This window comes from Lentzea sp. (assembly GCF_035525475.1).
Taxonomy (GTDB): Bacteria; Actinomycetota; Actinomycetes; order Mycobacteriales; family Pseudonocardiaceae; genus Lentzea.
Window position 1 is genome coordinate 57,672 of record NZ_DATLEC010000194.1, and the last position, 48,531, is coordinate 106,202.

Annotated in this window: 47 protein-coding genes (1 of these 47 cut by a window edge); 26 read left to right on the top strand and 21 right to left on the bottom strand. The window is 70.3% G+C overall.

Annotated features, from left to right (window positions below; translation table 11 throughout):
* Positions 1 to 16 carry the final stretch of a neutral/alkaline ceramidase gene (locus tag VM306_RS30465; RefSeq protein WP_325521199.1) on the top strand. Its footprint begins 1,985 nt before the window's first position, so only the last 16 of its 2,001 coding nucleotides appear in the window; the start codon falls outside the window, past its left edge; its stop codon occupies positions 14 to 16.
* Here VM306_RS30465 and VM306_RS30470 read toward each other — a convergent pair.
* A complete protein-coding gene (locus tag VM306_RS30470; RefSeq protein WP_325521200.1) occupies positions 9 to 1,058 on the bottom strand; it encodes a saccharopine dehydrogenase NADP-binding domain-containing protein in 1,050 nt (349 codons plus the stop codon). The two genes, VM306_RS30465 and VM306_RS30470, sit on opposite strands and share 8 nt — an antisense overlap.
* Before the next feature lie 87 nt (positions 1,059 to 1,145).
* On the opposite strand from VM306_RS30470, the gene VM306_RS30475 reads away from it, so the two are divergent.
* Both VM306_RS30475 and VM306_RS30480 read left to right on the top strand, forming a co-directional pair.
* Positions 1,146 to 1,721 (top strand): helix-turn-helix domain-containing protein, encoded by a 576-nt coding sequence (locus tag VM306_RS30475; protein ID WP_325521201.1) that lies wholly within the window; start codon positions 1,146 to 1,148, stop codon positions 1,719 to 1,721.
* A gap of 63 nt (positions 1,722 to 1,784) precedes the next feature.
* Positions 1,785 to 2,720, top strand: coding sequence for an alpha/beta hydrolase (locus tag VM306_RS30480; RefSeq protein ID WP_325521202.1), 936 nt, complete (start codon positions 1,785 to 1,787; stop codon positions 2,718 to 2,720).
* On the opposite strand, the gene VM306_RS30485 is transcribed toward VM306_RS30480, so the two are convergent.
* The 6 genes from VM306_RS30485 to VM306_RS30510 all read right to left on the bottom strand — a co-directional run bounded on the left by VM306_RS30485 (position 2,717) and on the right by VM306_RS30510 (position 16,124).
* Positions 2,717 to 3,127: a hypothetical protein gene (locus VM306_RS30485; RefSeq protein WP_325521203.1), complete on the bottom strand. Its 411-nt coding sequence runs from the start codon at positions 3,125 to 3,127 to the stop codon at positions 2,717 to 2,719. The two genes, VM306_RS30480 and VM306_RS30485, sit on opposite strands and share 4 nt — an antisense overlap.
* A 6-nt stretch (positions 3,128 to 3,133) precedes the next feature.
* Positions 3,134 to 3,985: a universal stress protein gene (locus VM306_RS30490; protein WP_325521204.1), complete on the bottom strand. Its 852-nt coding sequence runs from the start codon at positions 3,983 to 3,985 to the stop codon at positions 3,134 to 3,136.
* A 67-nt stretch (positions 3,986 to 4,052) separates the two neighbouring features.
* A complete protein-coding gene (locus VM306_RS30495) occupies positions 4,053 to 7,379 on the bottom strand; it encodes a CARDB domain-containing protein (protein ID WP_325521205.1) in 3,327 nt (1,108 codons plus the stop codon).
* A gap of 25 nt (positions 7,380 to 7,404) precedes the next feature.
* A complete protein-coding gene (locus tag VM306_RS30500) occupies positions 7,405 to 11,172 on the bottom strand; it encodes a discoidin domain-containing protein (RefSeq protein WP_325521206.1) in 3,768 nt (1,255 codons plus the stop codon).
* Positions 11,173 to 11,529: 357 nt separating this feature from the next.
* Positions 11,530 to 12,798: an alpha/beta hydrolase family protein gene (locus VM306_RS30505; protein WP_325521207.1), complete on the bottom strand. Its 1,269-nt coding sequence runs from the start codon at positions 12,796 to 12,798 to the stop codon at positions 11,530 to 11,532.
* A gap of 191 nt (positions 12,799 to 12,989) precedes the next feature.
* On the bottom strand, positions 12,990 to 16,124 hold the full coding sequence (locus tag VM306_RS30510; protein ID WP_325521208.1) for a S8 family peptidase: 3,135 nt from the start codon (positions 16,122 to 16,124) through the stop codon (positions 12,990 to 12,992).
* Positions 16,125 to 16,229: 105 nt separating this feature from the next.
* On the opposite strand from VM306_RS30510, the gene VM306_RS30515 reads away from it, so the two are divergent.
* On the top strand, positions 16,230 to 16,820 hold the full coding sequence (locus VM306_RS30515) for a TetR family transcriptional regulator (protein ID WP_325521209.1): 591 nt from the start codon (positions 16,230 to 16,232) through the stop codon (positions 16,818 to 16,820).
* Between the two features lie 23 nt (positions 16,821 to 16,843).
* On the opposite strand, the gene VM306_RS30520 is transcribed toward VM306_RS30515, so the two are convergent.
* Complete coding sequence (locus VM306_RS30520) at positions 16,844 to 18,088, bottom strand: cytochrome P450 (protein WP_325521210.1); 1,245 nt, start codon at positions 18,086 to 18,088, stop codon at positions 16,844 to 16,846.
* Between the two features lie 127 nt (positions 18,089 to 18,215).
* On the bottom strand, positions 18,216 to 18,632 hold the full coding sequence (locus VM306_RS30525) for a VOC family protein (RefSeq protein WP_325521211.1): 417 nt from the start codon (positions 18,630 to 18,632) through the stop codon (positions 18,216 to 18,218).
* A gap of 57 nt (positions 18,633 to 18,689) precedes the next feature.
* Here VM306_RS30525 and VM306_RS30530 point away from each other — a divergent pair, with 57 nt between their 5' ends.
* Positions 18,690 to 19,358 (top strand): GntR family transcriptional regulator, encoded by a 669-nt coding sequence (locus tag VM306_RS30530; RefSeq protein ID WP_325521212.1) that lies wholly within the window; start codon positions 18,690 to 18,692, stop codon positions 19,356 to 19,358.
* 36 nt (positions 19,359 to 19,394) lie between these two features.
* Here the strand turns inward: VM306_RS30530 and VM306_RS30535 are convergent, their stop codons facing one another.
* The 4 genes from VM306_RS30535 to VM306_RS30550 all read right to left on the bottom strand — a co-directional run bounded on the left by VM306_RS30535 (position 19,395) and on the right by VM306_RS30550 (position 22,284).
* Positions 19,395 to 20,000, bottom strand: coding sequence for a response regulator transcription factor (locus VM306_RS30535; protein ID WP_325521213.1), 606 nt, complete (start codon positions 19,998 to 20,000; stop codon positions 19,395 to 19,397).
* The gene (locus VM306_RS30540) at positions 19,997 to 21,058 is read right to left on the bottom strand and encodes a sensor histidine kinase (protein ID WP_325521214.1); all 1,062 of its coding nucleotides are present in this window, start codon (positions 21,056 to 21,058) and stop codon (positions 19,997 to 19,999) included. The genes VM306_RS30535 and VM306_RS30540 overlap by 4 nt, the downstream gene beginning before the upstream one ends.
* A 10-nt stretch (positions 21,059 to 21,068) precedes the next feature.
* The gene (locus tag VM306_RS30545; RefSeq protein ID WP_325521215.1) at positions 21,069 to 21,809 is read right to left on the bottom strand and encodes a hypothetical protein; all 741 of its coding nucleotides are present in this window, start codon (positions 21,807 to 21,809) and stop codon (positions 21,069 to 21,071) included.
* 79 nt (positions 21,810 to 21,888) lie between these two features.
* A complete protein-coding gene (locus tag VM306_RS30550) occupies positions 21,889 to 22,284 on the bottom strand; it encodes an ATP-binding protein (protein ID WP_325521216.1) in 396 nt (131 codons plus the stop codon).
* 92 nt (positions 22,285 to 22,376) lie between these two features.
* Between VM306_RS30550 and VM306_RS30555 the strand changes: the two genes are divergently transcribed.
* The 4 genes from VM306_RS30555 (at position 22,377) to VM306_RS30570 (ending at position 28,460) form a co-directional block, all read left to right on the top strand.
* On the top strand, positions 22,377 to 23,687 hold the full coding sequence (locus tag VM306_RS30555; RefSeq protein ID WP_325521217.1) for a hemolysin family protein: 1,311 nt from the start codon (positions 22,377 to 22,379) through the stop codon (positions 23,685 to 23,687).
* 206 nt (positions 23,688 to 23,893) lie between these two features.
* The gene (locus VM306_RS30560) at positions 23,894 to 24,832 is read left to right on the top strand and encodes a sigma-70 family RNA polymerase sigma factor (protein WP_325521218.1); all 939 of its coding nucleotides are present in this window, start codon (positions 23,894 to 23,896) and stop codon (positions 24,830 to 24,832) included.
* Between the two features lie 304 nt (positions 24,833 to 25,136).
* Complete coding sequence (locus tag VM306_RS30565) at positions 25,137 to 25,625, top strand: DUF1062 domain-containing protein (protein WP_325521219.1); 489 nt, start codon at positions 25,137 to 25,139, stop codon at positions 25,623 to 25,625.
* 60 nt (positions 25,626 to 25,685) lie between these two features.
* Positions 25,686 to 28,460: an AAA domain-containing protein gene (locus tag VM306_RS30570; RefSeq protein ID WP_325521220.1), complete on the top strand. Its 2,775-nt coding sequence runs from the start codon at positions 25,686 to 25,688 to the stop codon at positions 28,458 to 28,460.
* Positions 28,461 to 28,561: 101 nt separating this feature from the next.
* Here the strand turns inward: VM306_RS30570 and VM306_RS30575 are convergent, their stop codons facing one another.
* On the bottom strand, positions 28,562 to 30,049 hold the full coding sequence (locus tag VM306_RS30575) for an alpha/beta hydrolase (protein WP_325521221.1): 1,488 nt from the start codon (positions 30,047 to 30,049) through the stop codon (positions 28,562 to 28,564).
* A gap of 100 nt (positions 30,050 to 30,149) precedes the next feature.
* Positions 30,150 to 30,287, bottom strand: coding sequence for a hypothetical protein (locus VM306_RS30580; protein ID WP_325521222.1), 138 nt, complete (start codon positions 30,285 to 30,287; stop codon positions 30,150 to 30,152).
* Positions 30,288 to 30,555: 268 nt separating this feature from the next.
* Here VM306_RS30580 and VM306_RS30585 point away from each other — a divergent pair, with 268 nt between their 5' ends.
* The 7 genes from VM306_RS30585 to VM306_RS30615 all read left to right on the top strand — a co-directional run bounded on the left by VM306_RS30585 (position 30,556) and on the right by VM306_RS30615 (position 37,354).
* The gene (locus VM306_RS30585) at positions 30,556 to 31,539 is read left to right on the top strand and encodes a ribose-phosphate diphosphokinase (RefSeq protein ID WP_325521245.1); all 984 of its coding nucleotides are present in this window, start codon (positions 30,556 to 30,558) and stop codon (positions 31,537 to 31,539) included.
* Positions 31,540 to 31,577: 38 nt separating this feature from the next.
* A complete protein-coding gene (locus tag VM306_RS30590; protein ID WP_325521223.1) occupies positions 31,578 to 32,330 on the top strand; it encodes a DUF427 domain-containing protein in 753 nt (250 codons plus the stop codon).
* Between the two features lie 61 nt (positions 32,331 to 32,391).
* On the top strand, positions 32,392 to 33,018 hold the full coding sequence (locus VM306_RS30595) for a TetR/AcrR family transcriptional regulator (RefSeq protein ID WP_325521224.1): 627 nt from the start codon (positions 32,392 to 32,394) through the stop codon (positions 33,016 to 33,018).
* Positions 33,015 to 34,565, top strand: a complete 1,551-nt coding sequence (locus VM306_RS30600) for an MDR family MFS transporter (protein WP_325521225.1) — start codon at positions 33,015 to 33,017, stop codon at positions 34,563 to 34,565. Before VM306_RS30595 ends, VM306_RS30600 begins: the two co-directional genes overlap by 4 nt.
* A gap of 97 nt (positions 34,566 to 34,662) precedes the next feature.
* Positions 34,663 to 35,871 carry a serine hydrolase domain-containing protein gene (locus VM306_RS30605; protein ID WP_325521226.1) on the top strand — a complete coding sequence of 403 codons (1,209 nt, stop codon included), beginning with the start codon at positions 34,663 to 34,665 and terminating at the stop codon, positions 35,869 to 35,871.
* On the top strand, positions 35,859 to 36,722 hold the full coding sequence (locus VM306_RS30610; RefSeq protein WP_325521227.1) for a sensor histidine kinase: 864 nt from the start codon (positions 35,859 to 35,861) through the stop codon (positions 36,720 to 36,722). The genes VM306_RS30605 and VM306_RS30610 overlap by 13 nt, the downstream gene beginning before the upstream one ends.
* Positions 36,719 to 37,354: a response regulator transcription factor gene (locus tag VM306_RS30615; RefSeq protein WP_325521228.1), complete on the top strand. Its 636-nt coding sequence runs from the start codon at positions 36,719 to 36,721 to the stop codon at positions 37,352 to 37,354. The genes VM306_RS30610 and VM306_RS30615 overlap by 4 nt, the downstream gene beginning before the upstream one ends.
* Here the strand turns inward: VM306_RS30615 and VM306_RS30620 are convergent.
* Both VM306_RS30620 and VM306_RS30625 read right to left on the bottom strand, forming a co-directional pair.
* On the bottom strand, positions 37,351 to 38,796 hold the full coding sequence (locus VM306_RS30620; RefSeq protein WP_325521229.1) for an aldehyde dehydrogenase family protein: 1,446 nt from the start codon (positions 38,794 to 38,796) through the stop codon (positions 37,351 to 37,353). The genes VM306_RS30615 and VM306_RS30620 overlap by 4 nt on opposite strands.
* 30 nt (positions 38,797 to 38,826) lie before the next feature.
* Positions 38,827 to 39,588, bottom strand: a complete 762-nt coding sequence (locus VM306_RS30625) for an IclR family transcriptional regulator (protein ID WP_325521230.1) — start codon at positions 39,586 to 39,588, stop codon at positions 38,827 to 38,829.
* Between the two features lie 33 nt (positions 39,589 to 39,621).
* Here VM306_RS30625 and VM306_RS30630 point away from each other — a divergent pair, with 33 nt between their 5' ends.
* Genes VM306_RS30630 through VM306_RS30645 form a run of 4 tightly spaced genes read left to right on the top strand, consistent with a single transcriptional unit; the run spans position 39,622 to position 41,740 of the window.
* On the top strand, positions 39,622 to 40,356 hold the full coding sequence (locus VM306_RS30630; RefSeq protein ID WP_325521231.1) for a phosphotransferase: 735 nt from the start codon (positions 39,622 to 39,624) through the stop codon (positions 40,354 to 40,356).
* Between the two features lie 26 nt (positions 40,357 to 40,382).
* The gene (locus VM306_RS30635) at positions 40,383 to 40,535 is read left to right on the top strand and encodes a hypothetical protein (RefSeq protein WP_325521232.1); all 153 of its coding nucleotides are present in this window, start codon (positions 40,383 to 40,385) and stop codon (positions 40,533 to 40,535) included.
* Positions 40,536 to 40,551: 16 nt separating this feature from the next.
* On the top strand, positions 40,552 to 40,722 hold the full coding sequence (locus tag VM306_RS30640; RefSeq protein ID WP_325521233.1) for a hypothetical protein: 171 nt from the start codon (positions 40,552 to 40,554) through the stop codon (positions 40,720 to 40,722).
* Positions 40,723 to 40,744: 22 nt separating this feature from the next.
* The gene (locus tag VM306_RS30645) at positions 40,745 to 41,740 is read left to right on the top strand and encodes a YdcF family protein (protein WP_325521234.1); all 996 of its coding nucleotides are present in this window, start codon (positions 40,745 to 40,747) and stop codon (positions 41,738 to 41,740) included.
* Here the strand turns inward: VM306_RS30645 and VM306_RS30650 are convergent.
* Positions 41,733 to 42,419, bottom strand: a complete 687-nt coding sequence (locus VM306_RS30650) for a glycosyltransferase family 2 protein (protein ID WP_325521235.1) — start codon at positions 42,417 to 42,419, stop codon at positions 41,733 to 41,735. The genes VM306_RS30645 and VM306_RS30650 overlap by 8 nt on opposite strands.
* Positions 42,420 to 42,495: 76 nt before the next feature.
* Here VM306_RS30650 and VM306_RS30655 point away from each other — a divergent pair, with 76 nt between their 5' ends.
* Entirely contained in the window at positions 42,496 to 42,948 is a 453-nt protein-coding gene (locus VM306_RS30655; protein ID WP_325521236.1) for a DUF4396 domain-containing protein, read from the top strand.
* 73 nt (positions 42,949 to 43,021) lie between these two features.
* Here VM306_RS30655 and VM306_RS30660 read toward each other — a convergent pair whose 3' ends face one another.
* Positions 43,022 to 43,843: a hypothetical protein gene (locus tag VM306_RS30660; RefSeq protein ID WP_325521237.1), complete on the bottom strand. Its 822-nt coding sequence runs from the start codon at positions 43,841 to 43,843 to the stop codon at positions 43,022 to 43,024.
* 42 nt (positions 43,844 to 43,885) lie between these two features.
* Complete coding sequence (locus tag VM306_RS30665; protein ID WP_325521238.1) at positions 43,886 to 44,365, bottom strand: hypothetical protein; 480 nt, start codon at positions 44,363 to 44,365, stop codon at positions 43,886 to 43,888.
* 127 nt (positions 44,366 to 44,492) lie between these two features.
* On the opposite strand from VM306_RS30665, the gene VM306_RS30670 reads away from it, so the two are divergent.
* The 5 genes from VM306_RS30670 (at position 44,493) to VM306_RS30690 (ending at position 47,995) form a co-directional block, all read left to right on the top strand.
* Complete coding sequence (locus VM306_RS30670) at positions 44,493 to 44,927, top strand: helix-turn-helix transcriptional regulator (RefSeq protein WP_414672470.1); 435 nt, start codon at positions 44,493 to 44,495, stop codon at positions 44,925 to 44,927.
* A gap of 10 nt (positions 44,928 to 44,937) precedes the next feature.
* Positions 44,938 to 45,360 (top strand): VOC family protein, encoded by a 423-nt coding sequence (locus VM306_RS30675; protein WP_325521239.1) that lies wholly within the window; start codon positions 44,938 to 44,940, stop codon positions 45,358 to 45,360.
* A gap of 73 nt (positions 45,361 to 45,433) precedes the next feature.
* Entirely contained in the window at positions 45,434 to 46,690 is a 1,257-nt protein-coding gene (locus tag VM306_RS30680) for a sensor histidine kinase (protein ID WP_325521240.1), read from the top strand.
* Positions 46,687 to 47,331: a response regulator transcription factor gene (locus tag VM306_RS30685; RefSeq protein WP_325521241.1), complete on the top strand. Its 645-nt coding sequence runs from the start codon at positions 46,687 to 46,689 to the stop codon at positions 47,329 to 47,331. Before VM306_RS30680 ends, VM306_RS30685 begins: the two co-directional genes overlap by 4 nt.
* Positions 47,332 to 47,449: 118 nt before the next feature.
* On the top strand, positions 47,450 to 47,995 hold the full coding sequence (locus tag VM306_RS30690) for a hypothetical protein (RefSeq protein WP_325521242.1): 546 nt from the start codon (positions 47,450 to 47,452) through the stop codon (positions 47,993 to 47,995).
* Here VM306_RS30690 and VM306_RS30695 read toward each other — a convergent pair.
* Positions 47,945 to 48,531 (bottom strand): alpha/beta hydrolase (locus VM306_RS30695; protein WP_325521243.1); only part of this gene is annotated, 587 nt, incomplete at its 5' end. The genes VM306_RS30690 and VM306_RS30695 overlap by 51 nt on opposite strands.

Below are 48,531 nucleotides of genomic sequence, written 5' to 3' on the forward strand. Positions count from 1 at the left end.
CTTCGCCGTCAGCTGATCTCACCTCCCGCCGCGATGGCGAGATCGGGGCCGAAGGCGGCCGCGGGCGTGTACGCGCCGGGCTTGCCTTCGCCCCGGGCGAGCCGTACCGCGACCTCCGCGGACACGCCGGCGGTGAAGTCCATGGCATCGCCCGTCTTCAGCCACCCCTCGCGCGTCGTGCCGTCCGGCCAGGTGACGACCGCGTGGCCCCAGGAGTGCGTCCGCGGCCCCGGCGCGGCCTTCGTCGTGACGGCGGCCATCCGGCGGATTGCGAAGCGGCGCACCGGTTCCAGCGCCAGCAGCCGTCCCGCGAACGGGAGGACGGCGCGGAGCACGGGCGACGCCGGCATCAGCGCGGTGGTGGAGGTGACGGCCGGTGCGCCGCCGGAGCGGTGGGCGGCCAGCAGTTCGGCGGAGGGCGCCTCGGAGGTCGTGGCCTGCTCGCCGTCGGGCAGCAGCAGACGCCGAGCACCCGCGCCGATGCGTGAGCTGGTCAGCCTGCCGTCGCGGTAACGGCGGCCGCCGGTGACCAGGACGTCGATGATCGAGGCCGCCAGGGCGGTGCCCAGCGCGCCTTCCTCGATGGCCACCGAGGCGACCGCGTCGACCCGCACGTCCGCAGGTGCCGGCCGACCCTCGCACAGCGTCGCCACGACGGCTTCCGTTGCCATGACACCGAAACCGGCGCCGGTGACGAGCGTGCTGCCTGCCGCCGCGGCCTCGTCGTGCAGCCCGAGGAGCCGAGGCACGGCGGTCAGGTCGGCCGCCTGGTCGAGGTAGTGCCCGCCTCCCCGCACGCAGGCGCGGGCGATGGTGGCCGCGGTCTCGGCGTAGCTGCCGATGGTGTTGATGACGACGGCCGGCCGTTCCTCCTCGATCGCCGCCGCGATGCGATCCGCCGTGTCCGCGACGACGACCCGCAGGCCGGTGTTCGCCGCCCTCTCCCGCAGGCGGGCGCTCTCCCTGCCCACCAGGACCACGGTCTCGCCCCTGTCGAGCAGGCGGGTGGTGACGGCACGGCCGACACGTCCCGTGGCGCCCAGAACCCAGATGCTCATGCGTCTCCCCGAAGTGATGTCTCAGTGTGTCATCACCACCGTAGCACGCGTGACAGCACACTGAGACATCACTTGCTAGGGTGTGCTGTGGCCAGGTGGGATCCCGGAACCGGAGACCGGCTCAGGCGAGCGGCGCTCGACCTGTTCGCCGAGCACGGGTACGACAACGTGACCGTCACCCAGATCGCCGAGCGCGCGGGCATCACGCGCCGCTCGTACTTCCGCTACTTCCCGGACAAGCGCGAGGTGCTGTTCGGCGGTTCGGAGCAGTTGCCTCCCGCTCTGGCCGAGGCGGTGCGCGCCTCGGCCGAGGGCTCCTTGCCGGCCATCGCCCTGGATGCCGTCCGCCAGGTCGGCGCGCTGCTCGTGGACCGCGTCGACCGCACCACCGAACGTCGCGCGGTGATCGCGTCGAGTCCCGAACTGCAGGAACGCGAACGCACCAAGGCTGCCGCGATCATGACCGCCCTCGGCGAGGCGCTGGAGGAACGCGGCGCGTCGGCGGACGAGGCCCGGCTGGTGTCGCGGCTGGTCGCGGTCTGCTTCCAGGAGGCGCTCGAACGCTGGATGGGCACGGGGGAGGACTTCGGTGCCTGTCTCGACGCCGTCGTCGCCTCGGTTCGGTCCACGACGTCCCTATTCCCGGCTCCGATGAGGCCGTGATTACGTTGTGCACGATTTAATCGCACGCTAGCTTTATGGCATCCGACCTCAGAAGGAGCAGCCATGAAGCGCCCAGTCCTCGAGCCCGCCGCCGCCGAGTTCGCTGCCGCCACCGCCACGCCGCCGTTCCTGTTCGACCTCGGCCCCGAAGAGGGCCGCAAGACCGTCGACGAGGTGCAGTCGGGTGACGTCGACAAGCCCGGCATCGACGAGCAGTGGGTCGAGCTCGACGGCTTCAAGGTCCGCATCGTCAAGCCGGCCGGCTCCTCCGGCGACCTCCCGGTCGTCCTCTACATCCACGGCGCGGGCTGGGTGTTCGGCAACGCCCACACCCACGACCGCCTGGTCCGCGAGCTCGCCGTCGGCGCGGGCGCCGCGGTCGTCTTCCCCGAGTACTCGCTCTCACCCGAGGCCCGCTATCCGGTGGCGATCAACCAGAACTACGCCACCGCGCGGTGGATCCTCAGCAACGGCACCGAATACGGCCTCGACGCGTCGCGCCTCGCGGTCGCCGGTGACTCGGTCGGCGGCAACATGGCGGCCGCACTGACCTTGCAGGCCAAGGAACGCGGCGACGTCCCGCTGAAGGCCCAGGTCCTGTTCTACCCGGTGACCGACGCGTCCTTCGACACCGACTCGTACCTGCAGTTCGCCGAGGGCTACTTCCTGCGCCGCGACGGCATGCAGTGGTTCTGGGACCAGTACACGACGAACCCGGTCGAGCGCGCCGAGATCACCGCCTCGCCGCTGCGCGCCACCACCGAGCAGCTCTCGGGCCTGCCGCAGGCGCTCGTGATCACCGCCGAGGCCGACGTGCTGCGCGACGAGGGCGAGGCCTACGCCGACAAGCTGCGCGAGGCCGGCGTGCCCGTCACCGCCGTCCGGTACGCGGGAGCGATCCACGACTTCGTGATGCTGAACGCGTTGCGCGGCACGCACGCCGCCGAGGCCGCGATCAACCAGGCGACCGCGTTCCTGCGCAAGGCTCTCGCGAACTAGCCGCGCTGGGTCCTGGTGACGTGGAACGGCGTGCCCTGCTGGCAGGTCGTCATCGCACCGGGATCAGCCCGCCCGCTCACCTCCACCACGGCGCCGGCCACCGCGATCGCGGGGTCGGCGCCGAGCAGCAGGTACTGCTCACCATCAGTCGTCAGGATCAGGCACCCGGACTCGACACCCGCCGACACCGTGCCCCGCACCGTCGTCACGCCCGGCTCCCCGGCGCGCGACGGCGTCGTGAGCAGCGGAGCGGACGAGGGCGGCACGGGCGCCGGAACGCTGGGCGCGGACGTGTCAGAAGAGGCGGGACCGGCGGTCTGGGTGCGCGTCACCGAGTCCTCGGGTGGTGCCTGACCCGCGCAGGAGGCCAAGGCCAGGCAGAGCAACAACGCCGTCAACCCGCGCATCTCGCGTCACCTCCGATGGACCACCGCGACCGGGCACGGCGCGTGGTGCAGCACAGCGTGGCTCACCGAGCCCAGGATCGCACGTGTCACGGCGCCGCGGCCGTGACTTCCGACCGCGATCAGCGCCGCGCCTTCGCCCGCCCGGAGCAACGCGCGGGCGGGCGCGTCGAAAGCGACCTCCTGCGCCACGTGCACCTCGGGGTGGCGGGCGGCGTGCGGCGCCAGCTGTTCCTCGAGCAGCTTGGCGAGGTCCGCGCGGACGTGGTCGACGTCGGTCTCGGGCAGCTCGGCCCAGCCCGCGTCGTTGAACGCGTGGATCGCCAGCAGCTCCCGGCCGTGGCGGGCGGCGAACTCGAAGGCGAACGCGATGGCGTCGGTAGACGTGTCGGAACCGTCGACGCCGACGACGACCCGGCCTTCCAGCGGACCGGACCGGGTCACGACGACCGGGCGTCCGGCGGTCGACACCAGTTCGACGGACGTGGAGCCGAGGAACATCTCCGCGATGCCGGTGCGGCCGGACGAGCCGAGCACCAGCAGGTCGCCGGGTTCCTCGGCGAGGACGTCGGCCGGGCGGCCCAGCCGGACGTGCGTGGTGACGGTCAGCCCGGGGAAGCTCTGCCGCAGTTCGGCGGCCAGCTCGGCGAGGTGGTCCTGCGCCGCGCGGGACATCGTCTCCTCGGTGACGAACTCCGGCACCGGCGAGGACATCGGGGTGAACACGGGCTCGGGCATCGGCCGGCGCACGGCCTCCACGACCACCAGCTCCGCGCCGCAGCGCGTGGCCTCCTCGGCACCCCACAGGACGGCTCGCCTGGCGAGATCGGACCCGTCGAACCCGACAACGACCGCAGACATGAAAACCACCTCCGGCCGGGGCATACCCGATCGGAGGTGGTCTCAAATGTGATCTACGGCCGTGCCGCTAGTTGATGACGAACTGCGAACCCGGCTCGATGGTGATGTTGCCGTCCCGCGAGTTGGTGATCGTCACGTTCGTCAGCCGCGCCGAACCCCGCGCCTGGGCCATCGCGAGGATGCCGGAGCCGTTGTTCGACCTGTCGATGCGGACGTTGGTGATCTGCACGTCCGGCATGCCGCTGCCGCCGCCCTTGAACTGGATTCCGTCGAACGTGGAGTCCAGGATCTCGGTGTCGCGGATGACCACACCGGGGATCGGCAGGTTCTGCGAGAACAGCGTGATGGCGCCGAACTCCTGCGCCTCACCCCAGAACGCGCCACCCGTGCGGTACAGGGCGTTGTTGGCGAGCAACGTCGTGCCGCCGAACGGCAGCGGGTCGTGGTCGGTCGCCAGCATGATGCCGGGGTAGTTGGCCGTGTCGGAGATGATGTTGTTCTCCGCGCGGTTGTTCGCACCTCCGTAGATGGCGATCCCGTTGGCACGCCACGGCAACGAGATCGTGTTGTTGAGGAACGCGTTGCCGCTGCCCAGGTCGGCGATCGGGTCCTTCACGTACTTCGACGCCCACACCGCCAGCGCGTCGTCGCCCGTGGTGCGGAACGACGAGTTGTAGACGGTGGAGTTGCGCGTGCCGTTGGTGAAGTTGATGCCGTCGGCGTACGTGTCGCGGATGCGCATGCCGCTGAACTGCAGGCCGTCACCGGGGTTCCAGCGGTCGGGCAGGTTCGCGTAGTCGCGGCCGACCCAGACACCGACGTTGGCGTGCTCGATCCACACGTTGGTGATCTTCGTGTTCTTGCCGAACCGGCCGTTGAGGCCGACACCGCCCTCGGCGTTGCCGTCACCGCCGCGGATCCGGCCGGACCCGAAGATCGCGATGTCCGAGATCTGCGTGTTGTCGTCGATGTCGAACCCGAAGTTGCCCTCGTGCGGGTGGTTGATCGTGCCCGCGTCCTGCGGCTGGGTCAGCGAGAACAGCTGCGAGCGCCACATTCCGGCGCCGCGGATGGTGACGTTGCGGATGCCGACCTGGTTGTAGCCGCCGCTGCCGAACTGGGTCAGGATCTTCTTCTCCTGGCGGAAACGGCCCTCCGGGATCCAGACGCACGGGATCTCGCCGTTCTGGTCGGCCGTCACGGCCCGCTGGATCGCGTCCGCGTCGTCCGTCTGGTCGTTCGCCGTGGCGCCGTACTGCGTGATGGAGACGCAGTCCGCGGGCTTCTGCGCGGCCGGGGCGACCTGCTCCAGGTCGATCAGGTCGATGACGTAGAACTGGGCGTTGTCCCCCGCGTCGCGCTGCAGCTTGAACTTCGTGCCCGCCGGGTAGCTGCTCGCCAGCAGCTGGGAGGTCTCGTCGAACAGCCTGCGGGCGTCGCCACCCGGCCGGTTCGTGAGGCACTCCGGGTCGTCGCACGTGCCGTAGAGCCAGCTGTGCCGCGACGACAGGGTCAGCTTCTGCACGAACTGGTCGTTCGCGTACAGGCTGATCGTCGCCTCCTGGCCGCCGCCACCGGCCGCGTCCGGGATCGAGTTGCGCACGACGATCGAGTTCGTGCTGACCGTCGAGGTGACCTCCACGAACTGGCCCTGCGAGTCGAGCCGCACCGACTTGCGTCCCGAGGACTCGGAACCGAAGCTGGTGTGCCCGAACGTGCGCTTCGCGTCGGCCTCCAGCAGCTGGCCCTGGTAACGGCCGGACTCCGCCTCGTAGGTCGTGAACGGAACCGCCGCGCCGCGTCCGACCACAATGGACTGGGTAGCGGTGTTGTTGTTCTCGTTGGTCTCCGCGACCTGACCGGTCGCGTCCGCGGTCGCGGTGGCCGTGGCGCCGCCGTTGGTCGCGGTCCACGTGCCGACGTTGACCGTCACGGTCTGACCGGCGTTGATCGCGCCGGTGTTCGCGTTGAGCGTGGTGCCGCCGACGACCACGCGGGTCACCGAAGCGCCCGCCGCCGACGTGCCGCGGTTGGTGACCGACACCGCGAACGTCACCTGCTGGCCCGCCGCCGGAGATGACGGGTTCGGCGCGACACCGGTGATCTGCAGGTCCGGTCCCGGTGCCTGGCCGACGACCAGGGGAGAGCCGGAGGTGAAGGTGTTGTTGCCCTCGTTGGTCTCCGCGACCTGGTTGGCCGGGTCGACGGTGGCCGCGGCCGCGTAGGACCCGGCACCCCGCCGTCCCGCGTCCACGGTGACGCCGGCGGTGGCACCGGCGGCGAGCGCGCCGACCTGGGCGGTCCCCGCGGCGGTGCCGCCGAGGGTGACGTTCAGCGTCGTCGCGCCGGACGCGACCGTGCCGCCGTTGCGCACGGTCGCGGTGAACCTGATCGCGTCGGCCTCACTCGGGCTGGACGGCGTCCACGTCAGGTTCGTGACGGTCAGGTCGGGAGCCGGTGCGGAGGAGCCGAACACCTGGAACTCGGCGACCTGGCCACCGGGCGCGCCGGTGTTCGAGTAGAAGTGCAGCCGCACGTCCGACGCCCGGCCGGACACCGGGATGGTGACCGTGTTGCCGGTCGCCGGGTCGAACCGGTAGTCCGCCCGCGCCTTCAGGGTCGCGAACGCGGTCGCGCTCGCCTCACGGCCCAGCACCTCGAAGTTCTGCGTGCGCGCGCCCCAGGCGGAGTCCGGGTTGAGCTTCACGACGACCGAGGTGACGTCCGCGTTCGAGCCCAGCTTCGCCGTCAGGTGACCGGGGAGGCCGTTGGACTCCCAGTACGTGGCGGTGTTGCCGTCGACGGCGTTGCCCGGCGCGTAGTCGTGCACGTGCCCGGACTCCTCGACCGGCTTGCCCGCCGCGAGGTTGTCGCCGGGCGGCGGGTCGACGGAACCGGACTCGCCGTGCACCTCGAACTCGCTGAGCTGCGCGGCCTGCCAGCCCGAGTTCGCGGTGACCGTGACCCGCACGTACCGGGCGCTGGTCGCCGCGAAGTCGAGCGTCACCGTGTTGTTCGAGCCGGGGGAGAAGACCCTGCCGCTCGAACCGACGATGTCGCTGAACTGCGAACCGTTGGAACTCCCTTGTACGGCAAGCGTTTGCGTGCGCTGCTCCCAGTTCGAGGGCAGGCGCAGCACGACCTTGCTGACGCTCTTCGCGGCACCCAGGTCGGCCTGGATCCACTGGGGGAACGCGTTGTTCGAGCTCTCCCAATAGCTGGCCTGGTTGCCGTCACTGGCGTTTCCGGCCCCGTACGGGCCGTTGGTGCTCGACGCGGTCATGCTGGCAGAGAGCCTGACGACCGCCGCTCCCGCCGTGGGTGTCAATCCGAACAGTGCGAGAGCGCTGACCACGGCAGCACTCACCGCACGCTTCACGAGCGTGGTTTTCATGGATTCGTCCTTCGCGGCAGGGATATCAGTTGATATTGATCTTGAAGGTGGACGTCGTGTTCCTGATGTCCTGGAAGTTGTTGCTGAACCTCAGGCCGGTGAAGGTGACCTCGCCGACCGCGGGGCCCTGGCCCTGCTCCGGCATCTCGTTGGCCCACAGCCCGAAGCCGGACTTGGCGTCGAACTGGTCACCGCTCTTGCGCGCACCCGAGATGCTCACGTTGGACAGCACCGTGTCCTGGAAGATGTTCTCGGGGCCGCCGTTGTACTTGGTCTGGAACATGATCCCGCTGTACGTCGGGTCGATGATCTCGACGTCGCTCACCCGGATCCCGGTGAACTTCTTGGAAGCCGAGAACATCCAGATCGCGCCGAACGTCTGCGCGCCCCAGAAGTGGCCCCCGGAGCGCACCAGGGTGAGGCCGCTGAACGTCGTCGGCTCCGGCCCGAAGTCCTCCATCGGGTAGCCGAAGTCGAGCGAGCTGATCGTCACGGCGGAGTAGGTGAGCGTGTCCGCGACGTAGATGTTGCGGAACGTGTTGAGCTTGCCGCCGTAGACCGCGAGACCCGCCGCACGCCAGGGTGTCAGCACCGAAAGGTTCTCGAAGACGTTGTTCTGCTGGCCGCTGCCGCCGCTGTCGGTGGCGGCGAACAACGCGAACGCGTCGTCACCGGTGGACCGGGCCTCGATGTTCGCGATCCGGTTGCCCGCCGACCCGTTGGTCAGGTTGATGCCGTCCGCGTACATGTCGCGGATGCGGCTGTCCCTGATCACGTTGTTGTCGACGTTGTTGCCCCAGAACAGGCACACCATGTGCTCGACCCAGATGTTCTCGATGGTCATGTTCTGCACGCCGGCGAAGTCGAACACCTTGCCCGGCCCGTTGATGCGCGCGGTGTAGTTGCCGAACACGGCGAACCCGCTGAACGTCGACCCGCTCGCGGACGACTGCGCGCTGAAGCCGATGTCGGTGTTCTCCTGCGTGAGCGGGGCCTGGAACCGGGTGAACCAGGGACCGGCGCCGACCACCCGGACCGCCTTGCCGTACACGTTGAACTTCTGCTGCGTCTGGTAGGTGCCCGCGGGCAGGTACACGCCGATGAGGGTGCCGGTCGTGTCCATCCGGACGCGGTCGAGCGCGTTCTGCACGTCCTGGTGGGTGAACCCGGCGGGCACGGCATAGCGTGCCGCATCGGGGTTTCCGGCGACCGTCACCTGTTCGAAGTTCACGAAGTCGATCGCGTAGTTCGTGGTGTTGGCCGCGTCCTTCTGCAGCTTGATCCTCGTGCCCGCCGGGAACGTCTGGTTGAGCACGACGTTCGCCTCGTCGTAGATGTGGCGCGGCCCGCCCGCTCCCGGCGAGTTGCCGGGCTCGGCCTCGTTGCCGTACTGCCACATGTACTTCGACGTCAGGTCGATGGCCTTGTGGAACTGGCCGTTGACGTAGACGTTGAGGTTCGAGGTGATGCCGCCGCCACCGGAGCTGTCCGGGATGGAGAACCGGGTGACGAGGGTGTTGGTGGGACCGGACGTCGTGAACTCGACCGACTGGCCGGTGCCGTTCAGCGTGACGGCACGACGGCCGGACGCCTCACCGGCGAGGTCGCCGATCGTCCTGTTCGGACTCAGGACCTGCGCGCCGCCGCCGGCGGTGGCGTCCTCGGCCTCGACGTGCTGCCACGGAACGCTGGCACCGCGGCCGATGAACAGCGACTGCTCGCTGGTGTTGTTGCCCTGCTTGGCAGGGATCTCGTTGCCGTCGTTCGCGATGGTCGTGCGGACGGTGTAGCGGCCGTCGGCTGCCGGCCACGTGCCGAGGTTGACCGCGGCGGTGGTGGCACCGGCGTTGATCGTGCCGGTGTGACTGCCGGTGAGCGTGCGGACGGTCTGGCCGCTGCTGTTCAGGATCGTGACCGTGATGCCGTGGGCGCCGGCCGCGCTCGCCACGGTGCCCTGGTTCCTGATCGCGACGCTGAACGTGGTGCTCTGGCCACCGGCCGGGTTGCTCGGCGACCACGACGGCACGGCCACGAGGTCGGAGCTCGGCACCGGCGTCACGACGAGCCGGTCCGGGTGCACGCGGGCGTTGTTGGTCTCGTTCTGCTCCGCCACCTTCTTGGTCTCGTCGACCTTCGCCGTGTACTCGTACGACCCTTCCGGACGAGCGGTGATCGTCGTGCCGACGTTCGCCTGGGCACCGGCCGCGAGCGCGCCGACCTGGGCGGTGCCGACGGCGGTGGTGCCGAGGAAGAACGTCACGTCGGTCGCCGTGCTGGCCGCGGAACCCGCGTTGCGGACCGTGGCGTTCAACGTGATCTGGTCGGTCTCGACCGGGCTCGCGGGCGAGAACGACGTGCCGGTGACGGTGAGGTCGGGGTTCGGGGCAGGGGTGCCGAACACCTGGATCTCCGCCACCTGCGCGCCGGGCGCACCGGTGTTGGACGTGAACCGCAGCTGGACGTCGGCGACGCGACCGCCCGCGTTGATCGTGACGCTGTTGCCGCTCGCCGGGTCGAAGCGGTAGTCGCGGCCCGCGACGAGGCTCGTGAAGCCGGTGGCGTTCTGCTCACGGCCGAGGACCTCGACGTTCTGCGTGCGGGCACCCCACGCCGAGTCGGGGTTGAGCTTGACCGCGACGGAGCTGACGTCGGCGTTCGATCCCAGCTGGACGGTCAGCGTGCCGGGCAGCCCGTTGGACTCCCAGTAGGTCGTCAGGTTGCCGTCGTTGGCGTTCGCGGCGACGAAGTCGTGCACGTTGTGGTTCGCCGTGACGGGCTTGCCCTGCGCGAGATTCGTGCCGGTGGCGCCCTCCCGGGTCACGGAGTTGCTGGCGGGGGACTGGTTGCCCGCCGCGTCCTTCGCGATCACGTGGTAGGTCACCCGCAGGCCGTCGGGCTGGCTGTCGGTGTAGGTGGTGCCGGTGACGGTCGTGCGGAGGCTGCCGTTGGCGTAGACGTCGTAGGCGGTGACACCGACGTTGTCGTTGCTGGAGCTCCAGGTCAGCCGGATCTGCCCGGACTGGGGCTGCGTGAACGCGAGGTTCGCCGGCGCGGACGGGGCCTGCGTGTCACCGCCCGTCGGGCCCTGGACCTCGAACTCGCTGATCTGACCGGCGGGCCAGCCGGTGTTCCCGGTGATCCGCAGCCGGACGTACCGCGTGGTGGCCGCGGTGAAGTCGATGGTGACGGTGTTGTTCGCGGTCGGGGTGAACTCGTATCCCTTGCTTGCCACCAGATCCGTGAAGTTGCTGCCGTCCGTGCTGCCCTGGACGGCGAGCGTCTGGGTGCGCGCGCCCCAGCCACCGGTCGGGATCTTCAGCACCACCCGGTCGGCCTTCAGCGCGGCGCCGAGGTCGGCCTGGATCCACTGCGGGAACGCGTTGTTCGCGCTCTCCCAGTACGTGGCCTGGTTGCCGTCACCGGCGTTGCCCGGCCCGTAGTTCTGGTTGGTGCTGCTGGCGCTGTAGGTGGCTTGGAGCTGAGCGCTGACCGCGGCCTCGTGGACCTCCAGCTTGGCCGTGGTCCTGGTGGCGCGGACGTGCTTGGCCAGCGTCGGGTCGACCCGGAACGTCACCTTGCCGTCCGTGAAGGTGTGCGGCCGTTCCGCGATGAGCGTCGACCAGCCTCTGCCGTCGAGGCTGGTCTGCACGGCGAAGGTCTCCGTGCTGTTCCGGGGAGCGGACAACGTGACCTGGTCGATGCGGGTCTGCCTCTGCAGGTCGAGGCTGACGGGAGCGGCCTGGGCGGCGGGGGAGATCGTCAGGGTCGCCGCGGCCGTGATCAAAGCTGTCACAGGGGCTAGCAGGGAGCGAGCGCGTGTCGTCGGTGACATGGCGTGCTTGGCCCTTCTCGGTGGGGACGCGAGGGGGTGTGGCGCGCCTCACCGTAGAAGTGACCAGCAGATTACCGCAATATCTCGACGTGATTGCGCAAATTTGCGACATCCACCTTTGACCAGGAAAGACGTGCGCCCGTTCCCGTGTCCGACCGGCTCCGCTGCGTGCACAAGGCCGACCACCAGCGGCTGCTCGCTGGCCACCCCGTCCGGTTCGAGCCCGAACGTCCGGCGGAAATTGATGTGATCTCCCCACAGCCGCTTGCGGCGGCTTGCGGAGCCGTTGCGGCAGCTTCCGCAAGGGTTGCGCAAGTCTCACAGCGTCGCGAACAACGTTCTGGCTCGGTTCAGCAGATCCAGCCTGTGCTCACGCTTCCGGAACGAGTGCCCCTCGCCCGGATAGACGACCAACTCGGAGTGCCCCACCGCCCGGTGCAGGAGTTCGGCTTGCTCCACCGGCACGTTGGTGTCGTCGGCCCCGTGCACGATCAGCATCGGCGTGCGGATCCGCCCGGCGTAGGTGACCGGGCTGTGCGCGGGACTGTTACCGAGGGCCGCCTCGAACGCGCCCCACTCGCCGTGCGCGACCTGCCTCGGCCAGTCGGAGATGCCGGCCCCCACGAACGCGGCCTTGAACCTGTCCGTCCGCGTCGTCGCCCAGGCGGCCATGAACCCGCCGTGGCTCCACCCGGAGATGCCGAGCCTGTTCGCGTCGGCCACGCCCTGCCCGACCAGCAGGTCGATGCCGGTCTCGATGTCGTGCCACTCCTCCTGCCCGACCTTCCCGGCCACCGCGGCGGCGAACTCGTGGCCCCTGCCCAGACCTCCGCGCGGGTTGGGCAGGAAGGTCGCGATGCCCTGATGCGCCAGCCACTGCGCCGACGGCACCCAGTGCAGCTGCAGGTCGTCGGCCCAGCGGTCGTAGGGGCCGCCGTGCACCAGCGTGACGAGCGGGAACGGCCCGTCCTGCCTACTTCTGCCCAGCGGCAACACCAGGAGGCCGTCGAGCTCGAGCCCGTCCCGCGCCCGGTAGCGGAGGCGTTCCTGCGTACCCCAGCCGACGTCCGGCGGTGTGTTCTGGCGTCGGTGCGAGCCCCTGACGCGCCCGAGCAGACCTCCGCCGAGCCGGTGGAACTCGGTGTCCAGACCGGTGGCGACGACCATGACCGGTGCGTCGCCGTCGTCCTGGACGAGGCTGATCGGGCACGCGGGCATGCCCTCGGTGAGGTTGCGGTGGCGCTGGTCGAAGACGGCGTTGCCGCCCTGCAGGTGCGGCGGTGTCAGGGCGAGGTAGACGATCTCGTCGCCCCACCACACCGGGTTGCCGGCGTCGGCCGGTGCCGGGCCGAGGTCGGTGACCGCGCCGTCGGGGTGGACGACGTGCAGGGCCGGGTGGAGCAGGCCCGGGTCGATCTTCTCGTCGGACCAGGTGATCACCGCGAGCCGGCCGTCGGGGTGTCTTGCCGTCTCGGCCACGTGGCGGCCTGGGATGTGCGCGTCGGGCGTTGGAGTCTTGGTGGGTGGCGTCTTGGTGGGTGGTGGTGGGCAGTGGTCGACGGCCATCTCGTCTGTCAGTTCTCGCACCGGCGCCCTCCTCGTCGCTTCCGTGTGCCACCCGTGTCGCCGCCGCCCCCTTCCGCTTGCGGGAAGGCGATCATGTTTTCCGGACGTCCAACAGACGCGGCCAGGCGCGGATCAGGACAGTATTCACCTGTCCGGGTGACGGAAGGGTGGCCCGCGCGCCCCCTGGGGAGTGCGCGGGCCACCCCGCCGAGCTAGTGGAGCAGGTACGCGTCGATGATCGTCTGCTCCACCGTCTGGCCGCTGCCGGAGGCCCTGGCGCGCAGGGAGACGGACTTGGCGTCCCTCGGGTGGGCGAGCAGCACGCGGTTGCTCGTGATGGGCATGGGGCGCCACGTCGTGCCGCCGTCGTAGGAGACCTCGACGGACGTGACCTTCACCGAGCCCCAGCCGGAGCCGAGGCCCGAGCCCGCGCCGGTCTGCGACTGGGTCGAGATCGGCACGCCGAGCATCTGGCCGGCGCGGGCGAAGCCGTCGTCGTCCAGCTGCGGGGTGAAGCGGATGACCGACAGCGGCAGCGCGGTCTGCTCGGCCGTGGTGTCGCCGCGGAACGTCCAGACGCCGGACACCTTGCGGCTCAACGGGTTGTCCCGCGTCGCCGTCGCCTCCAGGCGGTAGTTCGCTGCGCCCGGTTCGACGTCGGCCAGCGCCCAGCCCGGCTCGGGTGACTCGACGACCTTCTTGCCGTCGCGGTACAGCGTGGTCCTCGCCTCGGTCACCGGGCCGTAGCCCGCGTTGCCCGCGTTGTCGCCGTACAGGGGCACGGTGACGCGGACGAAGTCACCCGTGCGGAACGAGTGCGGGATGTCGCGCGACTCGGGCAGTGCCGGGCCGAACACCGCGCGGTGGAACGGTTCCACGTAGGAGCAGCCCGGCTTGTAGTGCTTCAGCGGGCCTTCGAGGGCGCCGATGTTGCCCGTCGAGTCGAAGACGTTGAACCGGCGCGACCAGTCGCCGCCCTCGCCGCCGTAGTACTCGGTGCGCGGGCCCGGCTGGAGGTTGTCCAGCGAGCCCCAGCCCCAGGCCGCCCTGCCCTGCGGGGAGGAGGTGTGGCCGATGGAGGCGGTCTGGCCCTCCTCGAGTGCCGGCATGTCGACCTTGACGGAGGCGAGGTCCTTCTTCGCGATCGTCTTCGTCAGGCCGCTCGGTGCGGAACCCCTGCGGTACCAGGCGAGGCCGTAGAAGTCGGGGCCCGCGTTCCAGAACGTCGCCGTCTTGCCGGTGACCTCGTCCGAGTCCGGGCCGATGCTCGCGACGCCGAGGTGGTCGACCACGCCGCCGACGGAGAAGTTGCTGATCGTGTAGCTGGTGCCGTCGACGGTTCGTTCGAAACCGGTCTGCAGCAACGAGAGCTGCGCGGTGACCGGGAGCGTCACCTTGATCGGCTTGGCCTGCCGGGCGTCCAGGTCGATCGTCGTGGCGCCGGTGACGGTGAGGTTCGGGTAGTTGATGACGTCGTGGGTGTACGCGCTCCCGGACGACAGCACGCTGCCGGACAGGATGTAGCGGCCCTTCGCGAGACGCGCCACGCCCGTCGCGCTGTCGGGCCAGACGCGGGCGCCGGTGTCGACGTTCACGAGGAACGCGAACGTCGAGCTCGCCTTCGCGCCGGACCTGTCGATCCCGGCGATCGTCACGTCGTAGCTCTCCGGCTCCAGATCGACGACCACCGCGGTGCGCAGGCCGTTCGCGACGATCGCGCCGCCCACGACACCGCCGCCGGGCTGCTTGGCCACGTCCGCGGTGACCGTGGCGGTCGCCGAGCCGTGCGCGGGCACGGTGAGCCTCGTGGGCGAGACGCTGAAGACGCTGCCGTTCGTCTCGGCCGCGAGGTCGAGCGTGACCGGTTCGGAGCCCGCGTTGGAGTAGGTGATCTCCTTCGACAGCACGGGTTCGCCGGTGTGCGGCCACCGGTGGGCGCCGAAGCTGAGGTTCGTCGGGTCCGAGGTGATGTTCTGCTTGATCACCTTGGCGACGTCCACGCGCCCCGAGCCCTGCTCGAACGGCGTCAGCTCCGCGTTGGGCGTGGTGCTGCCGGCGAGACGTGCCTTGAGCTGCGCGCCGGTGAGCCCGGGGTGCTGCTGGCGCAGGAGCGCCGCCGCGCCCGCGACGTGCGGGGTGGCCATCGAGGTGCCGTCGAGCGAGGTGTAGCCGTCGACGACCGGCGGCCCGATCCTGCCGTCGGAGTGCAGGGCGGCGACGATGCCGACGCCCGGGGCGGTGAGGTCCGGCTTGAGCGTGCCCGCCTGGGTCGGGCCGCGGCTCGAGAACTCGGCGATCCGCTCCTCGTGGTCGACGGCGCCGACGGTCAGGGCGGCGTCGGCGGTGCCGGGGGAGCCGATGGTCCTGCTACCGGGACCGGAGTTGCCGGCCGCGACCACGAACAACGTGCCCTTCTCGGCACTGATGCGGTTGACGGCCTCCTCGAGCGGCTCGATCTCGGGCGTGTCGTAGCCGCCGAGGCTCATGTTGATGATCTGGGCACCCTGCTCGGCAGCCCACTCCATGCCGGCGATGATGCCGCTGTCCTGGCCGGAACCGTTGTCGCCCAGCACCTTCACGTCGAGGATGTTCGCGTCCGGCGCCACCCCGCGGTACTTGCCACCGCTCTTGGCGCCGGTGCCCGCGATGGTCGACGCGACGTGCGTGCCGTGGCCGTAGTGGTCGGCCGTGTCCGGTGACGTCGTGAAGTTGCGCTCGCCGATCTCGCGGTCGGCGAGGTCCGGGTGGGTGTTGTCGACACCGGTGTCGAGGACGGCGACCGTGGTGCCCTTGCCCGTGAAGCCCGCGGCGTGGGCGGCGGGGGCGTTGATCTGCGGGACGCTGCGGTCGAGGCTCGCCCGGCGCCGGGCGTCGAGCCAGATCTTCCTGATGCCGGACTCGACTTGTAGGAATGTTGACATGCTGCTTGTTGACATTCCGACAATCGGCGACTTGACCGCGTCGAACGCCACGCCGTTGATGCTCGGCAGCTGGAGGCCGGTGTTCAGGGCGCGGGCGGTGCCCTCGGGGTAGGTGACGATCACCGGCAGGGCGCCGTCGTACGTGGCGAGCTCGGTGACGTCGAAGAGTCGTTCGTCGAGGCGGCCCGCCGCGATCAGCGGAAGCGCGTCGTTCGGCACCACGTACTCGTGGCCCCGTGCGGTGTAGGTCGTGAACAGCACGTGCTCGCGGCCGGGCGCCGGTCTGACCGACCGTTGCCCGATGAGCACCTGGTCCCCCGTGACCAGCGTGACCGCGGGGGCCTGCGCCGATCTCGGGGGAGAGGCTTGGGCCTGGCCGGTGGTGAGCAGGGCACCGGCCAGCACAACGACTCCGAGTAGGCGCACCCGGTCCTCCGTAGGTCTGTGAGAGCGTTCTCACGGACCGTAGTGAGGTGCTCACCCGGGTGACAAGGTCTACACCAATTTTCGGTACGTTCTACCCTTTCCGCCATGACGGGCCTGCGTGAACGCAAGAAGGCGGCGACCAGGGAAGCACTGGGTGACGCCGCCTGGAGTCTGTGCGTCGAGCACGGCCTGGACGGAGTGACGGTCGAGCAGATCGCACGGGCGGCCGGGGTGTCGCTGCGGACGTTCTTCAACTACTTCCCGTCCAAAGAGGAAGCAGTCGTCGCCGGCGACACGGTCACGGCGCTGGCGTTCGTGCAGGAGTTCGCCGCACGGCCCCTCGACGAACCGGTGCTGGTCGCGTTGAAGAAGGCCCTGCAGACGATCTACCCGCGGTACGTCGACCTCGACCGGCTCCGGCAGCTCCGCGAACTGCGCGAGCACCCGGCGCTGCTGCCGCACGTCCTCGCCGCCTACTCCGCCCGTGAGCAGGCGCTGACGGCGGCGATCGCGGAACGGTGCGGCGTCGACCCCCTGGAAGACCCCTACCCGGCCGTGGCGGCGTCGACGTTCCTCGCGTCGATGCGCGCCGTCGTGCAGTGGTGGCTGAACACGCCCCAGGCCTCGGACAGGTACACGGCCACCGAGCTGGTCGGTCGCATGATCGACCAGCTCGGCGAGGGCTTCACCAGGTGACGGTGCTCACCACATGACGGTGTTCACCACGTGACGGGCAGCTTGTGCACGCCGTAGATCGACATGTCGGTCCGCAGCGGCACCTCCTCCGCGGGCACGGCGAGCCGCAACGTCGGCAGCCTGCGCAGCAGCTCCGTGAAGCCGACCGTCATCTCCACGCGCGCCAGCTGCTGGCCGAGGCACTGGTGGATGCCGTGCCCGAACGCCACGTGGTGACCGCGCGGCCGGTCGACCAGCAGCTCGTGCGGGTCCTCGTACTGGCCCTGGTCGCGGTTCACGGCCGGAACCGACACCACGACCGTCTCACCGGCGCGGATGGTGGCGCCGCCGATCACGACGTCCTCCTTCGCGTGCCGTGCCACACCCATGCTGATGATCGACAGGTAGCGCAGCAGCTCCTCGACGGCGTTCTCGGTCAGCTCCGGGTCGTCCCGCAGCTTCGCGAGCTGGTCGGGGTGCTCCAGCAACGCGAACGTGCCGAGCGCCAGCATGTTCGCCGTCGTCTCGTGACCCGCGATGAGCAGCAGGTTGGCGATGCCCGCGAGCTCGTTCTCGGTGAGGTCGGTGTCGCGCACGAGCCCGGACAGCAGGTCGTCGCCGGGGTTGCGCTTCTTCTCGCGGACCAGTGACTGCATGAACCGCCGCAGCTCACCGGAGTTCTTGATCTGCTCGTCGACCGTCGTGGTGAGACTGAGCAACGTGGCCGTGCGGCGCTGGAACTCGTCGCGGTCGCCGTAGTCGACACCCAGCAGCTCGCAGATCACGAGCGACGGCACCGGCAGCGCGAAGTCGTGCACGAGGTCGGCCGGTGGCCCCTTCTCGATCATCGCGTCGAGGTGGGTGGTGACGATCTCGTGGATGCGCGGCGTCAGGTCCCGCATGCGCCGCACGGTGAACTGCCCGGTCAGCAGCCGCCGGAAGCGGGTGTGCTCGGGGGCGTCCATGAAGATGAACGACCCGGCCTGCCGCTCCGGCGGGAACATCTCGGCGTGCAGCTCGGGCGAGATCAGCGCCTTGGCCCGCGGGCTGTTGATCCTGTCCGCGCTCATCTTCGGCTCGGCGAGCACCGCGCGGGCCTCGTCGTGCCCGGTGACGAGCCAGACCGTGTCGCCGTTGTGCTCGATCTTGTGGATCCGCCCGCGCCCGCTCAGCTCGGTCAGCGCGGTGGCCGGGTCGAACGGGCACCGCCCCTCGCGCTTGCTGAGTTCGGCGGGCAGCTGCGGGCGGATGAGCTCCTGCGCGTTGCGCTGCCGCTCGGCCGTGGTCATGGCCTCTCCCTGTCTGACCCGGCGTGACCGGGCCATAGCTCGGCGTCACACCCCACGCTACCGAAACTTGCGCATCGTGCAAGATTTTTAGGATGTCTTTAGGTGGCGGACACCCTCCGTGGGCGCGTCAGACCGCGAACACCTGCGCGTCGTCCGCGAACGCCTTGAACTCCAGCGCGTTGCCCGCCGGGTCCAGGAAGAACATCGTCCACTGCTCGCCGGGCTCGCCCTTGAACCGCACGTACGGCTCGATGACGAACTTCGTGCCGGCGTTCGCGAGCTTCTCCGCCAGCACCTGGAACTCGTCGATGGTCAGGATCAGGCCGAAGTGGGGGACCGGTACGTCGTGGCCGTCGACGGGGTTGCTGACGCGCTCGGTCCTCGGCGCGAGGTGGGTGACGAACTGGTGGCCGTGCAGGTTCCAGTCGACCCAGGTGTCGGAGCTGCGGCCCTGCTCGAGGCCGAGGGTCTCGCCGTAGAAGCGGCGCGCGGCGTCCAGGTCGTCGACGGGCATGGCCAGGTGGAAGCGGGGGATCGAAGGCATGTCGGAATGTTAACATTCCGACAAGAGGGCGAGTTGTGCGCTTGTTAACATTGCGACATGAGTCAGAGGGACCGGCCGGTCACGTTGGCGCCCGCACCCCGCCGAGGCCTGGGGGCCGAGGTCGCGACCATGATCCGGGGGTCGATCTTCACCGGTGCCTTCCAGCCGGGTGACGCGCTGCGCGAGGTCGAGCTGTCCACCGCGCTGAAGGTCAGCCGGGGACCGGTCCGCGACGCCCTGCAGATCCTGGAACGGGAGGGCCTCGTCCGCAGCGAGTGGCACCGGGGCGCGACCGTGACCGTGCTGTCGGACGAGGACGTGGCGGAGCTGGACAGCCTGCGCGGTGTGCTGGAGTCCCTGGCGGTGCGGCGGCTGGTCGAGAACGCGAACGACTTCGAGCTGATCCCGATCGCGATGGCCGCGAAGGCGATGGAGCGCGCCGAGGACCCGTACGGGATGGTGCGCTGCGACATCGAGTTCCACGACACGGTGTTCCGGGCCGCGAAGCACTCGCGGTTGCTGGAGGCCTGGGCCGCGATCCGGTCCCAGGTGTTCCTGTTCCTGATCATGCGCGTGAACACGAGCACCGCCGGCTACCTGGAGCACATCCGGCTGGAGCACGACATGCTGGTGGCGGCGCTGAAGTCGCGCAACGCCGAGGCGGCGCTGGAGCTGTTCGCCGTCCACCGCAAGCACGCGTTCGACCTGCTGAGCCCGGGGTCCTGACGCCTCACGCGCGGGTGGACCGTCCACGGGCGACCCTCAGAGCCAGCCGTGCTCCTCTGCGACCTGGAACGCCGCCGACCGGTGCGCCACCCCGAGCTTGGCGACCACCGCCGACAGGTGGTTGCGCACGGTCCCCGCGGACAGCGAGGTGCGCGAGGCGATCTCCGCGACGGACGTGCCGAACTCGCTCAACCGCAACACCTCCAGCTCCCGTCGCGTCAGAGGGCAGGGGGGAGCGGTCAGGGCGTCCGCGGCCAGCGCCGGGTCCACCCAGCGCCCGCCGGAGTGCACGCGGCGGATGACGTCGGCCAGGGTGCCGCCGGGCGAACCCTTGGGCAGGAAGCCCTTCGCGCCCGCGTGCAGGGCCTGTTGCAGGTGCGGCGGACGGCCCCGGCCGGTCAGGATGACCACCGCGCACGACGGCAGCACGCGCGCCATCTCCTCGGTGACCTCCAGGCCGTCCAGCACCGGCATCTGCAGGTCGACCACGGCGACGTCCGGGCGGTGGGCGCGGGCGGCCTCCACGGCGGCCCGGCCGTCACCGGCGCGCGCCACGACCTCCAGGTCCGGTTCCAGCCCGAGCAGCGCCGCGAGGGCGTCGCGGATCAGCTCCTCGTCGTCGGCCAGCAGCACCCGGATCACGCGGGCACCACCACCTGCAGGGTGAACACGTCGTCGGACTGCTCCACCGACACCCTGCCGCCCACCGAAGCCAGCCGTTCGCCCATGCCGCGGATACCGTTGCCTTCCGCGAGGGGTTTCTCGGCGCCGTCGTTCGTCGCGGTCATCCGCACCTCCCCGTCGGCGTCAGCGACGTCGATCATGCACCACGTCGCGTGGCTGTGGCGGAGGACGTTCGTGCACGCCTCCCGCAGCACCAGCGCGAGTTGCGTGGCCGTCGAGCCGTGGACCGGGACGGCGGACACCGTGCAACGGATACCCGCCTCCTGCAGAACGTTGCTCACGGCCTCCAACTGCGAAGGCAGGTCGACGGCGCGATAACCGTGCACGGCGTCGCGCACCTCTTCCAGGGCCGTGGACGCCAGCCGTTGCGCCTCGAAGGCCTCCGCGGCCGACCGCGAGGGGTCGGAGGACGCCAGCCGCCCGGCCAGCTCGGACTTCAGGGCGATGACGGTCAGCCGGTGGCCCAGGAGGTCGTGCACGTCGCGGGCGAACCGCAGGCGCTCCTCGCTCACGGCCAGCTCCGCCTGGGCCTCGCGCCCGGCCCGAGCTCCGGCCAGGAGCCCGGCGAACCACATCGGCAGGCCCGCCATCGCGACGATCGTGGCGCCGACGGCGATCGCGATCATCTGGTACGTCGTCTGGTCGCGCGTCACGAAGAACCCGACCAGGCCCGCGAGCACGACCGCGCAGATGCCCGCCATCCACCGCCAGACGCCGGTGAGCAGCAGCGGGGCGAACCCGGCGGCGCCGCCACCGATCCACGCCCACGTCGCCATCTCGTCGGGACCGACCGGCGCCACGAGGGGGATCGAGACCAGGGTCGCGGCCACCAGCCACCAGAGCTGACCGCCCCGCAACGTCACCGCGTACGCCACGGCCAGCACCAGGAGCCCGAGGACACCGAGCCAGCGCAGCGCGGACGGGTCGCGCAGCACCGAGACCAGCGGCACGACCAGCGAGCTCACCCAGAGCACGTGGAGGGTGCCGCGCAGCGCGGTGTGCGGAAGATCGTTCATCGCCATCAGGCTAGAACCACCGCAGCAGGATCGTGACCGCGATGACCAGGTCGAACACGCCGCAGAACTCCGACCACCACCGCGGCACGACAGCGTCGCGAACGTGGTGCCAGACGTCCCACACGGCGTGCGCGCCCCACCCGAGGGCGATCAGCACCACCCCGGCGGTCGGCGAGACCACGAACACCACGGCCGCCAGCGCCAGGTATCCACCGAACACCGCCAGTTGCATCCCCGGCGCGCGGCGGCCCCAGAACAGGTACGCGGCCTGGCACAGCAGCAGCGTCCACACCGGGGGCACGACCGGCGACTGCCAGAAGCCGAACGACACGGCCAGCGCGACCACCGCCGGCCAGTGGTCGCCCAGCGTCCTGACCACCGGGTTCGCGCTGGGCGTGCCGTGCTCGTGCCGCCGGAGGACCAGCACCGCGGCCATCGCGGGCAGCATCAGCAGATGCCCGCCCATCTCCACGGCCTCGCCGTCGAGCAGACCGGCCCAGTAGGGCACCAGCAGCACGAGGTACGGCACGGCCATCGCCGCGCACATCTCGAGGATCCGGCCGTGACCGCGGTAGCGCATCCACAACGCCATCGGCACGGACATCGACACGGCCATCCACAGGGCGGCGGGCTCGACGCCCTGTGGTGTCCACAGGGGCCCCAGCAGGGCCATCCCCACGAGCATCGCCACGAGCATCTCGGCTCCGTGGCGCACCAGCGGCCTGACCGCCGGTGAAGCAGTTGTCGTCATGCACTGAGCTTCGGAGGAACTCCCCGCAGAACTCACCCGTGCGATGTCACGACTTCCCCGTGCGAAACGCCCAGGAGACCTATGAGTTGATCTCGGCCCAGATGGTCTTGCCACCCGTGAACTCGCGGGTTCCCCAGCACCGGGCGAGCTGGGCGACCAGGATCAGCCCGCGTCCTCTCGAGTCACCGAGACGCGACTCGCCGAGCCGCGGCAGCTCCGCCGGTGTGTGGTCGTCGACCTCTACCCGGATGAAGTCGATGTGCCGCTGCACTCGGAGAGCCCGTGGCCCCTCGGCGTGCTCGTAAGCGTTGCTGGCCAGTTCCGTGCACACAAGGAGGACGTCGAGCTGGACGTCCTCGTGGAGGTCCCTGAGCAGCGCCCCCACCCAGGCGCGCACCGACGCCAGGTCGGGCTCGCCCTCCGGCAAGGTGTGCAGGGTCCTCGCGGAGGGACTGAGCACCTCTGGCGTGTCCATCTCCATCCCCACCTCGTTCGGTTGAGGCCGCCCTGGCTTCTCAAGACGACCGTCAGAGTGCGAATTACCACTGCGCGTGCTAACTGAAACGTGTGGACGGGTACGGCTTCAACCTCGCGCTGGTCGCGGTTCTCGTGTTGCTCAACGCGGCGTTCGCCGGCAGTGAGATGGCCCTGGTGTCACTGCGCGAAGGACAGCTGCGGTCTCTGGAACGGGAAGGAAGGCACACCCTCGTGCGGCTCGCACGAGATCCGAACAGGTATTTCGCGACCATCCAGATCGGCATCACCCTGTCCGGTTTCCTCGCGTCGGCCACCGCGGCCGTGTCGCTCGCGGAGCCGATCGTGCCGCTGCTGGGGTTCCTCGGCAGCGCGGCGGGCGGGGTGGCGATCGCGCTCGTGACGATCGTGCTCACCTTCTTCACCCTGGTCTTCGGGGAGCTGGCGCCCAAGCGCCTGGCGATGCAGTACGCGGTGCGCTGGTCGAAGATCATCGCCGGCCCGCTCGACCTGCTGTCGACCGTGTCGCGCCCGGCGGTGTGGCTGCTCAGCAGGTCCACCGACCTCGTCGTGCGGATCTTCGGGGGCGACCCGGACGCCGAGGAGGAGCAGATGTCGCCGGAGGAGCTGCGCGACCTCGTCGAGGTGCAGCAGCACCTCAACCCGGAACAACGCACGATCATGACCGGCGCCCTGGAGATCCACGAGCGCAAGCTGCGCGAGGTCCTGGTGCCCCGCCGGCTGGTGACGATCCTCGAATCAGGTTTGGACACCGCGACGGCGCGGGAAATCTTGGCGAGGTCAGGACACTCACGAGCACCGGTGACCAAGGACGGTCACCTCGACGACGTGATCGGCGTGGCGACGCTGCGCGATCTGCTCGACGACTCCGTGGCACTGGCGGACGTGGCAAGGCCGCCGATGGTGCTGCCGGACTCGGTGCGCGTGACCGACGCGTTGCGGCGCATGAAGGCCGAACACGAGCAGATGGCCCTCGTCGTGGACGAGCACGGCGCGGTCGACGGCATCGTGACGCTGGAGGACCTGCTCGAGGAGATCGTCGGCGAGATCTACGACGAGACCGACTCGGACGTGGTCGCGGTGCGGGCGGATCCGGACGGCTCGATCGAGCTGCTCGGGACGTTCCCGGTGCACGACCTCGTGGACATCGGCGTGGCGCTGCCGGACGCGCCGCCCGGTCCGTACACGACGATCGCCGGTCTCGTGCTGGTACTCCTCGGCCGCATCCCGGAGGAACCCGGCGACGTGGTGGAGGTCTCCGGCTGGAGGATCGAGGTCGTGACGGTGGAACACCACGCCATCACTCAAGTGAGGTTAAGGCGGAATCAGACGGATGGGAATCAGGCGGATGAGGTTGAGGTCACAGCGAAAACCGCGGAATGAAGTGGACATCTGAACCGTTACACGTGAAGCAGCGCCGAGATGGCCGCTGCTCCGCAGACGGCGGCGAGTTCGCCTGGTAGCCGATCATCCGGCCACCGCTTCACGCCGAATCGCCTGCGGCGGTTGACCCGGAGGGGCAACCGCCTGACCGGCGCGAACTCGCGTCGGCCTGTCACTCCTGCCAAACGGAAACGGGGGGATTTGTCATGTCTGTAGATCTGAAGAACCGCGCATCCGGGCAGCAGGACGCGGACCTGGTCGGCCAGTACCTGCGCGACGTCGGCGGCACGCCGCTGCTGACCGCGTCGGAGGAGGTCGACCTGTCCCGGCGCATCGAGGCCGGGGTCTACGCCGCTCATCTGCTCTCCCAGGGCGACACGACGCGCGACGCGCGCCTGCTGCGACGGGTCGTCGCGGAGGGTGAGCGCGCCAAGGACCACATGATCCGCGCGAACCTGCGCCTGGTCGTATCGGTCGCGAAGAAGCACTCGTTCCGGGGACTGCCCTTCCTGGACGTCGTGCAGGAGGGCAACCTCGGTCTGATCCGCGCGGTCGAGAAGTTCGACTACGCCAAGGGCTACAAGTTCTCCACCTACGCGATGTGGTGGATCCGCCAGGCGATCGAACGGGGTCTCGCCGAGCAGACCCGCACGGTCCGCCTCCCGGTCCACGTCGTGGAGGAGGTCAACAAGCTCAAGAAGATCGGGCAGAAGCTCTCCGCGAAGTTCGGTCGCGAGGCGACGATCGAGGAGATCGCCGCCGAGGCCAAGTGTTCCCCCGCTCGCGTCCAGGACCTCCGCGACGCCGCGCGCTCGTGCGTGTCGCTGGAGTCCCCGGTCGGCGACGAGGGCGACTCGGTGCTGGGCGACCTGATCCAGGACACCGACGGCGTGTCGGCGCCGGACCTCGTGGAACGCCAGGAGTTCGTCGACGGCGTCCGGTCGCTGCTGGACGTCCTCCCCGAACGGCAGGGCCGGATCATGCGGCTGCGGTTCGGCCTCGAGGACGGGCGTGAGCGCACCCTCCAGGAGGTCGCGGAGGAGCTCGGCCTGACCCGCGAGCGGATCCGCCAGCTGGAGAAGCAGTCGCTGGCGGTGCTCAAGCACTCCGGCAAGCAGGAGGAGCTCTTCGCCCTCGCCGGGTGATGCTTCAACTCAGTTAGTCAGTGCGTGGCGGGTGTTCTTCGGAACGCCCGCCACGTCTGCGTCGCGAGGAAAACCACTGGATCGGCACCGCGGTGCACCGCTACCTTCCTGCGGAACCGTGTCGCCGAGGCCAGGACATGCCGTTGTACATCGCGTGAGACCTCCCCAGAGCTGATTTCCAGCGCGTCGCTGTGCGCCGCGCTTCCTCGTGCTGCGGATTTCTCACCAAGATCGGTGTACTCCTGTGCTCCATACCTGGCTTGTCGTACCCACACGACTTCCACTCGTTCGCCGTCGTTGTCACGTGTGCGCCTCGGATCGCTTCCGCGCCAACGGCAAATTCCGCGTCAACGCCAACCACAAGGTCCTCGACGCCTGGCTACTCGTGCTCTGCACGGGCTGCGGGGACACCGTCAAGCTCACGGTCCTGGACCGCGTCACCGTGCGCTCCGTCCGGCCGGAGCTGCTGGATCGCTTGCACCACAACGACATCAGCCTCGCCGCCGAGCTCCTGCAGGACACCGTCCTGCAGAAGCGCAACCACGTCGGCCTCGACTGGGACGGCGCCTGGCACCTCGACACCCAGGGGTCCGGGCACCTGGACCACGAGGTGGTCGACGTCGAGGTGCGGTTCGGCGCCAGGATCCCGGTTCGTCCGGTGCGCCTGATCGCCGAGGGGTTCGGCCTGTCACGGGCTGAGGTCGCGAGGCTGCTCGACGAGGGCAACCTGATCTCGACGGTCCGGCTGGGCGGCAAGCTCTCCGGCGGCTTCACCTTCACGGTCAAGCGCTGACCCCGCTCGGGCCTGTCCGGCGTGACCGCGCCGGACAGGCCCGAATGGCACCATGTCCGCGTGAACGTTCCGGCCGTCCTGCGCACCCTCGCCCGGTTGAGCGCCGCCGAGCAGCCGCAGAAGGTCCAGCTCGACCTCACCAAGGCGGCCGGTCTGCTGTGGCTGGGCGACCACGAGCCGTCGTGGCGGACCATCACCGCGCCACAGGACGCCGAGCCGGTCGCGTGGAGCGCTCCGAAGCGGGTGCGGGACCAGGTGGCGCGGCTCGCCGCGTTCGACGCGCTGCACAGGGAGGACCGGCTGCTGCGGCTGGGCTGGGCGTTCCTCGCGGGACCCGCGCAGGTCGGCGGGCAGCGACGCCGGATGTGCCTGCCGCTGATCTCACGGCCCGTGCGGCTGGTCAAGGGCGCCGGGTCGAGCTGCACCTTCCAGGTGGCCGGTGACGCGGCGTTGTTCCCGCTGGCCGACGACTGGGCGAAGGCCGCGGAACAGGAGGCGTCGCTCGCGCCGGCCGAGGAGTGGATCGCCGGGACGCTGCGGCTGGCCGGGTTCGGGGACGTGCCGGTCGTGCACGACGACCCCGCCGCGTTGATCTCCGGCAGCGAGCTCGTCGTGGCGATGGGCGCCGGGGTGCACGCGGGGGAGCCCGTGGTGACGACCGAGCACGGAGCGGCGCTGTACGAGTGGGCCGCGATGGCCGGCATCGAGGACACCGCGTTCGCCGCGCTCTACGGCGCCGAAGTGGCGTCGGACGACCGCGACGAGCCGATCAGCTCGGCGTTGCCGTTGAGCCACGGCCAACAGCTCGCGGTCGAGCACGCACGCCGTGCGCGGATCACGGTCGTGGGTGGACCTCCCGGCTCGGGCAAGACGCACACCCTCGCGGCGTTGGCACTGGACGCCGTTGCGTCGGGAAAGTCCGTGTTGCTCGCGAGCCGCACGCGCAACGCCGCCGACGTGCTGGGCGCCGCGCTGCGCCAGGCGGGCGGCCCGACGCCCGTGCTGTTCGGCGACTCCGAGCTGCGGCAGGGGATGGCGCGCGAGCTGAGCGACGGGTTCAGCGCCACGCGCAACGCCGCTCGGGTGCAGGAGCTGGACAAGGCACGAAGTGCCGCCACGGCCGGTGTCGCGCGTGTCGAACGCGCGGTCGCTCAGGCGTTGCACGACGAAGAGCTCGCGGCTCTTGCGCGGAAGCACCACGCGTTGATGGCCGGGCATCGTGCGGTGGCGCCCAAGGCGTTCGACGCGGGCGTGGATTTCATTGCTCTCAAACAGCTTCTCAAGCCACGCACCGGATTCCTGGGTGGATCGCGCACGGGGTGGGCGTTGAGCCGGGCCCGGAAACGTGTTGGCGCAGGCGAGGTTTCCCTCGAAGACCTGACGGCGGCGATCGAGGCCGCGGAACAGACGACGGCCGCTGTCCGGATCGGGGCGAGCGGCGGAACCACGTTCAGCGAGTCGCGTCCGTTGCTGGCCGAGCAGGACACCGCGAACCGCGAGGCCACGGCAGCCTGGCTGGCGGAGTACGCGGTGAGCCGCCGGGGCCCGGGTGCGCGCAGGGCGGTGTCGGCGCTCGCGACGGCCATGCGGTCGGGCCGGGCAGCACGACGGCGCGCACTCGCCGAGATCGACAGCGACGACCTGCTGACGGCGCTGCCGCTGTGGGTCGGGACGCTGTCGGAGGTGCAGGACATCCTGCCGCCGGTGCCCGGCACGTTCGACCTGGTGGTCATCGACGAGGCGAGCCACGTCGACCAGCCGCTCGCCGCGCCCGCGTTGCTGCGCGGACGTTCCGCGGTGATCGGCGGCGACCCGCGGCAGCTGCGGCACGTGTCGTTCGTGAGCGACCAGGCCGTGCGCGCGGCGGTCGACGCCGAGGGCACCGGGGACCTCCGCGACCGGCTGGACGTGCCGAAGGTGAGCCTGTTCGACGCGGCCGCCGCCACCGCGGGCGTGCACTGGCTCGACGAGCACCACCGCTGCGCGCCGCACCTGATCGGCTTCGCCGCCTCCCACTTCTACGACGGCAGGATGGCACTGCTGACGACGCACCCGGCGATCGCGGACGTCGACCGCATCGACACCGAACTCGTCCCCGGCGCGCGGAACGCCCGAGGCGTCAACCAGCCCGAGGTCGACGCAGTGCTGGCCCACGTCCGCAAACGGGTCGCGGCGGGCGTGAGGTCGATCGGCGTCGTGACACCGTTCCGCGCCCAGGCCGACGCGCTGGAGGAAGCGCTGCTGACCGAGCTGACGCTGGACGAGATCACCACCGGCGGCGTCCGCGTGGGCACGGTGCACGGCGTGCAGGGCGGCGAGTTCGACGAGGTCGTGATCAGCCTCGCCGCGGACGCCACACCGGGCGCCTGGCGCTTCGTGAACGACCGCAGCCTGCTGGCCGTCCTGACCACCCGAGCCCGCCGCCGCGTGCTCGTGGTCACCTCGGTACCGCAACCACCAGGACTGGCCGGCGACTACCTGCGACACGCCGAGGTCGCCCCGGCGGAGACCGAGGGCGCCGCCCCCGCGGACGAGTGGACGGCCGGTCTGGCGCGGGAGCTGAGGGCCGTCGGACTCACCGTGCGGACTGGTTACCCGGTGGGACGGTGGCGGGTGGACCTCGTCGTGGGGGAGAGGGACGAGGCCGTGGCGGTGGAGACGCGCCCGCACCCGGACGGGGCAGCGGCGCACCTGGCTCGCTGGCGTGCGCTCGGCCACGCGGGGTGGCGGGTGCACGACGCGTTCGGCAGCCGGTTCGGGGACGATCCGGCGCGGGCGGCTGTGGAACTGGCGCAGGAGCTGGCGCCGGGCGGGGTGGGGTCACCGGGGAGGTGAAGTCGGACGGGCCGCAACGGCACGCATGTCGAAGCCGGGCGGGGTGAGGCGCCGTCACCGGCGTCCCACCCCGCTCTGAAACCCCCGCTACTCCGCCGCCCCTACCTCCTGGTCGGCTGGAACAACGGCTCCGTGGACGCCGTCGTGGGAAGGAACGGGTTCGGGTTCGCCGGGCACACCGTCCCGACCGGCGGCAGCGTGCCGTGCAACAGGTAGGCGTTCGTGTGGTCCGTGGCGCACTGGCTCACCTGGTACGCCGTGTGGCCCCAGCCCGCGTAGGCGAGCAGACGGCTGCCCGCCAGCTGCCGGTTCACCGCCTGGGCGCCGCGGAAGTCCGTCACGCCGTCGAAGTGGTTGCCCACCACCAGGACCGGGGCGTGGGTGCGGGTGCGCCACGGACCGGTGTAGCGGTCGGGGTTGGTCGGCCAGTCCGCGCACGCCGCGTTGCTCCACCACCAGGCCGGGCCGAACTCCGAACCCGCTGCGGCATAACGGGAAGTCGCCTGGTAGGCGCCGAGGGTGCGCGGGAACTCGATGTCCGCGCACACGTTGCCGTTGTAGGCGTCGAAGCCGTTGGCGTAGTCCGGTTCCGCGAGGGATGAAGGATTGGATGCGGCGTCGGACAGCTGGTCGAACAGCTCCGCGGCGGCGGGCCAGTCGCTCGGCGAGTACATGGCGTCGATCGCGGCGCCGATGACGGCGTCGTAGGTGTAGGTCTGGTCGCCCAGCTGGATCGGCTTGGCGCGCACCGACTCCAGCAACGCGTTCCAGCGCTTCTCCGGCTGCGGGCCGAAGACGCACGCGGCCTCGTCGCAGGTGCGGAGGAACTCGCGGAACTCCTCCTTGGTCGCGATCCGGTCCGACTCGATCTGCCGTCCGCTCGACCAGAGCTCGGGGTCGAGCACGCCGTCGATCACGAGCGCGCGGATGTTGCCCGGGAACAGGTTCGCGTAGGTGGCGCCGAGGTACGAGCCGTACGAGAAGCCGAGGTAGCTGATCTTGCGGTCGCCGACGGCGCGGCGCAGCAGGTCCATGTCCCGCGCGACGTCCGCGGTGCTCATGTGCCGCGCGATGGCCTGGTCGTCGCGGCACTCGGGGCCGAGTGAGCGGTACCGCTCGAAGAACGGCCTCTCCTGCGACGCCCGGTACGGGAAGCCGGGGACGCCTTCGAAGAACTCGTCCAGTTCGGCCTCGCTCGCGAAGCAGTGCAGCGGGTCGGACCTGCCGACGCCGCGCGGGTCGAACCCGACGACGTCGAAGCGGCCCAGCAGGTTCTTCGAGAGCGTGTCGCCCGCGCGCAACGCGAAGTCGACGCCGGAGCCGCCGGGGCCGCCGGGGTTGAGGAACAGCGACCCGATGCGGTGCGCCTCGTCCGTGGCGGGCTTGCGCGCCAACGCCACCGTGGTGGTGGCGCCGCGCGGGCTGTCGTAGTCGAGCGGCACCTTCACGGAGGCGCACTCGAAGCCGGGGTGGTCGGGTCCGCAGGCGGCCCAGTCGATCCGGGGGACCGCGGCACCTCCGGACGCCTGCACGGCGGGCGTGCCGGTGATCAAGAGCGCGGCCGCCGCGGCCAGCACGGTGATACGCATGGACAAGTCCCCTCCTCCTCCGCAGAGGGGGTACTTCCTACCGGCTCTCGCCGGGGCCCGTCGACCGCCGAAAGTCGCGACCGGCCCGCACTGGCACGGGTCAGTCCGGCAGCGGGTGTTTCTGGCGGACGCCCAAGGTGTCGGCGATCTGGTCGTGGATGGGCGTGCCCATCACGAGCGTCCCCGCGGCGGGAGGGGCTTGCGGTGCCGGTCCCGGTGTGTCCTGGTTGTCGGGCATGCGAAGAGCGTAGGGACGTTTGCGGACCCCTCAGGGGGCCTGGCCGGCGAATCACGCCGGACGTACCCCAAGAGGTGAACGGGGTTCCCCTGATCTATACCGAGCGTGCGGGCCCGCACCTGCTATGGACTACGTGTGAGTGTGCCCGATGGAGTTAATCCACCGTGCTCAGCGACGTGGAATCCCATCGGACGGACGTGGTGTTTGCACGACCTCGCGGCGATGCTGAACGATCGGGCCCGACGGCGACCGAACCGGAGGCGTGGCGATGGTCAGCGGCAAGCCGGGCGTGGCCAAGCGCCAGCTCATCCTCCTGACCGGCAGGGCGCATCCCGAGCTGGCGGAGGCGGTCTCCCGGCACCTCGGTGTCGCGATCACGCCGCAGGCCGCCTACGACTTCGCGAGCGGCGAGATCTTCGTGCGGTTCGAGGAGTCGGTGCGCGGCGCGGACGCGTTCGTCATGCAGAGCCACAGCGCGCCCGTCAACGACCGGTTGATGGAACAGCTGCTGATGGTCGACGCGTTGAAACGCGCCTCGGCCAAGCGCATCACGGCCGTCGTGCCGTCGTATCCCTACGCGCGCCAGGACCGCAAGTACGCCGGACGTGAACCCGTCTCGGCGCGGCTGGTGGCGGACATGTTCAGGACGGCCGGCGCGGACCGGATCGTCACCGTCGACCTGCACACCGCGCAGGCGCAGGGCTTCTTCGACGGCCCCGTCGACCACCTGCACGCGATGTGGCTGCTCACCGCTCACATCCGCACGCGCTACCAGGGAGAGGACCTCGCGATCGTCTCCCCGGACGCCGGCCGCACCCGGCTCGCGGAGAAGTGGGCCGACCTGCTGGGCGGCTGCCCGATCGCGTTCATCCACAAGACTCGCGATCCGTTGCGCCCCAACGAGGTTCTGGCGAATCGCGTCGTCGGCGACGTCGAGGGGCGTACGTGCGTCGTGGTCGACGACATGATCGACACGGCGATGACGAGCACGTCGGCGGCGAAGCAGCTGCTGGAGCAGGGCGCGAAGGACGTCGTCCTGGTGGCCACGCACGGCGTGCTGTCGGCCGACGCGTACGACCGGCTCATCGCCTGCAAGGCCCGCGAGGTGATCCTCACCGACACCCTGCCGATCCCGCGTGAGCGCCGGTTCCCCGGCCTGACCGTGCTGAGCATCGCCCCGTTGCTGGCGCGGGCGATCCAGGAGATCTTCGAGGACGGCTCGGTCACGAGCCTGTTCGACGGCAACGCCTGACGGGAAGCAGTCCCGCGCGTCCTGTGTTGCCATGGGACATGGGCAACGAGCAGCGTGGCCGCGTCCGGGTCGAGAACTCGGCGAAGCGGGTCCGTGCGTACTCCGGTGGCGAGCTGGTCGCGGACACCACCTCGCCGCGCCTGGTCTGGGAGATCCCGCACTACCCTGCCTACTACCTCCCGCTTTCCTCCGTGCGGGCGGAGCTGAAGCCGTCGGGCGAGACGCGGCACTCGCCGAGCAGGGGCGACGGCGTGGTCCACGACGTCGTCACCGCAGGCGGAACCGCGGAGAAGGCGGCGCTGACGTACCCGGACTCGCCGATCGAGGAGCTGCGGGACCTCGTGCGGTTCGAGTTCGCCGCGATGGACGAGTGGCTGGAGGAGGACGAGCCGATCTACGTCCACCCGCGCGACCCGTACAAGCGGGTCGACGTGCTGAGCAGCTCACGGCACGTGCGGGTGGCGGTGGACGGGGTGACGCTGGCGGCGTCGTCGCAGCCCCGCATCCTGTTCGAGACCAGCCTTCCACCGCGCTACTACCTGCCGTTGAGCGACATCCGGTTCGATCTGCTCAGGCCGTCGGCCACCGAGACGCGGTGCCCGTACAAGGGCACCGCCACCTACTGGTCGGTCGAGGTGAACGGCAAGCGGTACGACGACCTCGTGTGGATCTACCGCTCGCCGCTGCCCGAGAGTCAGAAAATCGCTGGGATGGCCTGCTTCCTCAGTGAGAAGGTCGACCTCTTCCTCGACGGCGAGCTCCAGGACCGACCCGAAACACCCTGGTCGTAGGCGACGTACTTCACACTGTGCAAAGTTGCAGTGACTGCAAAAAGTTTCGTAGGCTGTCCGCGTGAACCAGCCGGGGGAGAGCCTGCGCGACCGCAAGAAGCGCCGCACGCGCGCGGCGCTGGAGCGGGCGACCATGCGTCTCTCCGCCGAGAGGGGCTACGACCACGTCACCGTGGAGGAGATCGCCGCCGAGGCCGACGTCTCGGTGCGCACCTTCTTCAACTACTTCGCGAGCAAGGACGAGGCGCTGATCGGCGCGGACCCCGAGGCGGGCCCGCGCATGGCCGGCCGCGTCCTGGCCGCGCCGGACGAGGTCACGCCGTTCGAGGCCTACAGGCAGGCGGTGCTCGCCGAGATCACCGACGAGCTCGACAGCGCCCGCGACCTGTGGCTGCTGCGCAAGGAGGTCCTGACCCAGCGGCCCGACCTGCTGGTCAGGGCGTTCGCCAGCAGCGCGGAGTCGGAGCAGCTGCTCGCGAACGCGGTGGCACGGCGGGCGGGGCTGCCCGAGTCCCACCTGTACCCGCGGCTGCTGGTCGCCGCCGGCAGCGCCGCGTTCCGCTGCGCCGTCACGCGGTGGGCGCTCGACGACAACCTCGCGCTCGGCGACCTGGTGGGCGACGCGCTCGACCTGTTCGGCACCGGGCTGGCTCACGTGCCGCACCACGACGAAGGGGGAACCTCATGAGCACCGAAGCAGAAGTGACACCAACACACAGCAGACGCGACGTCGTGCAGGCCATGTGGGGCCTCATGCTCGGCATGTTCGTGTCGATCCTGGCCAGCACCATCGTGTCGAACGCGCTGCCGCGCATCGTCGCCGAGCTCAAGGGCTCGCAGTCGATCTTCGCGTGGATCGTCACGGCCGAGCTGCTCGCGATGACCGCGACCGTGCCGCTGTGGGGCAAGCTCGCCGACCTCTACAGCCGCAAGCTGCTGATCCAGGCGTCGCTGAGCCTCTTCGTGGTGGGCTCGCTGATCGCCGGCTTCTCGCAGAACGTCGAGATGCTCATCGTCAGCCGCGTCGTGCAGGGCCTCGGCGCCGGCGGCGTCACCGCTCTCGCCACGATCGTGATGGCCGCGATGATCCCGCCGCGCGAGCTGGGCAAGTACTCCGGCATGTTCGGCGCCGTCTTCGGCGTCGGCACCGTCGCGGGCCCGCTCATCGGCGGTCTGCTCGTCGACACCTCGTGGCTCGGCTGGCGCTGGTGCTTCTTCATCGGCATCCCGTTCACCATCGCCGCCATCTGGCTGCTCCAGCGCACCCTGCACCTGCCGGTCGTGCGCAAGGAGGACACGAAGATCGACTACCTGGGCGCGTTCCTCATCGTGTCCGGTGTCTCGACGCTGCTGATCTGGTCGTCGCTCGCCGGCCAGAAGTTCGACTGGTGGTCGGGCTGGACCGCGGGCCTGGTGGCACTGGGTGTCCTGCTGCTGGTCGCGGCGGTCCGCGTCGAGGCCACCGCGCACGACCCGATCGTGCCGCTGTCGATCTTCCGCAACCGCACCGTCTCGCTGGCGATCATCGCGAGCTCCCTGGTCGGTGTCGCGATGTTCGGCGGCACGGTGTTCCTCTCGCAGTACTTCCAGCTCGCGCTCGGCAAGACGCCGACGCAGGCCGGCCTGCTCGGCCTGCCGCTGATCTTCGGCCTGCTGATCTCGTCGACCGTGGCCGGTCAGATGATCACGAAGTTCGGCAGGTGGAAGGCGTTCCTGGTCTCCGGCGGGATCGTCATGGTCGGCGGCATGCTGCTGCTGTCCACGATCACCGCCCAGACCACGGTGTTCATGGTGTCCGTCTACATGTTCGTGCTCGGCGTCGGCGTCGGTCTGCTGATGCAGAACCTGGTGCTGGCGGCGCAGAACGACGTGCCGGCCAAGGACCTCGGAGCCACCACGTCGACGCTGACGTTCTTCCGTTCGCTGGGCGGCGCGATCGGCGTCTCGGCGCTGGGCGCGGTGCTGGCCACCAAGGTCTCGTCGCTCGCGGCCGAGAAGTTCGGCCCGATGGGCGGCACCACCGGTGGCGAGCAGGTGCCGGACATCTCGGTGCTGCCGCCGGAGGTCAGGGCGGTGATCGCCGACATCTACGCCACCGCGACCGCGGAGATCTTCCTGATCGGCGCGCCGTTCGCGCTGCTGGCGCTGCTGGCGGTGCTGTTCATCAAGGAGAAGCCGCTCAAGGAGATGAGCGGCGACGACCGGCTGGCGGCGGAGATGTCCGCGGGCCACTGACCGCACTGCTCGACGGGCGGACCCCTGACGAAAGTCAGGGGTCCGCCCTGTCTTCCGGGCCGGGTTTCCGCGGCGTGCGCTCCCTAGCGTCTTGTCCATGTTCATGGCTCTCAGCGCATTGGCGCTGTTCGTCTCGTCCTACGTGGACGCGGCCTCCTACCCCGGAGTGGCGGTCGCCATCACGAAGGACGACCAGGTGGTCGCCGTCCAGGGGTACGGGCACGACTCGGGCGGCGCCCCGGTCACCGGGCACACGAAGATGGCGATCGCGTCGGTCAGCAAGTCGTTCACCGCTCTCGCGGTCCGGCAGCTCGCCGACGGCGGCAGGATCGACCTGGACCGCCCGGTCTTCGACTCCCGCGTCACGCCACGTCAGCTGCTCGGCCACACGTCCGGCATCAGCGACCGCTCGCTGCCCGAGAAGAGCCTGGCGCAGCCGAACTCCCCGGCGGAGGCGGTCGACCGGGCCCGTGACGCGCTGCTGGCGGCCGAACCCGACGGACGGTTCCGCTACACCAACACCAACTACCACCTGGCCGCACGGCTGGTCGAGCTGGCGTCCGGCGAGAAGTTCAGCTCCTACCTGGAAAAGCACGTCTTCGAACCACTCGGCATGACCGAGACCGTCGCGATCGACGTGACACCACGGGACCTCCCGGCCGACTACAGCAGGGGGTTCGGTTACGCCTACGGGTTCTCGGTCCCGCTCGACGAGCCGGACCGGTTCGTCGCGGGGTCGGACGGGGTGATCACGACCGCCGCGGACATGGCGAAGTGGCTGGCCGCGCAGCCGAACCTGATGCCACAGGACGGGATGGGCTGGCAGGAGGACTCGCAGGGACGGTTGCGGCACAACGGGATCTGGTTCACCGGCACGGCCGGTCAGCTGCTGACGAAGTCCGGTTACGGCATCGCGGTCATGTCCAGCAGCGGTGTCACGTTGGGCAACGAGGGCACCTACGCGTTGGAGAACGGCATCGCGGACGTCCTCGACGGCAGGACCCCGCCGGAACCGTCGTCCTACCGGTTGCTGATCGACCTCGTCCTGGCCGGGCTGACGTTGCTGTCGCTCGGGCTGTGCGTTCGCGCGCTGCGACGGCCGCGGCGGTTTCCCAAGGGGTGGCAGGTGCTGAGGTTCGTGCCGCTCGGCCTGATGCTGGCGTCGCCCACGGTGCTGGGACTGCTCTACGGCGGGCGCGACATCACGTTCTTCCAGTTGGCGCACTATTCGCTGCCACTTGTGGTGTGGTTGGCAGTGTCGAGTGTGATGAACGTCAGCGTGGCGGTGGTGCGGTGGAAGCGGTGAGGACGGCGGCGCTCGCGGGGTGCGTCGCGGCGGCGGTCGTCGTCTCGTACTTCATGGATCCCGGTCTTCCACCGTGGACGGCGGCGGTGTGGGTCCCGTTGTTCGCCGTCTCGTTCCTGCTGGGACGCCGCACCGCGTCCCCGCGGCCCGCGCTGGTCCTCGCGGGAGGCGTCCTCGGCGGGCTGCTGGGGCTCGCGGTGGTGGGTCTCGCGGTCGCGCTGCCGTGGTTCCTGGGACGGGCCGCGCACCAGCAGGCCGCGCTGGCCGCCGCCGGTGCCGAGGCGGCTCACCTGCGGGAACGCACCCGGATAGCGCACGAGGTCCACGACACGCTGGGACATGAGCTGAGCCTGCTCGCGTTGCAGGCGGGTGCGTTGGAGCTGACCCTGCCCGCCGAGCACCGGGACGCCGCCGCTCGGCTCCGCATGACGGCCGCCGGTGCCACGGACCGCTTGGCGGACCTCGTGTTCTTGTTGCGCGACGGCGATCCTCCCACCTCTGATCTGCGGGATCTCGTGGATCGTGCCGTGGCGGCCGGGTTGCGGGTCGAGTTCTCCACGGACGGCGTCGTACCGTCCACAGTGGAACCGACTGTGCGCCGGGTCGTGCAGGAAGCGTTGACGAACGCCGCCAAGCACGCGCCGAAGTCGGTGCTGTCGTTGAAGGTCACGTCGTCGGACGGCGCGACGGTGGTCGAGGCGGCCAACGACGCCGGGATGCGCAGGGGACCCGGCAGCCGGCTGGGACTGGTCGCGCTGCGGGAACGGGTGCGGCTCGCGGGAGGTACGCTGCGCGTCAGCCGTGGTGGCGGCAGGTTCGAGCTGGTCGCCACGCTTCCGGGGGTGCCGTGATCCGCGTTCTGCTCGCCGACGACGAGGCGATGGTGCGGGCCGGCGTGCGCGCCATCCTCGGCTCGGACCCCGGGATCGAGGTCGTCGCGGAGGCCTCCGACGGCCGTGAGGCGGTCGACCTGGCGCTCCGGCACCGCCCCGACGTCGCCGTGCTCGACATCCGGATGCCCCGCCTCGACGGGCTGGGGGCCGCCCGCGAGCTGGCACGGCTCGGGTTCGGCGTCGCGATGCTGACGACCTTCCACGACGACGGCTACCTGGAACAGGCGCTGGACGGCGGCGCGCGCGGTTTCCTGCTGAAGTCGGGCGACCCGCGCGAGCTCATCGCGGGCGTGCACGCCGTGGCGTCCGGCGGCGCCTACCTCGCGCCCAAGGTCGCGGCACGGGTGATCAGCCGGTTCCGCGGGGGACGGGTGAGCGGCGCGCGGTCCCGCGTGGAGGCGTTGACCGCGCGGGAACGGGACGTGCTGGCGTTGCTGGGACAGGGCCTGTCGAACGCGCAGATCGCCCGGCGCCTGGAACTGGTCGAGGGCACGGTGAAGGGGCACGTGAGCGCCATCCTGACCCGGCTCGGAGCGGAGAACCGGGTGCAGGCGGCGATCGTCGCGCACGAGGCGGGTTTGCTTCCCTAGAACGGGAAGTGACCGTGCCCGCCCGCGATCGTGACCCAGCGCGTCGCGGAGAACGCCTCGATGCCCCACCGGCCACCGAACCGGCCGTACCCGCTGGCCTTCACCCCGCCGAACGGCACCTGCGGCTCGTCGTCGACCGTCTGGTTGCCGACGTGCACGATGCCGGTCTGGATCCGTTGCGCCAGAGCGAGCCCGCGCCGCGAGTCCTCGGTCATGATGCCCGCGGTGAGGCCGTGCTCGGTGTCGTTCGCGACGGCCACGGCCTCGTCGTCGTCCGCGACGGGCACGACGATGACGGCCGGTCCGAAGATCTCCTCCTGGAAGATCCGCATCTCCGGCGTCACGTTGTCCAGCACGGTCGCGCGGCCGTCGTCGCCCGTGCGGACGCGGGCGCCGTTCTCGACCGCCTCCGCGACGAGGTTCCCGACGCGGTCGGCGGAGCGCTGGTTGATCACCGGGCCGATCACGGTGCCGGGGTCGGCCGGGTCGCCGTGCGGCAGCGAGCCGACCTTCGCGGCGAGCTTCGCGGTGAACTCCTCGGCCACGGACCGGTGCACCAGCACGCGGTCGGTCGACATGCAGATCTGGCCCGCGTTGTGGAAGGCGCCGAACGTCGCCGCGTCGACCGCGTGGTCGAGGTCGGCGTCGTCGAGGACCAGCAGCGAGTTCTTGCCGCCGAGCTCGAGCACGGCGGGCTTGAGGTGCTGCGCCGCCAGGGTTCCGACGATCCGGCCGACCTCGGTGGAACCGGTGAAGTTCACCGCGCGCACGCGGGGGTCCGTGATCAGCGCCTTGGCGACCTCGGCGGCGTCCTCGGGCGCGTTCGTGACGACGTTGAGCACACCCGCCGGCAGCCCTGCCTCGTGCAGCACCTCGGCGATCAGCAGCCCGGCCGCGATCGGCGCGTCCTCACTGGGCTTGAGTACCACGGTGTTGCCGGCGGCGAGCGGCGCCGCGACGGCCCGCGTGCTCAGGATGACCGGGGCGTTCCACGGCGCGAACGCCGCGACGACGCCGAGCGGTTCCCTGATGGCGAGCGACAGCTGACCGGGCGTCTCGGTGGTGAGCACCTCGCCGACGGGCTGGGTGACCGCGGCGGCCGCCTCGCGCAGGACGTTCGCCGCCAGCGCCACGTTGAACCCTGCCCAGCCGCCGACGCCCCCGACCTCCGCGGCCATGAGCGCGACGACCTCCGGTGTCCTCGCCTCCAGCACGTCGGCCGCCTTCAGCAGGATCGCGCGCCGGGCGGACGGCGTGGTGGCCGCCCACCCGGGGAAGGCCTCCTGAGCAGCGTCGACGGCACGCGTGACGTCCGCTGTCCCGCCGGCGGCGACGACGGCGTGGACCTCGCCCGTGTAGGGGTTGAGGTCGTCGGTGGTGCGGCCGTCGAGCGCGGGGACGCTCTTGCCGCCGATGAGGAGCTGACGCGTTTCGCTTGCCACGGTTGAAGATTCAACCGGTAAAGGGGCGGGTCACCCAAGCGGTCCTTCCGGTGGGTGGAAACCGGGCTCCAGCGTCCGGCCGATGCCGCGTGCCGCCACCTGCAACGCCGCGACCAGCCGCGCCCGCACGTTGCGCAGGTCCGGCACCACGATGCCCAGCGCCGCGATGACGTGACCGTCCACTTCGACCGGTACCGCGACGCTGCACGCGCCGAGCGTCATCTCCTCGAACGTCTGCGCGTAGCCGTCGCGCCGGATCCGGTGCAGCTGCGCCCGCATCCGGCCCGGTTCGGTCACCGTGTACGCCGTGAGCCGCGTCAGACCGTGCGTGAGCACCTCGTCCTGCACCTCCGCGGGCGCGTGCGCGAGCAACACCTTCCCGACCCCGGTCGCGTGCAACGGCAACCGGCTGCCGGTGGTGCTCACGATCGGCACCGACGCGTGCCCCGACACCCGGTCGAGGTACAGGACCTCGGCGCCCTCCCGCACGGCCAGGTGCACCACCGCCCGCGTGGCCGCGTGGATGTCGTGCAGGAACGGCTCCGCGACCCGGCTGAGGTCCACCTCGCCCGCCGCCAGCAGCCCCAGCCGCCAGATCCGCCTGCCGATCACGTACTCGCCGGACTCCAGCCGCCGCACCGCGCCCCACGCCTCCAGCTCCGCCAGCAACCGGTGCGCCGTGCTGATCGGCAGGCCGCCGCGCCGCGCGATGCCGCTGAGCGTCTGACGCCGGTGGCGGGCGTCGAACGTGCCGAGCAGCGACAGCAGCTTGGAGGAGACGGAGGCGGCCATTCGCGAATTCTGCACTCGGGTGACACTGGGCGCGTGACGTACCTGGGTGAGGGCTGGGACAGCACGGCCGTCCTGGCCGGCGGGTGGGTGCGGCGGCGGCCGCGCCGTCCGGAGATCGGGCCGCAGCTCGTGCGGGAGACCGTCATCATGCCGTGGCTCGCGCCCCGGCTGCCGTTGCCCGTCCCGGTGCCGGAGGTGCTGTCGTCGTCTCCGGTCGTGGTCCGCCACCGGCTCGTGCCCGGCGAGCAGCCGCCGGAGCTGACCGCGGCGATGGGCAGGCAGCTGGGGGAGTTCCTGCTCGCCCTGCACGCGGCACCCGTCGAGGAGGCGGTCCGGCTGGGGGTCGGGCCGAGGACGTTGCCGGTCGAGCGCTTCCGGGCCGAGGTGCGCGTCCCGGGCGGAGAGGAGCTGCTCGCTCGGCTCGGCGGCCTGCCCGCGGACACGCTCGTCCACGGCGACCTCGGGCCCGAGCACGTTCTGGGGCGGGACGGCGTGCTGACCGGCGTGATCGACTTCGGCGACGTCCACATCGGAGACGCGGCGATCGACCTCGCCTGGGCGTTGAACTCCGCGCCACCGGAGTTCGCGGACGCCCTCGCCGAGACCTACGGCGTCACGGACGCGCTGCGGGAACGAGCGGTGATCTGGCACCAGCTCGGGCCGTGGCACGAGGTCCTGCACGGCAACGACGTCGGCGATCGGGATCTGACGAAGATTGGGCTGGCTGGAGTACAGAGCAGGTTACAAACCTGGGTACCCCGGACCTGACAAGCCCCACCCGTCAGGAGGACGAGATGCCCTGGGTCCGCAGGCACCGCCGCAGCGCGCCGTACAGCTTCTTCCGCACCACCACGGTCCGCAGTCACTACCGCAAGCCCGCGGGGTTCAAGTGGATCATCGTCGCCATCGCGATCGTTCTGATCGTGCTGCTCATCGCCCTGTTCTGAGGGTAACCTCGCGGGCATGGGACAGTTGGGTGAGTTGTTCCCGGGGCCGAAGGTCCGTCGCGAGGCGGCGGACGCCGGCACCGGTGAGGACTACGAGGAGACAGGTCCGCTCGACCTGACGACGGGCGCGGTGCGGTTGAGGCCGCGCCCGAAGCCCGTTCAGCCGGAGCCCGAGAACACGGAGTGATCTCCGGTATTACTCTTGCGCGGTGCTCGCCGCGTTGCTCTTCCTGATCCCCGCCGCCGCCTTCGTCCTCGGAATGGTGCGCGACCGGCGCCGGCTGAGCAACGCGATCTGGCTCGGCCTCGCCCTGGTGATGCTGGTGCTGCTGCTCGCCGACGCCGGGCAGGACAACCCGGTGCTGACCCTGCCGCTGGCGTTCGGGTTCCTGCTGGCCGTCGTGGGCCTGCTGCTGCTCCCGCTCGCCCTGCTGGCCAACGGCGTGGTGATGCTGCGCCGCGAAGGCCGCTCGCTGGGCAACCTGCTGTCGTTGCTCGCCGGTCTCGCCCTGCTGGGGGAGATGGTCTACTTCGGCTGGGGCATCGGTCAGCCGAACGACTGGATCCGCGGTAGCGCGATCGGCCTGTTCCTCGTCTCGGCCTACATCGCGTTCCTGTTCGTGAGCCTGCTGCTGTACTCGGTGATCTACGGCCGCACCGGCCGCCGCAGCGGGTTCGACGGCATCGTCGTGCTCGGCGCGGGTCTTGTCGGCTCACGCGTGCCCCAGCTGCTGGCGAACCGCCTCGACCGCGCGATGCGGCTCTACCACCGCGACCGCGAGGCCGGCCGGACGCCGGTGATCGTCGTGACGGGCGGGCAGGGCGCGGACGAGGAGGTGTCCGAGGCCTTCGCGATGCGCGAGTACCTCGTCGAGCGCGGCATCCCCGCGGACGAGATCGTGCTGGAGGACCAGGCCACCACGACGGAGGAGAACCTCCGCTACAGCAAGGCCTTGCTGGCCGAACGCGGCCACACCGGCCGGGTCGTCGCCGTCACGAACAACTACCACGTGTTCCGCACCGCCGTGCTCTCGCGCAACCAGGGCCTGCGGTTGCAGGTCATCGGCGCGCCCACGGCCTGGTACTTCGTGCCGAGCGCGTTCCTGCGGGAGTTCGTCGCGCTGCTCGTCCGCAACCCCGTCGTGCACGGCATGGCGTGCCTGCTGCTGATGGCGGGCGGACTGGGCCTCACCCAGATCAACTAGGTCCCGCCTCAGCGGATTCGGCGGGGAAGATCCACGAGGGCCTGCCCCACTTCGCGATGAACGTCTGGGCGTCCACTTCGGTCTGGGCGTTCAGCGCCGGGTTGCCGTACGTGGAAGCGTTGCTGTACAGGTGTTCCACGGTGACCCCGCCGACCCTGACCGTGCCGCCCAGCGCCTGCGCCCGCCACTCCAGGTCGTCGTCGCCGTACCACCAGCGGAACCGTTCGTCGGCGCGCAGCCCGGCCTGCCCGTCGAGGACGAACGCGTAGCCCGTCATCCGGTGCGGCTTGAGCACCGGCCCCTGCTCGGTGTTGTGCCAGTCCTCGTTGTCGCCGGACCTGTCCGGGTAGGCGATGGTGGCCAGGAAGCGGTCGAGCGCGCCGACCATCCTGTCCAGAAAGCCCTGCGGCAGCACCAGGTCGTCGTTCAGGACGGCCACCGCGTACTTCTCGCCCGCGGCCTGCTCGTGCGCCCAGTCGAGGCCGATGTTCCACAGCCGGTAGATGTTCGGCGGCTGCTCCTCGTCGCGGACCACGTGGGCCGGGACGTCCGCGACGGGCGGGGTGCTCGCGTTGTCGACCACCAGGACCCGCTCGGGCGGGAGACCGAGCGAGGTGAGGGTCTGCCGCAGCTCGGCCGGGCGGTCGTGGGTGGGGATGACCGCGAAGGTGAGCGTCATGATCGCCATCATGGCACCGGACTTGCCGTCCATACCCCCTGGGGGTATCTTCGGGTCGACCCCTGAGGAGGACGAGATGGACCACGCTCCCGTGAGCCTGACCAGGCAGGCGATCTCCGCGACGCTGCACTGCCTCACCGGCTGCGCGATCGGCGAGGTGCTCGGCATGGTCATCGGCACGGCGCTGGGCTGGGGCAACCTCGCCACCGTCGTGCTGGCCGTGGTGCTCGCGTTCGTGTTCGGCTACTCGCTGACGATCCGCCCGGTGCTGCGCTCGGGCCTCGCGTTCAAGGCGGCCCTCGGCGTCGCGCTGGCCGCGGACACCGTCTCCATCGCGGTGATGGAGGTCGTCGACAACGCCGTGATGCTGCTCGTGCCGGGCGCGATGGAGGCGGGACTCGCGAACTGGCTGTTCTGGGCGGCGCTGGCGTTCTCGCTGGCCGTCGCGTTCGTCGTGACGGTGCCGGTGAACCGCTGGATGATCGCGCGCGGCAAGGGCCACGCCGTCGTGCACCAGCACCACCACTGACGACCCGAGTGCCTGTTTCCGGGCTTGGGCGGGCGAGAGCCCCTGGTCGTGCCGGCACCGCTCGCCCGGCGAGCTACCGGCCGAAGACGTAGATGAGCGCCGCCGGCAACGTGAGCGCCCCCAGCCCGAACCCGATCGACGCGACGTACGGGATGGCGGTTCCCCAGGCGGTCAGCTCGACCTGGTGCTTCTCCGGGTTCTCCGGGTCGTAGACGATCTCGACTTTGCCGTCCCTGGACTTGACGCCGGGTTCGCTGCCGGTGTGGGACTGGCCGTCGGCTGTCGTGAAGCTGTACGAGTCGATGGTCATGTTGTCCCGGAAGTGGCCGCCGGTCCGTTCACCGATCACGGTGATGCCACGGCGTCGTCTGGCCAGCAGGGGTTTCCAGTGCCGGAGCCAGAGCACGACCGCGACCGGGGTGAAGATCGGCCAGACGACGAGGGACAACGCCAGCGGCCCGACCCCGTCCGGCGAGACGGAGCCGGCGAGGACGAGGACCGCCCCGGCGAACACCAGGTAGACCACGAGGGACACGGTGATCACGAGCGTCCGGTTCCACCGGGCCCGGGCCTTCGGGCGGCGCTCGGTGGAACCGGCCTCGCTGACCGGCTCGCGGTCCTCGACCGGTGCCAGCGCGGCAGCCACGGCGGCGGCGAACGCGTGCGCGGCGGCCGGGTTCGGTGCCGGTAGCACCGTGGTCGCGCCGCTGATGAGGACGACCCGCACGCTCCTGCCGGAGACCTCGAGGTGGTCGATCGCTGTCAACGGGGTGTGGTCGGCGTGGTGCCTGCGCTCCAGCACGATCTCGTCGACGACCAGCCGCGCCCTGCCGAGGCTCAGTTCCGTGACAGGCGGTACGGGAGCGTCACCCGAGGCCCGGTAGATGGTCGGCACGGCGAGGAGCGTAGCGGGGCGAGCCGGCGCGGGGGGCGAGGTTCAGGAGACCTCGCGGACTCCGTCCATCGCGGTCTGAGCGCGGGTGAAACGCATGATCCAGTTGATCTCCCAGGTCTCGCCGCCGTCGTAGGAGAACGCCTGCTGCCAGACGGGTGCCTCGCCGGCCGTCCAGTCGAACCGGAGCCTCACCTCGTGCCCGCCGACCACGTCGTCACCGAAGAACACGCCGTGCCCGCCGGTGAACCGGCCCTCGAGCGGCGGGTCGAGCTTGCCGGGGGCGCGGCTCGACGCCCACCAGATCCGCCAGACGTCGTCGGCGGGGTCGTACTGCCGCAGCGTCAGGCCCTCCCAGTCCGCGGTGCGGATGGTGTCGATGTTCGCCCCTCCGCCCAGCACCGGCCTGGCCTCGGCGTCGGCGCCGAACTCGACCCAGCCGGTGCCGCGTCCGGGGATGTCGTCGATCTTGCGGTTCGCCACGCGCCACCGGCCGTGCAGGAAGTCGAAGTCGTTCTCGCTCATGGACCGGACGCTAAACCGAGTCACTGACAACGGATGTCAGTGACTCGGAACGGGGTGCCCGCGGACGCCTGCCGGCTCCGGATCGCTTGTCAGCGACCTGTCAGGCGCTGGGCTTAGGCTGTCCGGTGTGACCGCCCAGGACCCGCGCCTGCAGGAGCTCGTCCTGCTCCGCAAGGTCAGAGACAGGATCGACCGCGAGTATCGGGAGCCGCTCGACGTAGCGGCCCTGGCCAGGGGCGTCCACCTGTCCGCGGGTCACCTGTCACGCGCCTTCCGCGCGGCCTTCGGCGAGTCGCCCTACAGCTACCTGATGACCCGCCGCATCGAACGAGCCATGACCCTGCTCCGCCGAGGCGACATGTCCGTCACCGACGTCTGCTTCGAAGTCGGCTGCACCTCGCTCGGCACCTTCAGCACCCGCTTCTCCGAACTGGTCGGCATGTCACCCAGCCGGTACAGGAAGGTCGCCGCCGAGGACGGGCAAGGCATCCCGAACTGCCTCGCCAAGGCCGTGATGCGTCCGATCAGGAATCGAGAAGCGACCACCACCCCCTCGGATTAGGTTCACCGACATGTCAGTCATCATCGCCGCGGCCTTCCTCCCCGCAGACGACCCCGAGAAGTCCCTCGGCTTCTTCCGTGACGCCCTGGGCTTCGAGGTCCGCCAGGACGTCGGCCAGGGCACCATGCGCTGGATCACCGTGGGCCCACCGGACCAGCCCGAAACGGGCATCGTCCTGCACCCCCCGGCCGCCGACCCCGGCGTGAGCGACGAGGAACGCCGCACGATCGCCGTCCTCATGGCCAAGGGGGTGTACACGGCTCTGTCGCTGGCTTCGAAGGATCTGCAGGGCACGTTCGACCGCGCGCGGGCCTGGGTCGAGTCCACCGGGGTGGGTGAGGTGCTGCAGGAGCCCGAGGACCAGCCCTGGGGAGTGCGGGACTGCTCGTTCCGCGACCCGGCCGGCAACCTCGTGCGCATCAACCAGCTCTGACTTTCGTGTTTTTGTGGATCACGGGTTTGTCTTGATCGAGAGTTGTCCACAGCCGGACAGGTACCGTGATCAGGTGCGAGAGCCCGTCTGGAACGAGTGGCGCCGACCCGGCCCGACGCCCGCGCAGCGCAAGCGCGACATCGGCATCGCGGTGCTCGTGCTGCTGTGCGCGGTCGAGAGCACCGTGCTGGTCAACAGCATGGGCGCCGTCCTCTACGACCCCGCTCCCGACCTGCGCGAGCAGCTCGCCTGGGTGCTCGCCCTGTCGGTGCCGCTGGTCGTGCGCCGCCGGTTCCCGATGGCCGTGATGCTCGTGGTGTCCGTGCTGTTCATCGTCGCGCAGTGGCAGCGGGTCGGCGACAACCTGGTGCCGTCGGCGATCCTGTTCCTCGCGATCTACACGGTGGGCGCGTGGGAGCAGAACCGCTTCGCCGCGCGGTGGTCGCGCATCGGCGTCATCGCCGGGATGTTCTTCTGGCTCGGGTTCGCGCTCGTGCGGGCGTTGATCGGTCCCGAGGTGAAGTTCAAGGGCGCCAACGGTCCGCTGGACCCGATGCTCGCGTCTGTCCTGTATGGACTGGAGTTCAACATCTTCTTCTTCGCCTTCGCCTACGTGGTGGGCGAGATGGCGTGGACGGCGGCTCGGCGGCAGGCGCAGCTCGAGTTCAAGGCTGAGGAACTGCGGCGCTCGCAGGAGCAGAACACCCGCGGCGCCATCGCGGCCGAACGCATGCGCATCGCGCGCGATCTGCATGACGTCGTGGCGCACCACGTGTCGGTGATGGGCATCCAGGCCGGTGCCGCACGCAGGGTTCTCGACTCCGACGCCGGGATGGCTCGCGACGCGTTGCAGACCGTGGAGCAGACCGCCCGCACCGCGATCAACGAGTTGCGCGGCCTGCTCGGCGTGCTGCGGGCCGATGCCGAGACCGACTCGAAGCCGGCTCCCGGCCTCGACGACCTGCCGGAGCTGCTCGACAACGCACGCGCCGCCGGGCTTGAGGTCTCGCACGGCGTCTACGGCTCCCCACGGGACGTGCCGTCTGCTGTTGCGTTGTCGGCGTATCGGGTCGTGCAGGAAGCACTCACGAACGTCGTCAAACACGCCGATGCGAGCCATGTCGACGTGCGGATGCGTTTCCTGGAAAGCGCTCTGGAAGTGGAAGTCGCCGACGACGGGCGTGGACACGCGGCGGCCACTGGTTCGGGGTTCGGGCTCGTCGGGATGCGTGAACGGCTGGCCGTGCACGGCGGTTCGCTGGAGGCAGGACCACGGCGTGACGCGGGCTATCTCGTCCGTGCGTCGCTGCCCACGGAGGAGAAGGCGTGAGTTTGCGAGTCGTGCTGGCCGACGACCAGGACCTGGTCCGCGCCGGCTTCCGGGTCATCCTCGGCACCGAGCCGGGCATCGAGGTCGTCGGCGAGGCGGGCGACGGCACCGAAGCCGTCGAGCTGGTCGCGTCGTTGCGACCGGACGTCGTGCTGATGGACGTGCAGATGCCGCGCATGGACGGTCTCGAAGCCACCCGCCGGATCCTGTCCGCGGGAGACGGCACCCGCGTCGTCATCCTCACGACGTTCGACCGCGAGGACTACCTGTTCGAGGCGTTGCAGGCGGGCGCGAGCGGGTTCCTGCTGAAGAACGCCTCACCCGAGGACCTCGTCGAGTCCGTGCGGGTGGTGGCGCGCGGCGACGCCCTGCTCTCGCCCGAGGTGACACGGCGTGTGATCGCGCGGTTCACCACCAAGCAGGAACGGACGAGGCCGCCCGAGCTCACCGACCGCGAGTTCGAAGTGCTGGTGGAACTGGCGAAAGGCGCGTCCAACGCGGAGATCGCCGCCACGCTGTTCCTGGGGGAGACCACGGTGAAGACACACGTCTCGCGTGTGCTGACGAAGCTCGGGTTGCGCGACCGCACGCACGCCGTGGTGTTCGCGTACGAGCAGGGGATCGTCACGCGCGGAGGTTGAGTCACGCGCTGAGACCTACGCAATCTGACGTACGCGAGATCAGAACGTGAGCGGATGATGCGCGCGCTCGTGGTCGCGAGAGTAAGACGCGACACCACGAGAGAAGGAGCGCACCGCGATGACTACCACCCGCAAGCTCGGCGGCCGTGCCCGCAAGGCGGTTCTGCTCGTGCACATCCTCACGGCGGCGGCGTGGCTCGGCATCGACCTCGGGCTGGGCATCCTGGTCGTGGTCGCGCTGTCCACTTCGGACGCCGGCACCGCTGGTGTGGCGATACAGGCGGTGGACATCTTCGCGATCTGGCCCATGTTCGGCGCCAGCATCGCCTGCATGATCTCCGGCGTCGTGCTCGGCGTCACCAGCAAGTACGGGCTCGTGAAGTACTGGTGGGTCGCGATCAAGCTGGTGGTGAACGTCGGCATGTCGCTGCTGATCGCGTTCGCGCTGCGGCCGGGCATGGCCGAGGCGGCGCGGATCGGCGAGCGGATGATGGCGGGCGACCCCACCGCGGTGCTCCCGGGCAACCTGATGGGCCCGGTCATCGTCGCCCCGGCGCTGCTGCTGTTCGCCTACTTCCTCTCGGTGTTCAAGCCGTGGGGCAGGACCCGCAGGTCAGCGCAGCCAGTCAAGCGCCAGCGCCGCGACCTCGTCGGGGCGGTCTAGCTGCAGGAAGTGCCCGGCGCCCGCCACGACCTCGACCCGCGAACCAGCGGCGAGAGCCGCGGCGGCGTCGGCGTACTTGTCGGGCGTGATGCACCCGTCGTCGGCGCCCGCGAGCACCAGCATCGGAACCTCCGCCGGCTGCTCGGACACCTTGCCGAGCCCCGCGAGCGCGGGATCGTGCAACGACCGGTCGAAGTTCGCCCGGTACAGCTTCAGCGCGTTGGCCCGGATCGCCGGATCCGCGTACATCGCCCTGACGTACTCCGGCACCTCGAGCCCCGGCGACCACGTGCGCCACAGGTAGTCGATCAGGGTGTCGTTGAGCAGCGCCTCACCCACACCCGGCACCTGGAACAGGAACAGGTAGAAGAACCGTTGCTGCTGCGCGGGATCGTCGAAGATCGTGCGCAACGCGGCGGGCGGCGGCACGGACGCCGTGATGACCTTGCGCACCAGATCCGGCCGGATCGCGGCGAGCCGCCCCGCGACACCGGCCCCGATGTCGTGCCCGATGACGTCGACCGGCTCGTCCGACA

Coding starts and splice junctions, on each gene's coding strand:
- VM306_RS30525 (WP_325521211.1), bottom strand. CDS start 18,632: ATGCCTTCGATCCCCCGCTTCCACCTGGCCATGCCCGTCGACGACCTG.
- VM306_RS30575 (WP_325521221.1), bottom strand. CDS start 30,049: ATGCGTATCACCGTGCTGGCCGCGGCGGCCGCGCTCTTGATCACCGGC.
- VM306_RS30600 (WP_325521225.1), top strand. CDS start 33,015: ATGAGCACCGAAGCAGAAGTGACACCAACACACAGCAGACGCGACGTC.
- VM306_RS30590 (WP_325521223.1), top strand. CDS start 31,578: ATGGGCAACGAGCAGCGTGGCCGCGTCCGGGTCGAGAACTCGGCGAAG.
- VM306_RS30490 (WP_325521204.1), bottom strand. CDS start 3,985: ATGTCTGCGGTCGTTGTCGGGTTCGACGGGTCCGATCTCGCCAGGCGA.
- VM306_RS30530 (WP_325521212.1), top strand. CDS start 18,690: ATGAGTCAGAGGGACCGGCCGGTCACGTTGGCGCCCGCACCCCGCCGA.
- VM306_RS30675 (WP_325521239.1), top strand. CDS start 44,938: ATGTCAGTCATCATCGCCGCGGCCTTCCTCCCCGCAGACGACCCCGAG.
- VM306_RS30550 (WP_325521216.1), bottom strand. CDS start 22,284: ATGGACACGCCAGAGGTGCTCAGTCCCTCCGCGAGGACCCTGCACACC.
- VM306_RS30515 (WP_325521209.1), top strand. CDS start 16,230: ATGACGGGCCTGCGTGAACGCAAGAAGGCGGCGACCAGGGAAGCACTG.
- VM306_RS30635 (WP_325521232.1), top strand. CDS start 40,383: ATGCCCTGGGTCCGCAGGCACCGCCGCAGCGCGCCGTACAGCTTCTTC.
- VM306_RS30485 (WP_325521203.1), bottom strand. CDS start 3,127: ATGCGCGGGTTGACGGCGTTGTTGCTCTGCCTGGCCTTGGCCTCCTGC.
- VM306_RS30625 (WP_325521230.1), bottom strand. CDS start 39,588: ATGGCCGCCTCCGTCTCCTCCAAGCTGCTGTCGCTGCTCGGCACGTTC.
- VM306_RS30470 (WP_325521200.1), bottom strand. CDS start 1,058: ATGAGCATCTGGGTTCTGGGCGCCACGGGACGTGTCGGCCGTGCCGTC.
- VM306_RS30655 (WP_325521236.1), top strand. CDS start 42,496: ATGGACCACGCTCCCGTGAGCCTGACCAGGCAGGCGATCTCCGCGACG.
- VM306_RS30690 (WP_325521242.1), top strand. CDS start 47,450: ATGACTACCACCCGCAAGCTCGGCGGCCGTGCCCGCAAGGCGGTTCTG.
- VM306_RS30520 (WP_325521210.1), bottom strand. CDS start 18,088: ATGACCACGGCCGAGCGGCAGCGCAACGCGCAGGAGCTCATCCGCCCG.
- VM306_RS30605 (WP_325521226.1), top strand. CDS start 34,663: ATGTTCATGGCTCTCAGCGCATTGGCGCTGTTCGTCTCGTCCTACGTG.
- VM306_RS30545 (WP_325521215.1), bottom strand. CDS start 21,809: ATGACGACAACTGCTTCACCGGCGGTCAGGCCGCTGGTGCGCCACGGA.
- VM306_RS30560 (WP_325521218.1), top strand. CDS start 23,894: ATGTCTGTAGATCTGAAGAACCGCGCATCCGGGCAGCAGGACGCGGAC.
- VM306_RS30495 (WP_325521205.1), bottom strand. CDS start 7,379: ATGAAAACCACGCTCGTGAAGCGTGCGGTGAGTGCTGCCGTGGTCAGC.
- VM306_RS30480 (WP_325521202.1), top strand. CDS start 1,785: ATGAAGCGCCCAGTCCTCGAGCCCGCCGCCGCCGAGTTCGCTGCCGCC.
- VM306_RS30665 (WP_325521238.1), bottom strand. CDS start 44,365: ATGAGCGAGAACGACTTCGACTTCCTGCACGGCCGGTGGCGCGTGGCG.
- VM306_RS30640 (WP_325521233.1), top strand. CDS start 40,552: ATGGGACAGTTGGGTGAGTTGTTCCCGGGGCCGAAGGTCCGTCGCGAG.
- VM306_RS30580 (WP_325521222.1), bottom strand. CDS start 30,287: ATGCCCGACAACCAGGACACACCGGGACCGGCACCGCAAGCCCCTCCC.
- VM306_RS30585 (WP_325521245.1), top strand. CDS start 30,556: ATGGTCAGCGGCAAGCCGGGCGTGGCCAAGCGCCAGCTCATCCTCCTG.
- VM306_RS30540 (WP_325521214.1), bottom strand. CDS start 21,058: ATGAACGATCTTCCGCACACCGCGCTGCGCGGCACCCTCCACGTGCTC.
- VM306_RS30650 (WP_325521235.1), bottom strand. CDS start 42,419: ATGACGCTCACCTTCGCGGTCATCCCCACCCACGACCGCCCGGCCGAG.